Below are 57,671 nucleotides of genomic sequence, written 5' to 3' on the forward strand. Positions count from 1 at the left end.
GGAACGAGTGGCGGTTCAGGGCCGGAATGGCTCGGGCAAGACCACCTTGTTGCAGGTGATTTCCGGCAAGCTTGCTCCGTGGGCCGGCAGTGTTAGATTGGGGGTGCCATTTGCCATGCTGGATCAGCAGGTGAGTCTGTTGATTCCCCAGCTTTCCATTCGGGATAACTACCGGAAGCTGAACCCTGACAGCGATGAAAATGCGTGCCGGTCCTCCCTGGCGAGATTCCGTTTCCGGGCAGACGCCGCCTTACAGACCGTCGCCACCTTGAGCGGCGGGCAGTTGTTAAGGGCTGGGCTGGCCTGTGTCCTCGGCGGCACTCATCCGCCTCCTTTGTTGATCCTCGATGAGGGACAAATGACGACGTTACCGCCTTCCGGCATGCCCTCGTGGAGTTCGACAAGGACGCTCAAGGGCAGGACATCCCAAAGGAATTGCAGCTCGGGGCAATCATCCACTCTGGTCTTCCAATCACCGCCATCCTCGACAGCGGAAACAAGAGCGTTCACGCCTGGGTGCGCGTGGATGCTGCCAACCTTGAGGAATACAATGCGAGAGTGGACGCAGTATATGGGCTCTTCGACTCTGCCGCGTTGGAACCTTCCAACCGCAACCCGTTGCGGCTCTCGCGGTGCCCGGAGGGGCGGCGCACCGAGAAAGGTGAAGTGAGGGAGCAACGATTGCTCGCCTTGAACCCGGGAGCGAAGAGTTGGGCGGACTTCGAGCGAGTTCGCAATACGGCAAACCTTGGGGAGCCTATCAGGCTGGACTACCTGCTAGACTACAACACCAAGGAAGATCCAAACAACATGATTGGCAACCGCTGGCTTTGCCTCGGTAGCTCCCTCGTGATTGTCTCTCATCCGACTCAACGGCGTTTGGATGGCTCCCGCCCCAAAGTTGGAGGCTCTTGGCCTGGAAGATGAGTTTCAGGAGGGCGGCGGGAGCCGATGTCGCTCCTCGTTGCCAGAGCCGGATTGGTGCAAGGTGGCGGAACAACTCTGGCAGGAGCATGCTTGCTTGAAGCACTCCATGGACCAAGAACGCGAGCGGCAGAAGTTGGAACGCAACCCACACCGGGACGCGCTGGAAGACTTCCGGCGCGCGTGCTGACCCTCTTCCGGGCGATCCTCCGCGAGCTTACCCCGAAACGCTGGCGGACCAGGGAGGTGGAGGCGTGACTCTGCCGCTCTTCCTTTTCTGTGATGTGTCGCGGTATCGGTCCGCCCTTGAGCTGGCCCAAGCGGCAGCGATGGAGCACGAAGAGGCTATGCTTGCGGTATGCGCGAGCGTGTCCGTCGAATGCATTCAATTGGAAACGCCCGGCGACTGGAAGCCGCGCAATCGCTGCCGTGGGTCGGACGCAACACCGTTGTGATTGGATTGTTGGCGGCAATCATGGCCGGAGAGTGGCCACCCGCCGAAGTTGACACCGCCGCAAAGGCGGACTCCGCCGGAAGCGAGTGGACACAGTAGGCTAAGCGGCTAGGGAAACATGATCTCACCCGGCGGAGTCTCTCATATTGTGGCCCCGCTCCCCGCGTTTCGGTATCAAGACGATGTAAATCGCCCCTTTAACGTCAGCAACTCACTGATTCACTTCAACAGGCGTGATCACCGTTCGCTTTCCGTCTTTGAGGTACTTGTCAAACAGCGTGTTGGTCTGCGTCGGGTTGTATTCAGCCAGCTTTGTCCGTTTCAAGTGATCACCTTCAATAACATAAGCGTGCATGATCGCGACCGGCTCTCCTGCACGCGGATTCTTGATCTGCTCAAATACTATAGCCTTTGCACTCCCAACTTCTGACACGTTACCCACAAAGACGGCCCCCAGATCAATACTCAGGAGAACGCCAGAGGATATTTGATCGCCCTCATGGACTTCGTCACACTTGATGAAGCCAGCAGGTGTTGCTATGTAAATGAGCCAATCGGCAGGCTCGTTGGTGGCTGAAGCTTTGTCGTAACTGGCTTTGTCAGTGACGAACACTTCGTTTAGGCCATCCCCGTTAATGTCGGCTTCCCATTTCACAAGCGCTGCTGAGGGACTGAGGGATGAAAAGATCTGTCTATAATTGGAGAGGGGATTCGACACTTGTGCGCAAGCAGTCGCTTGCACTGCAAGACTAAACAGGATCAAAAATATTCTCATGGCTATTCGATGTGTTGATTAATATGTTGGCAATAGTCGTTCACGTTTTCGTGGAACTGCCAAAATCTCGTGGTCTGCCCACCTTGCACTCTTGCTTCAGGAGTCCATGGTGTTCTACGATTGCTGCCGTTGACAATTCGGCTCGGCAGGCCAGCGGTGCCATTATAGTAGGTGGCGGTTATGGCCTCAAGCCCGGACAACCTACCTTTTGCAGGCAGTGGGCCATTTTGGTTGTATGTGTTCGTGAGACCGTTCTCAAGTCTTTGTGCGGCAGGAAGTTTTCCTTGTAGTTCTCCAATGGCTCGATTGCAGTTTTCCTGCCAGTTCCAAATCTCATTCCGGTCTATAAAGCCCTCGCTTGTCTGATTGCCGTCGGGTGTCTTTGGTCCAAGCGTCACCTGGAAAATGCCATAGCCGCCCGGCCCATTTTGATTGTAGCCTGTAGCGCGGTTGTACCCTCGATCCAGATTGTACAACGGCCAAGATTTGGCCCATGCTGCCCATCCCATGTCACCAGCGTTGTCGCCAATGCGCCCCCCTATGCCTTGGTAATCTGTATAAAAGTGATTGTAGAAGCGACCTCGGACTCTCCCAAAAGTCTCATGCTTTGCGATAGCATAAGCGTACCAAAACGTAGCACCTGCTTTCCAATCAATGTACTGCCGGGCTTTTGATTCCTCAGGATTTTTGCCCCCTATCCGAAACCGGAATACTTCCTTGGGGGGGTGGGCTGGGTCACTTGAGAAAATCGCGTAAACCTTTGCGATCCCTCCGAAAAACCCATTCTCATCGAGCTGGCGCTCCCAGTCGGACGACTCCCAAACTTTCCACACCTCGTTTGCGGGGCGCGGAGCAAGCATGCCGTCCGCCCCCGCCTCAAGTTCAGGAAGGCGGACCTTGTCTTCCGGTCGTGAAAAATCTTGGACGTAGGAGGCGCGATAGCCGTTTCCTCTTTTGTATTCGATCTCGATCTTCCAGCTTACTTCCAATGACGTCGGAGCCTGCGGAATGCTGATCTCAATGCGGGGCATTTCCGGCCTGTCGCCGAAGCCATCGTGCGGTTTGATTAATGCAATGGTCGAATCTGGAATCTGCTTCTGAAGATTTGCAGTGGTCCACGAATCTTCATCTAGCGGGAGCGAGGTCAGTGTCCGATCGCCATCCCTGACTTCAATCGGCATCAGATCTTCCGACACCGAATTGCCGTTGGCCGTGGTGTCCGCTTTGAGACCAATAGTCCCATTGTTTTGCTCTCCTCCGGCCCCCGAGGTGGAGTAGTTCGGGGCAATGGTGAGTGTCTGCGCCGCCGCCTTCTGCACTTCACCGTTCTCTCTGGTCACTTTCAGAAACGCCATCGTCACCGGTGAGAGACGCTCCGCCCTGGGCTTGTTGGGCCGCCACTTCAGGCGCACCTCCATGGCTCCGCCAGACCAGTTCAGGGCACTGTCCATCTGATATGAGGTTTCCCAAGTGGCTCCATTGGAGTACGCACCGGCAGGTGGTGATCCGCCTCCGCTGCCTTGTGAGATACTGCTGAAGCTTGAGTTCACCGACAGCAGACCGTAAGCAGAATACCAGCCGTTCTCCACATTGGCAAGGTCACCCAGTGTCGCCTGGGTGGCCTCCAGACTTTCATAGACGGGCGTTTCCCGGAAGTCGCTGTAAGAGGCGCTGCCTTGCTTCAGCGGCGTCACATACTCCGTCCAGCCTGAATAGGGTTGCCAGGAGCCCATATAGGAAGGTTCGTCGAAGGGGGAGTAGTACATCCAGTAGGTGTGCTCGATCTGGCCTCCGGCGTCTTGATAGTACGCATTGATGGAGCGGGCCTGAACCTCCACGTAGCCAGCGGGGTCAAGCAATTCGGGTTTGCTTTCTGGATCTTTGGCATCGGTGTTGGAGTTTTTCTCCTCATCGTCATACGATCCATCCCCGTCAGTATCCTGGTTGAAAGGGTCTGTTCCTTCTTGCACTTCGTCCCAGTTTGACAGACCATCCCCGTCACTGTCCAACGGTGTAGTTCCTCCGGGGTTCTCAACGTGCTTGAGCTTGAAGAAGCTCCGTTCTGATGTGTTGGCAAAACCCCAGGTGATTACGCTGTCGTTGCCATGCTCCTCAACAGGAAAGTAGTTCCACGTTCGGAGGTCTTCAGACTGTAGGATGTAGTAGGAACGGCCTGCCGCGCCCCACCATGACAGTGTATAGGTGCCCGATTCTGGATCTCGATCAAGCTTAAGCCCGGAATTGAGATCGTCAGCGGTCTGGGAAAGGGCCGCAAACGCACCCAGGAAGATCCAGACGGCAAACAAGCAAAAACGTTTCATTGTTCTGTGCCCCCAGTCTGGTGGCGGCTGCTCTTGATGGGCCAGATTTGAATAACCGTATCCTTCGGCGCTGGGGGATGATCCTTCAGCCATTGTTCACGGGCTGCTTGCTCTGTCTCCCTTTGTTGGCGCGCCTGTTGAAGGGCCAGTTTGTTCGTGTCGTAGTAGGCCAACAAGTCTTCGAGGCCCTGGCAATCGGCGTCTAGGTGAGCAGGAGAGGGCGCGGGTCCGCTGAGTTGATAGCTGGTGTATCCGGCGGGAAATGTGTCCAATGCTGGCAACTGGACTAGCTCGCTTGGCGAGGCTCCCGAGGATAAAGCCTCAGCGTTTTGGATCGTGAGTTCTTCCGAGGTGCTCTTACCGAGGCCAAAGAGAATGGAGTAGGCGGCATCAGTGGTCTCGAAGACGCCAACTCCAGCAAGATCCGCCATGTCGGCATTCACTTGCGCTCTGTATTTGCGTCCCTCTACGATCCAATCCAGAACACTTATTGTGCCGTCATAGACGGTGACGGAAAAGACTAGAAGATGGTGGGACTTTTCGGGACCGGGGGGCTCGGGTGGACTTGGAGCCGCAACCGCTGGTTCTGCCTGTTGCGTGGTTGGTAATAATGGCGGGGCGATCCGTTGTAGAGTCACTTTCCGTCCCTCTTCGAAGTAGGTGATTTGCTGGAGCACCTGCCGGGGAGTTGGCTCAACAGTCGATTGGTCTTGGGCGAGAACGAAGGTGTTGAGCATTAACAGAATGCTGGCGACAGTTTGAAACGACAACCTCCTTGATTTCATCTGGTTTTTCCGTGCGGTATATAAGGAAAGCTTTCATGGCAAGTCCGTCCTTGCATTCCATGCCAAAACATCGTGAGCGCAAGCATACGCTCGATTGTTTCCCGGTAAGCTGGGAATCCTCCAGACGAATCAATTGCGGGCCGGGCTGGCCTGTGTCCTCGGCGGCACTCATCCGCCTCCTTTGTTGATCCTCGATGAGCCGACCAACTCCTTGGACATTGAGTCCATTGAGACGGTGGAGGCCGGGCTCCGCGGGTATGATGGGGCTCTGCTCGTGGTCAGTCATGATGAGGTGTTTCTTCAAGAAGTTGGCATCCATCGGCGGATCTCTCTGCCCATGTCGTGACGGCGCCTTGACGCAGGAACGAGACGGTTGGAATCAGATGCGCTGGCTGGTTGTGAAGTCTGCCAGCCACTTCATATCGGAGTCGATAGATGCGACATCGCCCCTGACGCGGAAGCCCACCCAAGGCTCAGTGCCAGCCGATGCGAGATACAGTGTTCGCTCGAACTCCCGGCTCCATCCCCAAACACGCGGCGAATGAGGCTAGCCTTTGGCGGAATCGTGTTGCAGCAACGCGTGGACGGCCGGTGTCCACGGGCCGACGGGGCGTCGGATTCGGCTGCCGAATCGCGTCACGGTGGAGACGCTGCCGGACGCGGACTCTCCCTCCTTCAGATCGCGTCCGGTGTTTGACATCCCTGCGTTTTCCTATGCCTCGATCGCCTTCTTCACCACTTGCATGGTGGCGGCCTGGCGTTCGTGGACGAAGTCCATGGCCTTCTTCACCTTGGCCTGGGCGGCGGGATAGTCGCTGTTGATGGCCAGGAGGGTGTCAACGGTTTTGCCTGCGGGCGTGGAGTCGAACTCCAGAAGCCATTCGGAGAGACCGATGTCCTTGAACATCCAGCACTTGGGACTGTGGAACTCTGAGTACGTGTGGATGATCGGCGTGCCGTTGGCCAGCGCGATGATGGGTGAGTGCGGCTCGTGACACACGACCGTGTGAGCCCGGGCAAAGACGGAGGCTGCTTCATCGGCGTTCCAGAAGGTGTCCAGATTCACTACGTTCTTCTGAATGTCCGCTGGCAACAGGTCATAGATGAGGCGCTTGTTGTGCACCATTTCCTTCTTCACCTCGGGCGAAATCAACACCTTGTACCCCGTGCGTTGGACCCACAGCGTCACGAGTTCGCGGTAAACACCGGCGCGCCGTTCGTCGTCGGCCACTTGTTCCGGAGTGGGGTGCAGGGGATTCAGCGGCGGATTGTGCACGCCAGGGTGCTTGGCGGTGTGGGTGCGCAGTTGCAGGGTGATGAACTTGCGGTGTTCCAGGCCGGCTTGTTTCATGAACGCCAGCGCCTTTTCATCATCACGCACATCGATGCCGAAACAGCCGTCCGGGGCAAACTCGAGCACCGGCGTTTTGACCCCTGCGGTCTGCAGGATTTCCAGGGTCCTACCTTCGCGGCAATAGACAAAGGCGGCGTTGTTCAGCAGCTCGATCCGCTCAGCCGCCTTTTCGCCCTGCACGAAGTCGGGGAAGTATGATTGACCGTAGAGACCGTAGGGCTTTCCGATCTTCCGGCAGTAGCTCATGAACGACGTGTCCGTGCCCATGCCGGAGTTGTGGATGGCCACATCCGCACGCTTGAAGGCTTCCACGAGCGCCTCGCCCTTCTTGTCCTGCTTGGTCAGATTGCCCTGGAGGATCTCCACTTTGGGGAAGCGACGGCGAAGCATCGCTTCGACGCGATCATCCAGCTTGGAGGCCCACAGGATGACTTGCGCCTCGGGGAGATGTTGCTCAAGAATGCGCAGCGTGCCCGGGGTGTGGCCGATGTCGCCAATGTTCACCGTGTCCCACGCGGACTTCAGCAGGACGGTCTTGCCCTTGCCAGCATCCTGCCCAAAGGCGGGCAGGGAAGCGGCTCCCAGAGCCAGGCCGGCTTGGGAGAGGAAGGTGCGTCGGGACTGCGTGGGAACTGCTGGGGAGGACATGAAGAAAGGGGCGAAACAGAGGGAATGTAACGGCTTCACCCGCCCGGGCAAGGCTTCCATTTTTGGCGGCGATCCAAACCGAGCCGGAGGGCTCACATTTGACGGTTCTGATCCGTCCCCGCCCACCACCCTGAGAGGCGCTCCCCAGGGAATGGGGGAATGGCCAAGCCAGCGGACTCATAGTGAGAGGTGTCGTTGAAGAGCGTGAGCCGGGCGCGAACAGGACTCTTGAAATCCACAATGTTCAACGCAGCCGGGCTCTGGTCCAGATTGTCCCGGTAACGCCGTGGGTCGAAGCCAAGAAGGGAGCTGAGCAGCAGCCGGATGGTGGCCTTGTGGGAGACGATCGCGACATTCCCTGAGGGATGCGCATGCAGGATGTCCATGAGAGCTGGCAGGGATCGGGCCGTGACGGCCAGGCCGCTCTCCCCGCCAGGAGGAGCAAAGGTGAAGGGGTCCTCCTCCCACGCCGCCGCCTCTTCGGGGTACTTCGCCTCCACTTCAGGGCGGGTCATCTCCTCCCAGTGGCCGTGCGAGATTTCGCGCAGACCGTCCCGAGGCTGCACCTCCAGTCCATGGGGCTGGGCCAGGATGCGGGCGGTTTCCATCGTGCGGTCCAGCGGCGAGGCATAGACGGCGGTGAGGTTTTCGTTCGCCAGCCGGATGGAGAGCCGGCGGGCCTGCTCCCGCCCCTGGTCCGAGAGGGGGACATTGATGGAGCCGGCAAACCGGTCCTCGGCCGTGAGGATCGTGGCACCGTGGCGAATGAGAAAGATGCGGGTGTTCATGGAGAAAAAGGAGGAGGGGAGATGTCAGGCAGAAATCAGACCATTTCCACCCGGCTATTGTGCCCTTCCCAGTGGTTGGACGCCAGCCAGTAGAACGTGAACTCTGCTGCGCCGCCGACATGAAGGTCAGCGGTGGGAAGGTCCACATACCACAAGCCCAGGGCTTCGTTGCGTGTCGTTTCTGTCTCTTGAGTGGACTGCCAGCCGTCCAACGACCACACCACTCTGGCACCGGCATTGAGCACGATGCGAAGCGTCTTGCCGTCATGCATGTGCCGCAGCGGATGGCGGAAGCTCCAGATCTCATGCCTGCCGTGGGTGCGCCGGATGACGTAACGGTCTCGAACCGGAGGCAGCAGATCGAAACACACCCCGTCGTTGCGGCTGCGGACAAGGGAGACGTACTCGGCATGGGACCAGCACAATGGCATGGCCGCACCCGTGGGGCAGCCAGGGCGCAAGTGCTCACCCGACGGGGCGTCATCCCAGAGCTGTTCGCTGATCATGCCGCCATCATTGGCAAACTCTTCCATCGCCTTGATATAGGGCATGGGGTCACGTCCTGCTGCGAGTTCGTAGTGGCCGCGCTCACCGGTGAGGATGGGCCAGGAGCGGCCCACGCCGCCGCCGTCGAAAGGGCCGCCATCCGACTTCTGCCCGTAGCCATCGTGGTTGTACCGTCGCCAGCCGGGCCCCTGGGGCAGGTCGCGCTTGATGACGCGGTCGATGACTTCCAGTGACTCAAGAATGACCGGATCATCGGCGGGGCGAATGCCCAGCCGCACAAGGTGGAGGAAATCACCGCCCACCACGTTCCGGGCCGGGTGATAGCCGCCGCCATTGGCCACCAGCAGCACGAGCGAGTCAGGGTCAGGATGGGGATCAGGAGCCAACGGGTCCGCAGGCGTGATGCGGACATAGTGACGGGATCGCCCCGGCACCAGATCGCCCCGCGTGGTGACAGTCCACTCCTCCAGGTGGTCAGACAGCCAGTCGGCATAGGCGAGGATGAAGTCGGAGGTGTCGCCAAGGTCTCGTTCCTGGGCAAACTCGGCAGCGGCCACCAGCCCTGCGATCACTGTCGCCAGGGTGGAGGGCGAGTAGCCCGCATTCTCCTCCCAGCGTTCCTGCATGGTGACGGGACCATTCTGAATAAGATGACCGACGGCGTGGCGGATCATGTTCCACGGGTCGAACAGGCCCAGTCCGTTGCCTTTGTGCTTCAACCGCCAGGCCAGCAGGATGGGCGCGGCCACCTCATCCAACTGCATGCCTGGCCAGTAGGCGTTGCCGTTGATCCAGGAGTTCTGCGGGAAGCTGCCATCCCTGCCCTGGATGGTGCTCAGCCAGATCAGAGCCCGCAACGGCGTGCTGTGTTGCCCGGTGGCCAGCAGCGCGCTGGCGCTCTGCACGAGGTCACGCGTCCACACCAGGTGATAACCGCCGAGGTCGTCATCGCCTTTGGATTCGCCCCAAGGGATGCTCATGGAGGCCACCAGCGCCCCCTGGAAGATCTTGTCTTCATGAGAGAGCAGGATGCACCGGCTCAGGCGGTACATGCTGCCATGATCCGCCGTGTTGTGGCTGAAGTCGTACTTGGCATCGATCACCGCCCGCTGCCACTGCCGCACATAGCCTTCACGGTGGATCTCAAACGGGGTGGCCAGGGACTGCAGCAGCTTGGCCGCCGTGCTCTGGCAACTTCCTCCAACGCCGACCGCCACCGTGAATTTCCCATTTTCAGGAAGTCGGATTTCTCCCGTGAGCGCAATGTTGCCGTGCTCCGCCGCTCTGAACTGCCAGTCCATCTGGAGGTTTTCGGACAAGTCCTGCCAGCCATCGCTGGCTCCGGCAAATCCCACCGATCGCTTCGTGAAACCAGAGCTGCACCCGAGCAGCAGATGCGTGCCCGCCCGTTCCGCATGCAGCAGTTCCGCGCCACCCAGGTCACAACACCAGCCCGAGTTGCCCTCGCCACGACCGGCAATGTGTGGTGCCAGCAGCACGTAGAGACGCAGTTTCCCTTTCAGCGCTTCATCCTTCACCTCCAGCCGGACCTGCATGAGCAGCACGGAGCGATGTGGGTCGGTGAGGATCTGCTTCACCAGCCGGTAGCGGCCCTCCGGAGCCGTGTTGATGACCTGGTAGAACGGGCAGTCTTTCTCCGGGTAGCTGATCTCGTGACTCAGATCGCGCTTCTCTTCATGAAAAAACGTTTTCCCATCGGTGATGAGAAGCTGGCAGTCCCGCGTGTTCGGTTGGTCCACATGCGGGTAGTAGATCTCATTGATGATGCCGTGGCTCAGAGTGAACCACACCCGGCAGCTCGTGTGGTAAGAGGTGCCCAGGCCCTCCTTCGCGCTGGAGGTCCAGCGGGGTGGGATGCCCGGCGCACCAAAGGCAGTACTGGCTGTGCCGGCGTCTGGCTGAGAGGAGGGATGAGGATTCATGCGGCTGGCCGGGATACGTTTTTGGGCACGGAGCAGGAGGCATTCATTGAGACCTCATCACATCGTCGGTGCCGCCATTGGCGAAAAATAGCAGGGAAACGCATGGTTTATCCACGATCAATCTCGTGCATTTTCAGTTTGAGAGCCTTTGCTCCCTGCCGACTTTTAGCCCGATGGCCAGGAAACACTTCGGAGACAAGACATCAGAGAGGGGTGAGGCGTGCACCGTCAATGAGTTCGCTGAACCGGGAGGTCCTGACAGGTCCTGCCAAGAGAACATTGGACCTTTGATCGGGGAAATGGATGCGTTCTTGGCAATCCATCGTGGGCTGGAGGAAATGAACAGTGGCAAAACCATCTGCGCCTCCGTCGTCCAGCGAAGGTTGAGGAATCTGTAACCGGAGGAGAGCGGATTGCTCCCGGGAGGGGGGCACCGGAATGTTTTGAACAAGGTCGTGATCCCGCCGCGTTATCTTGATCCATCTCCGATTTCTTCATGCAAAACCAACGCATTCTTCCATTGGCTCTCGCCGCATGCCTCATCATAGTCTCCGCCGCATTCGTTCCGGCTCTAGCCCAAACCCCGGTCCCTGCCGGCGAACCGACCAACGCTGATGAGGCGACGGCCAAGAAGGCGGCCGAAGCCAGGGAGCTGAATGCGAAGTTCGCAGCGTGGAAGTCCAGCCTGCCGGAGAAGCAGCAGGCCTGGGAAACAGTGCTCGAAAACAATCTGGGCAACTTCTACCTGCCCCTCTACCAGAAGGACAAGATCAAGACTCCGCCCACCCCCACGGCCTGGGACTACCTGGAAGATGACGCCAAGCTCCCCCGCGTGCTGCTCATCGGCGACTCCGTGTCGCGTGGTTACACACTCGCCACCCGGGCGGCGCTCAAGGGCAAGGCCAATGTGCATCGGGCCCCTGAGAACTGCGGCCCCACCGCCAATGGTTTGAAGAAGCTCGACATCTGGCTGGGGGAGGGGAAGTGGGATGTCATCCATTTCAACTTCGGCATTCATGATCGCGCAACGCCCAACGAGGAATATCTGACCCGGTTGAAGCAGATTGTGGAGCGTCTCAAAAAGACGGGGGCCAAAGTGGTCTGGGCAACCACGACCCCCATCCCACCCGACACCAAGGACGGCCCCAAAGCCACGGAGTCCATCGATGAGAAGAACCGGATCGCCCTGGAGCTGATGAAGAGTGAGGGCGTCGCCATTGATGATCTCCACGCCTTCATCCTTCCCCAGCTTGGCACTGTGCAGAACCCCAAGGATGTGCACTTCACCGCGCAGGGCTACGAGCTGCTCGGAGGCCAGGTCGCAAAGTCAGTGCTTGGAGCGATCAACGCCAAGTGAGCTTGTTTTAGGTTATTTCAAACATACCATCTCATGAACATCAAGTTGTTGCCCCATCTGATACCTTCGGTGCTGTTGCTGGTTGGAGCCTCCACGCTCACTGCGGCCCCTGAGCTGACCTTAAACGACCCCAAACCCCAACGGTACGAGCTCACCGCACGGGCCAGCCAGATCGATCCCCGGGCCAAAGAGCACCCGGAACTGGAGTTCGTCTTCACCAAGAAGGACAAACCTACCGATACGGAACGGGCCATGGTGGATACCCGGGTGAAGCCCCAGGGCAAGCTGGTCATCTGGCTCATGGGATACAACGGTGGTCTGTTCGAGCGCATTTCCAGCTACGGGTTGCACGGCATCCAGGTGCACTATGCCAATGGCTGGTTTGGGAAATTCTCCAAACTCGCGCCGGCGGATGATGACAAGTACCTGGGCAAGATTCGCCTGGAAGCTGCCACGGGCGAAGACTTCAGCTCAGCGGTGGAAATCCCCAAACCCGACGGCATGATGGAGCGTTCCTACCAGTTCGTGAAGTGGCTCGCCAAGGAGAACCCGCAAGGCAAGTGGGAGACCTTCCTCACTGAGGACGGCAAAGGCCTGCGTTGGGACAAGGTGATCATCTCCGGTGCCTCCCACGGGGCGACCACCGCGGCCCGCTTTGCCAAACATCAGCGAGTGGACCGCGTGGTCATGTTCTGCGGTCCGCGCGACCAGCTCGAGACCTGGCAGGGACTTCCTTCCGCCACGCCGGAGAACCGCTATTTTGGCTTCAGCCATGTTCTCGACGGGGGCTGGACCGGGGATCACTACTGCCGCTCCTGGGAGATGATCGGCTTGCACCAGTTCGGGCCCATTGTGAATGTGGACCGGGTCAAGGCTCCCTATGGCAACACGCGCCGCCTGATCACCGATGCCGACGTGAAGAATGACGCCAACAAAGCCCACGGCAGCGTGACGCCGGGCGGCTCCGCGGTGAAGAACGCCGCAGGCGAATTCATCCACGAAGACGTCTGGCGCTATCTTTTCAACCAGCCGGTGGACGCCGTGGGGCAGCCCGTGCCGGCCGATGCAGATTGCGAGAAAGACCTGCGCGGCAAAGAGAAGAAGGCCAAGTAGCCCGGCCGTTGGGCGGACCGCTACTCCGGCTTCTGCCAGGGTACGGCCCCGCCCTTCTGAATGTGCCGCCGCAACGCACTCGAAAGCTCCCGCGTGATTTTGGGTGCCTTGCCCATGACATTGCGCTCCTCCTTGGGATCATCCTCCAGGTTGTAGAGTTCCAGTGGGGCAAAGGGCCCGTTTTGCATGAGCTTCCAGCCGTCCTTGATGATGGCCTCATAGCTTTTGCCGCCATATTCAGGACCGCCTTCACGGCGCACGAAATAGAGCTCGCGCCCCGCCGGCATGGTCTGCCCTTTCAACGCGGGAACCAAACTCACTGCATCGGTGTCTGGAGGTTGCGCAACACCTGCGAGTTCGAGGAAAGTCGCGGCACTGTCGAAGCCCAACCCTGCGTAGTCCTGGCGTGACCCTGCGGTGACATGCCCCGGCCAGCGCACGATGAAGGGCACTCGCAATCCGCCGTCGTAGTGGTCCTGCTTTCCTCCCCGCCACGGGAGATTGCTCTGGCCGTGGGGCAGGGAGCCCCCGTTGTCCGCGGTGAAGATCACGACGGTCTCCTTGGCGAGGCTCGTTTCATCCAGTGTCTTCAGCACCTGACCGATCCGGTCATCCAGATGCTCCACGAATGCCACGTTGGCGGCCCGCTTGGGTTCGAGATCCGGATGCCGCTGCTTCACCCGATCCAGCCATTCCTGCGGCGGCTCGATGGGGAAGTGCGGGGCATTGAAGGCAAGATAGAGGAAGAACGGTTTGTCCGCGTTCGATGCACGGGATTTGAGATAGTCGCTGGCCCATTGGCTGAAGAGGTCCGTGGCATGCCCCTCAGGCTGGATCACCTCCTGGTTGAGGCGCATGTAGTTGTTTCCATGACGCAGGTGGGTGGTGTAGCTGTCCATCATGTCTCCCAGAAAGCCATGGAAGAGATCAAATCCGCGCTCGTTCGGCCGGTTGGGGGATTCCAGACCCAGGTGCCATTTGCCAATTGCCGCCGTATGATAGCCTGCATCATGCAATCGGTTGGCAAGAGTCGGGAGATTGGGTTTCAGGTATCCCCACGAGTTCTCCGGTTGCGTACGGATCACCCCGGGCACCCCCGCCCGGTCGGGATAGAGTCCGGTCAGGATGGCGGCCCGGCTGGGGGAGCACACCGTGCAGTTCGCCCGCATGTTCGTGAAGAGCATGCCCTCCGTGGCGAGCCGGTCGATGTAGGGCGTCTGCACATCCTTGGCACCATAGGCCGAGACATCGCCATAGCCGTGGTCATCGGTGATGATGATGAGGAAGTTCGGACGGGTTTCAGATGCGGCACACAGGGCAGGAGTGAGAGCGGGAAGGATTGATAGAATGACGAGGAATAGGAGACCGTGGAAAGAGAGTCGGTGTGAGGAAGGCATGGGGCTTGTGGTGCGGAGAGTGAGAGCGCGGCGCGGGGCGAGTTTGCGGTGGAATTTCAACGCGAAAGGGTGAGGGCGCATTTCAGGAGAGATGGGGGAGTCTGGGGTCTATCCAGGACTGTGACACCCATAGTATCCCGATCCCCGAAGGGGATCTCTAGCACAGCCCAACGCCGACGAGCTTCAAGCGAAGTCGCCGTTGGGTGGTTTTGAGGAGAGATTTCAACCTTGAAAAGGTTGTCTAGATGCTTCACCCGTTTAGAGCTCGCATCGTCAGCACAAACCACTTCTCCACCTCAATGGCACAATGCCTCTCCGCCATTTATCTGCACTTGGTATTTTCCACCAAAGATCGTCGTCCGTTCCTCAAGGATGCAGGTGTTCGCCACGAAATGCACGCCGTTCTGGGAGGAATAGCCCAATCATTGGATTGTGTTCCATTGGAGGTGGGCGGTGTGGAAGATCATGTCCATCTTCTTGTGAGGCTGCCCAAAACAATGACTGTCGCAGATGCAATCAAAGAGCTGAAACGCAATTCGAATGTCTGGGTAAAGGAAAAGGTGCCTGTGCTGAAGGACTTTTCATGGCAGGGTGGTTATGCCGCCTTTTCAGTGAGTGTCTCCAACATTGAGGCGGTGCGGCACTACATTCAGAATCAGGAGGAGCATCACCAGAAGACCGATTTCAAGGATGAATTGCGCGCGTTGCTGAAGCGGCATGTTGTGGAGTGGGACGAGCGGTATGTCTGGGATTGATGGAAAAGGTGAGCGAGAACCATCAAGACAACCTTTTCAAGGTTGGAACGGCTCCGCCTGCTAACCCACCGTTTGCTCGCTTGAGGCTCGCCAACGGTGGGCTGTGCTAGAAATCCCCTTCGGGGATTGGCTGCAGGATGTCGGCGCTTTCTGGGCCGTGCCCAACGTTGACTCGCCTGAGGCTCGTCCAACGTTGGGCTGTGTTACGGATCCCTTCCAGGGATCAGATGCCGCCGAGAAGAATGCCTTCCCGCCTTACTCCACTTTCCCCGCCCCCTTCTTCCTCCCCGCCCCACGTTTGCCTTCCGCGTCATTCAACGGCCCGGACATCGGCGGGGTTTCGAAGAACTTCCCATCTTCCACCAATCTCGGATCGCCGGTGCGCTGCAACTCATCCAACAACCGCTTTTCCAATCCTGCCTTCACTTGGGCATAGGCCGGATCTTCGGCCACGTTCTTGGTCTGGTGGGGGTCCTTCTTCAGATCATACAACTCCACGCGTGGACGTTTGCCATACACCCACTCGAAGTGCGCCTTCCATTCGGGGCTGTTGCGCTGGCCTACGAGCCAGGCCTTGGTGGGGCCGGAGTCCTCATCGGGCAAGGTGGCCCGGGTTTCATCTCTTATTTCCTCGTACGTGGGCGGATCGCTGCTGTCGAGACGGTAGGGATCGCCCATGGGATAGCGGTCGGGCTTGAAGTTGATGATCAAGAGGTGATCTGCCGTGTGGATGGCCCGCTGGGGATAGGGCATGTAGTCAGCCCGGGCGTTCTCCACGTGGCGTTCCCGGCCGGTCACCACCCAGGTGCGGTTCTCATCCACCAGACCGGATTTGTCTGATTTCAGCACGGGCCAGAGGCTCCGGCCGGTCATCACCTCGGGCACAGCCACACCTCCTGCCTCCAGGAACGTGGGGGCGAGGTCAGGGAGGTTCACGAAGTCATCCACCACGCGACCTCCTTTCACACCGGGTCCGGCAATGGCCAGGCTCACGCCGGTGCCGAAGTCATAGAGGTTGCACTTGCCATGAGGAAAGCCGGGTGCGCCATGGTCACCGCTGATGACGATGAGGGTGTTCTCCAGTTCTCCGCGTTTCGTCAGATCTTCAATCAGCAGACCCAGCATGGTGTCCAGCGCCTGGATTTCGCCAAAGTAATCGGCGAGATCCTCGCGCACTTCCGGTACATCGGGCAGGAAGGGCGGCATCTTGCCCTCGAGGGTGTCGGGATCGATGTGCCAGAGCGCCTTGCCGCTGCCCTGCTTCCAGGAGCGGTGGACGTTGGTGGGTCCAAACCAGAAGCAGAACGGAGCATCGGCTTCACGGGCGGACAGGAAGTCGCGGAAGTTTCCTAAAACCTCGTGATACATCTCCTGCTTCGCGGCCTCGATATCCTTCCCCTGGGCCACCAGGGCAGACACGTTCTCAGAGAAGTTGTTGAACCTGCCGCCCGCCTTCTGGTAGGCGTACTTCTGCCCGCCGTACGGGGCATCTGCCGGAGTGCCCGGTCCCCAGACTTTGTAGGACTTGCCGATATGGTATCCGGCATCCTTCAGCAGCAGGGGGTAGGAAGGAATCTTCTCGTCCCACACCGCGCCGCGCAAGATCGATCCGCGACCGGTGCGCCAGAAGTACTGGCCGGAGAGCAGGGAGCTGCGGCAGGGAGTGCAGGAGGGCGCATTCACATGGGCATTGCGGAACAGCACCCCTTCGCGGGCAATGTGGTCGAAGTTAGGGGTGCGAACCACATCGTTGATTCCTCCCGGCCCGTTGATCTCGGAGTAGATGCTGGCGTAGCGTCCCCAGTCATCCGCAAAGACGAAGAGGATGTTGGGGCGCTTGGTCTCGGCCGCAGGCAGTGAAAGGGCGGTCAGACCGCCCCAGCAGGCGGCGACGAAGAGGAGAAAGAGTCGTTTCATGATGACGAAGGTGCTAAAACGGACTGGTCAGTCCAGTTGTGGAGTTCCAGGTATCACCCCTGTGCGATGCTGGCTCACAGCCTCCTGGATGCGGACGAGCACATCGGGATGCTCGGCTGCAAGCGAGCGTTTTTCACCTGCGTCCAGGCCCAGGTGGAACAACAGAGGCGGATCTTGAACTTCACGTTTGCCGGGACCATAGCCTGGCTGGGTGATAAAGTGGGCTTTCCACTCACCCAGACGGCAGGCATAGAGCTGGTCACCGCGGTAGTAGAAGAAGGGGCGTTCGGGCAGTGCTTTGCCCTCCAGCAGGAGGGGGCGGATGTCGGTGCCGTCGATCACCCGATCCTTGGGGACTTCAGCTCCTGCGAGGGCCACGGAGGTGACAAACAGATCCATGGAGTTGGCGGGTGTGCGGCTCACGCCTGGCTTGATGTGTCCCGGCCACCACGCGATGCCGGGGACGCGCATGCCGCCTTCCCAATGGCTGCCTTTTCCATCTTTGAGTGGTCCGGCACTGCCTCCTTGAGCGCCCATGATCAGCCAGGGGCCGTTGTCGCTGGTGAAGAATACCAGGGTATTCTCAGACAGTCCTTCCTTGCGCAATGTCTGAAGGACCTGTCCGACGCTCCAGTCCAGCTCCTCCACCGTGTCGCCATATATGCCGGCCCTGCTCCTGCCTTTGAAGTTCTCCGACGCAAACAGCGGCACGTGCGGGAAGCTGTGGGCCATGTAGAGGAAGAAGGGCTGGCTTTTCTTCTGCTGGATGAACTTTACGGCCTCCTCAGTGTAGTGCCCGGTGAGATGAACTTGGTCGGCGGGCTTTTCCACCACCTCGCCATTGCGCAGCAGGGGTACGTTCCAGCCATCGATTGGTGGGGTGGGGGATCCGGTGGACCCTTTGGGAAGGTCGGGGCGGGCATCCATGTCATTGGAGTACGGGAGACCAAAGCTCTGGTCGAACCCCTGATCCAGAGGGCGTGATCCCTCGTGAATGCCGAGGTGCCACTTGCCTACATGGGCGGTGGCGTAGCCACGGGCCTTCAGGGCTTCCGGTAGAGTGATCTCTCCCGCAGGCAGTCCGCCCGTGGAATTGGGAAACAACACCCGCCGTTTGCCGTACATGCCGCTGCGCACCGGGTAGCGGCCCGTGAGCAGGGCGGCCCGGCTGGGCGTGCAGACCTCCGAGGCAACGTAGAAGTCAGTGAAGCGCAGCCCCTCGGCCGCCATCTGGTCGAGGTGCGGGGTGGCGATGGTGGGTGAGCCATAGCAGCCCAGATCGCCATAGCCCAGATCATCGGCAAAGATGATCACGATGTTGGGCGGCCGGTCAGCAGCCTGCGAGCCCGGGCTGAGTGTGAGCCCCGCCGCAGCAGTGGCCAGGAGGAGGAATCGGGAGGTGACGGTCATTTGGCAGAGGAGACGGTTTTGGTTTTGGGCTTTGAGTTCGTCGTGGCGACCCATTTCATCAGCTCCTGGTGCAGGTCGCGGGTCTTTTCAGATTGCTGGGCGCTCAGATTGCGGTGTTCCCCGGGATCGGAGGAAAGGTCGTAGAGCTCATTTTGGCCGGTGGTGAAGTAGTGGATCAGTTTCCATGAACCCAGCCGAAGCGCGGCCGAGGGCTGGCTGCCGGAGCCATGCTCATGGGGGTAGTACCAGGCAAGGGGGCGCTCCTGGAGCGAGTCGTCTGTCCCGGTGCCAGCCAGGTTGGCGAGGGAGCGCCCATCGAGGTGCTGCTCTGGCAACTGGGGCAGCCCGCTCAACTCCAGCAGGGTGGGGTAGAGATCGGGCGTGTAGGCTGGGGTGCCGATCACGGTCCCGCCTTTCAGATGGCCCGGCCAGGAGATGTAGCACGGCGTACGGATGCCGCCTTCATAGTTCCAGCCCTTGCCGCAGCGCAACGGCAGGTTGCTGGTGGGGCCGGTGCGACCTTTGGCCAGCGTGCACAGTCCGCCATTGTCTGAAGTAAACACCACGATGGTCTTCTCCCGGAGCTTCTGCTCTTCCAGGGCCTTGAGCACACGGCCGATGTTGGTATCCAGATTCTCCAGCAGAGCGGCGTAGGCAGGGTCATCCTGGCGGGGGCGGGACTGGGCTCCAAATGGAGCCTCCACTGGAGGAGCGGGGGCGTCGCCATACATCGCCTTGGCCTTGGCCTGGTATTTTGCCACCAGTTCCTGGGGTGGCTGGATGGGGGTGTGTACGGCGTAGTGGGAGAAGCAAAGGAAGAAGGGCTTGGTGGTGTCCCGTTGTTTCAAGAACTCCAGCGACTTTCCCGTCAGGGCATCCGTCAGGTAGTCTCCCTCGGTGCCTGGCTCCAGATCGGGCACGTCCCAGAGCGTGTCTTTGCCATCCTTCTTGCGGTAGGGGTAGTAGTAGCTCGCAGGCTGGCCACCCCGATTGACCGCGGCGGTCCATTGAAAGCCGTGTTGAGCGGGCTGGTCTGCATCGGCCTCACCCAGGTGCCACTTCCCCACGTAGCCCGTCTGATAACCCTGCGCGGCAAAGGCCTCGCCAATCGTGGTTTCAGCGGTGGGAAGGGCCACGCCGGACTTGGGCTTGATGTAGTCGGTGATGCCCACGCGTTGGGGCACCTTGCCGGTCATGAGTGCGGCCCGGGTGGGGGAGCAGACGGGATGAGCGGAGTAAAAGCTGCTGAAGCGGACCCCTGATGCCGCGAGAGCATCGATCGCCGGGGTTTCATAGAATTTGGATCCTTCCACGCCCAGGTCCTGGCTTCCCAAGTCATCCACGAGAAAGAGCAGAACGTTGGGGCGCTCCGGGGTGGCGGCAGCGGCTGCGCTGGCAGCCAGAAGGATCGCGGCGAGGGTCAGGGGAATTCGGTTCATCCTTGTGAATGACTGATTGATGGAAAGGTGGGCGTGGAATTATCGCGAACGCTCCAACAGACGGCGTTGGATGCGGTCCGCAGGCTCCTTAAGAGTCAGTCCTCGCACAACTGCCTGGGCCTCCTCCAGCGGGACATGGCCGGCGTCGGTCATGAAATCCAACGCATTCAGTGCGGCCAGTATTTCATACGGACCCCCGCTGGCGATGACCTCCTTCAATGCGGCCAGACCTTCGCGTTCGCCATGCAGCCAGCCCAGAGCCTCCGCTGCCACCACGCGGACGTCTGCCCAGTCATCCGACTTCGCCAGTCCCAGCAGTTTGTCTTTGGCGGGAGCGGAGTTCTCTTTGAGAACGAGGCATCCGGTCGCTGCCCAGTAGCGGATGACGGGGTTGGGATCCTCCAGAGCCTTGATCAGGATCAGAAGGCCGTCTGCTTTCCCTGAACAGGCTTGATCGGCCACATCAATGATGCGCTCCAGCGGATAGTTGCTGCTTTGAGCATAGTCGTACAGTGTCTTGTCTCCCGCCAGCCGTGTGTACATGCCTTCCGGGATGAACCCGGTGTCCCGAGTCTGGAGCAGTTTCTGACGCAAAAGCTTCGCCATCTCCTGCAGCCGTGCGGCCTGCTCTGGCGCTGCGGCCAGATTTTTGATGTTGTACGGGTCCCCGCTGGCATCATAGAGCTCTTCACCGGACTTGGGCTGCCAATACGCCGACTGCGCGGGATTGCACCGCCCTGCCTGATATTCCGCGAACCAGGAGCGCATGCTGGGCTGCACTTCAAATGGGTAGCTGTAGGGCTGGCCCCATGGACGATGAGGGCTGTAGTTCCGGATGTAGAGATGGCTTCCCGTGCGGATGGCGCGGGCGGTGTCATACCGCTCATCCATGCGGCCCCGGAAGAGGAAGACATCATTTCGTGGTGGTATTTTGTTGTTGCCCAGAAAGGCGCGACCTTCGTAGTTGGCGGGCTGGGCGATGCCACACAAGCTGAAGACAGTGGCGGGGAAGTCGGCGAAACACACCAGTTGCTCCACCCAGCTCCCGGGCGCATCCGGACGCCATGAGGCCCACTTTTCCGGGATGCGGATGATCAGAGGCACTCGGGTGCCAGCGTCATGCAGATGTCGCTTGCCTCCCGGCAGCGCGCCACCGTGATCGCCGTAGTAGAAGACGATCGTGTCATTCGCCAGACCCTCTTTCTCAAGCTCCTTGAGCACCTCGCCCACCTGGCTGTCCATCAGGGTGATCTGGTCGTAGTAGTTGGCCCAGTCCTTCCGGATTTGCGGCGTGTCAGGATGATAGGGCGGCAGCACGATCTTTTCCGGCGGGACGCGGAAGGTATCCTTGCCCTTCTTGGGGGCCACCTGGCTTTCATGGCTGGACGTGAAGTTGAAGACGGCAAAAAACGGCTGCCCCGCAGCGCGGTGGCGATAGTGCGCCTTCTTGCTGCTTTCGCTCCAGACGTTGTTTCCTGTGCCCGCCACATTGTAGTCGGTCTTCACGTTGTTGGTGCAGTAGTACCCGGCGGCACGCAGCACCTCGGGGTAGAGCTTGAATCCGGCCGGGATGGCCACGCCACTGCGGTGGTTCTGCACGCCCAGGCTGGAGGCGCACATGCCGGTGATCAGGGTGCTGCGCGCGGCCGAGCAAACGGGAGCGTTGGCATAGGCGTTGCGGTATCGAACCCCTTCCGCGGCCAGCTTGTCCAGATTTGGCGTCAGAGCCAGGGCATCTCCGTAGCAGCCCAGATAGGGGCTGTTGTCCTCACTGGTCACCCAGAGGATGTTGGGGCGGTCTGGCGCAGCCCTTAGTGGGCTTAAGCAAGACGCAAAGATCAGTGGCAGCAGGGTGGCAAGGAGAAAACGGTACATGGCGATCAAAAGGGGCATGGAGAAGATGGTGACTCAGCGAGCGCAGCGCAGAGGAGGCTCATTCACCATTGGACTTGGTGCCAGGTACTACACGTATGGGAGGCAGCTCCTGGAGTTGGGCCATCAGCCTGGAGACGATCTCCGGCTGTTCTCCAGCGAGGTTGCGCGTCTCATCCGGATCCGTCTGGTAATCGAAGAGCTCCACGGCTTCAGGCTGATTCTTCGTACCCGGGCGTGAGCTGATGCGCCAGCGATCATCCCGGAGTGACCGCCAACCCTGCGTCCACCACGAGCGGGCGGGCTTGCTGGTAGGAGCGGAGGGCGAATCCATCTGGGGGCGAAGACTCCTTCCATCGAGTTCCTTTGGTGCAGGCAATCCGCAGAGATCCGTCAGCGTGGGGAACAGATCAACGGTTTCCACCACCGCTCTGCTCGTCACTCCCGGGGCGTTCATCTTCGGGTGACGGATCATCAGAGGGCTGACGAGGGCCTTTTCAAACAGGCAGTGTTTGCCCCAGATGTTGTGTTCTCCGAGCAGAAAGCCGTGATCACTCCAGATCACGACGATGGTGTTGTCATCCAGGTGCAGTTTTTCCAGGGTGGTCAGCACCCGGCCGACCTGGGCATCCACATAGCTGACACAGGCGGCATATGCCCGCCGCACCTCTGCCGCCACTTCAGGGAGCAGGTCCGTGTCGTCTCCGGCGAGCCTCGCGTAGTTTCCGTGAAGCTCTCCGCTCTTGTGCCAGGTGGAGGGCCAGCCAGGTTTCGCGGCTGCCGCCTCGACCGGGGCTGGGAAGGGTGATATTCCTTGAAGATCGAAGTAGGACTTGGGGCAGGCAAAGGGCAGGTGGGGTTTGAAGAAGCCCACGGCGAGAAACCAGGGGCTTTGAGACGTGCTAAGCCCTGCCAGCATGCGCTCCGCCTCATCGGCCACGAAGGCATCGGGATAAGAATGGTCCGGGCCGTCAAAGGACTCCAACGGCAGCGTCACCCCTGGCACCCTGGGTTTGCCGTTGGCCGTGCCGTGCATAAGATGCTGCGGGGCTCCCCAGGGCGTCTCGGGAATCCAGCACCTGTCCCATGAACCCGGCAGCTCCTCGGGACCCTCTGCCCACAACCTGCCGGTGCGACCGCCGGGGTGGTGCGTGATTTTGCCCATCGCGTAGGTCTTGTAGCCGTGGCGCTGGAACCATGCCGGCAGATTGGCGTCCCCCCATTGGCCCTGGGTGCTGGCGATGGCACCATTGCCCAGTTGCGCGGCAGTTTGCGGATAGCGCCCCCTCAACAGCGCGCAACGCGATGCCCCGCATGTGGGCACCTGCACGTAGTGGTGGCTGAAGGTCCGTGCCGTCCGGGCAAAGGCATCCATCCTGGGCGTCCGGGCGCGCTCGTTTCCCAAAACTCCCAAATCATTGCGCAGATCATCAATGGCGATGAAGAGCACATTGGGGGCCGCGGGCGCCCCGCTACACGTGGCAGTGAAGCCGCAGAGCAGGGCGATGAAGTGGAGGGGAAAACGGAAGCGTGTAGCCATGGCAGTACAGGGAAGCCCCGTAAACGACCTGCCCAGCACCAGAATTACGTCAATCTGGAGCCATTTCGGGCGATGCGCCTTCTCTTGCGTTCCTCCCGGGCATCAGCCATCACTTGAAGTCCTGCATAGGTGGGCTGCATCCCATTGCCGCCACTTTGGCCGTGATGGCCTGACGTTGTGCAATGCTGGCTTTTTTGGACTGATGGTGTATTGGCCCGGTCAATAGGGCCATTGATTTTATCAAGTCGCGGGCTCTGCCGCCTCTCTCCAGAGTGGCCGCCATGCAAACGCTGTACCGGACTCCCCACCTCACGGCTGACCGCTCCGACCGGGACCGCGGTTCTCGCATGACCCTCCGGCCCGCCACTCCAGCGGATCGGGAACGCGTCTCCGCCATCCGGCATGAGGTGTATGCCCAGGAGATCGGGCAGCATCCGGCAAATCCAACCGGCAAGCTCACGGACCGCCTGGATGCCACCAATCACTACCTCGTGCTGGAGATGGATGGTGGCCTGGCCGGGTTCATCAGCATCACCCCGCCCCAGAGCCCTTCCTACTCTATCGACAAGTATTTCAGCCGTGAGGAACTGCCAATTCAGGTTCACGCGACCCTCTACGAAGTGCGCCTGCTCACGGTGCTCAAGGCCAGTCGGGGGTCAGAGATCGCAGCCTTGCTCATGTACGGGGCGCTGCGATGGGTGGAGTCGCGGGGCGGCACCCACATCATGGCCATCGGCCGGGAGGAGGTGCTCTCCATCTACCTGAAGGCGGGGCTTCGCGACTGCGGAGCCAGTGTGCAATCCGGGGCCGTGACGTATCGCCTGCTGCATGCTCCCGTGGAGGCCCTCCACCGCGAGACGGACCGCATGACCGGTTTGCTGGATCGCCTGGAGCGGCATGTGAACTGGCAGCTCGGGATCGCTTTCCGCAAGCCCGCGGCCTGTTTTCACGGGGGCGCGTTTTTTGACCGGATCGGTCCGCGCTTCGACCGCCTGGATTCTGCCCAGGGGATCATCAATGCAGATGTGCTGGATGCCTGGTATGCTCCCGCGCCCGCGGTTCAGGAAACTCTGGAGCGGCACCTGCCCTGGTTGCTGCGCACCTCCCCACCCACTGACTGTGGCGGTCTGCTGGAGGTCATTGCCACCGCGCGTGGGGTGAGGCCCGCGCAGCTCCTGCCCGGGGCTGGCTCCTCCGATCTCATCTTCCGTGCCTTCTCCCGCTGGCTCACGCCTGCCTCCCGCGTGTTGCTGTTGGACCCCTCCTATGGAGAGTATGCTCACGTGCTGGAAAAGGTCATTCGCTGCCAGGTGGACCGCCTCACTCTGAAGCGTGAGGACCGCTACGAGGTGCCGCTGGAGACCCTGAAGGCTGCCTTGGGCCGCGGGTATGATCTCGTGGTGCTGGTCAATCCCAACAGCCCCACGGGCAGGCACATCACCCGGCAGAACCTGCTTCAAACTCTGGCTGCCGCCCCGGCTTCGACCCGGGTCTGGATCGATGAAACGTACGTGGACTTTGTGGAGCCGGCCCAGTCTCTGGAGACCGCTGCGGCCCAGAGCGAGAATTTGATCGTGTGCAAGTCCATGTCCAAGGTCTATGCCCTGAGCGGGGCCAGGGTGGCATATCTTTGCGCCGCTGCTCATCAGCTTGAGGAGTTGCGCGCCTGGACGCCGCCGTGGGTGGTGAGCCTGCCCTCTCAGGTCGCAGCGGTCAAAGCCCTCCAGAGCCCCGCTTACTACACCGCCCGCTGGGCGGAGACCCGGGAGCTGAGGGAGAATCTGGCGGCCGCCCTGCGCTACCGCGGCTTCCACGTGGTCCCCGGTTCCGCCAACTATCTGCTTACCCATCTCCCGGTCGAAGGTCCCTCCGCCGCAGAGGTGGTCCAGGCCTGCCGTGGCTTTGGCCTCTATCTGCGCGATGCCGCCGGCATGGGCAGCCAGTTGGGCACCCATGCCCTCCGCTTCGCGGTCAAAGATGCCGCGACGAACCGGCGGATGCTGAGCATCCTGGATGTTTGCCTGGACTAGGCACTCCTGCTCCGGCAGACTTGCCACTCGGGCGTGACCACTAGAGCGGAAGGGGCATCACCTGTTCCTTGCCAAGTCGCCGCCGCTCATCAAGTTGTCCCATGAGCTATCAGATCCCTGTCAGCGACTACGAGGAAACTTCGGGCATCGTCTTCTTTGCCCGCATGGTGGACAAGATCCGCCTGCATGCCGCAGGCAAGCTCGCCCCGGACTATCTGCGCGGGTTCATGGATCAGACCTGCCTCGATGCCCGCTTTTGTCGCTTCTGGGAGGTGGACTATGATCAACTGGTGGTTCGTACCCTGGAGGGCGGCACCAATGAGGAATTGCTCGCCTGGTGTTTTCGTGATCGCAAGTTCCCCAACGATGAGCAGATCCTGGTGTGGAATTCCTTCCTGATCAAACGTGGCTGGCGTGACAGCGGCTCACCGGGGATCATCGAGGCCAAGGCTGCCAACGGCTGGCAGGACCGCAACGACATTCAGACCTATGTGGACCTGCATGACATGGATGAAGGCCGCCAGCCTCGGTTCTCGTCTTAGCCGTTCAGTGTCGGTATTGTGGGGGTGGGGTGGCACTGTTCTTTCTTCACGAAGCAGGCCCCGTCCCTGCCTTCCATGAAAGTTCTCTCCGTCAACCGGTCCCTGGTCCGCCTCGTTGAGGTCAACGGCAAAGAAGTTCCCACTGGCATCTACAAGGAGCCGGTGCCTGCCCCCGTCATGGTGTATCCGCTGGGATTGGAAGAGGATGGGCAGGCCGATCTGAAGGTGCACGGCGGTCCCTATCAGGCCGTCTATGCGTATCCTGCAGAGCACTATGCCCACTGGCGGCAGGAGTTGAACCGTGACCATCTGGAACCAGGCACCTTTGGTGAGAATCTCACCGTGAGCGGCTTGCTGGAAACGGAGGTGTGCATTGGCGACGTCCACCGGATCGGCGGTTCTGTCTTGCAAGTCACCTGCGAGCGCATCCCCTGCTTCAAGCTGGGGCATAAACTGAACCGCCCTGATATCTTGAAGCCGTTTCTCCAGAGCGGTCGCAGCGGATTCTACTATCGCGTTGTGGAGGGCGGGATGGTGGCGGCGGGTGACCCGGTCGAGGTCCTGGCGCGGGATCCGGAGGGGGTCACGGTCCGCGCTTTGCTGGGCATGCACCGGTTGCACGAAGGCACTCCTGCAGACTTGCGCCGGGCACTGAAGATCGAGGCCCTCTCGCCCCTGGTGCGGAGCGAGTTCGAGGAAAGGCTGGCAAAAAACTGACCCGGTGCGGCGGTGGGCGGCTTAGTCGTTGGGCAGTTCTATGTTCGCCCTCAGGCCGCCACCGGGGCGGTTGGCCAGGGTGATGTCTCCACCGTGGCTGCGGATGATGGTGCGGGCAATGGACAGACCCAGGCCGACGCCGCCAGTACCGCGATTGCGTGAACTCTCCAGGCGCACGAAGGGGTTGAACACCCGCTCGCTGTCCTCCTCGGAAATGCCGGTGCCGTCATCGTCCACGGTGATGAGAGCCCGTTGTCCCCGAACTTCCAGGGCCACGCGAGCGCGGTGGCCGTAGCGCACGGAGTTTTCCACGACGTTGCGCACCGCCCGCCGCATGGCATCGGGCCGGCAGCGCCAGGGCGTCCGGTTGCCGGGGGCGAAGGTCACGTCCCAGCCCAGCCCGGCCAGATCATCGCAGAGGCTCTCCAGCAGGGCATTCAGGTCCACCGTTCGGGTCGGCTCTGTCGCCGCCTCCTCCCGGGCGAAGGCCAGGGTGGACTCTGCGATGGCTTTCATCTCATCGAGCGTGGCGATGATCTTCTCCCGGGTGTCAGCCTCCGAGATGAACTCTGCCCGCAGGCGCATGGAGGTGATGGGGGTGCGCAGATCGTGGCTCATGGCGGCCACCATCTGGGTTCGATCCTGCACAAAACGGCGCAGGCGCTCCTGCATCCGGTTGAAGGCCGCGGTGGTGTGGCGGATGTCGTCAGCGCCTTCTTCCGGCAGCGGGGCCATCTCTTCCCCCCGGCCGACTTTTTCGGCGGCTTCCGCGAGCCGCTCCAGGGGGCGGCCCACCCGGCGGACCAGCATGACGGCGCCCAGCGTGAGAAGCACGGCCGAGATGCCCATGGAGAGATGGTAGTACCAGGGAGGGCCGGTGGAGGCGGGCTTGGCATACACCCCTTGCAGCCACAGATTCGGCCCCACTGGCATTTGAAGTCCGAATCCGTTCCAGTCTTCCAGGTGCATCAGCCTCGCGCTCGCCGTCTCAGGCCGTTCATTGGGGTGTTGTTTGTCCCATTTCGCGTCCGCCTGCGGGGGGAGGTCCGCTGCCGCCGGTGGGCGGGGGGGCTCCAGCATCTTGTTGCGGCCTTCGTTCTGCCACGCTATCGGATCCTCAATGGACGCGGTGGTGAACCAAAACCGCACCACCGGGGTGTTGGCTGCGCCAAGGATCTCGGAGTGCAGCTCAGGACCCACGGTGTTCACCAGGCGCACCACCGAGGCCGTGCGCGCCAGGAACTCCTCCCGCCGCACCTCTCGCAGGGATCGCATCTGCTCTGCGCGGAAGATGAAATAAAACAAGACTTGGGAGATCCCCAGTGCCAGGAGCATCACCATGATCCACTGGCCAATGAGACGCCGCGTCCAGAAGGCCTTCACTCCACCACCGCCTTCCCCGTGAAGCAATAACCATCCCCCCAGTGGGTCTTGATGAGGGTGGGGTTCTTGGAGTCAGGCTCGATCTTCCGGCGCAGCCGGCTCACCTGGTTGTCGATGCTGCGGTCCCACACATCCGCCTCTCGTCCGCTGGTCAGGTCCAGCAGCGCATCGCGATTCAGCACCTTGCCCGGATGATCCAGAAAAACGCAGAGCAGCCGGAACTCCGCAGTGCTCAGGGGGATGGCCACTCCATCTGGCCCGGTCACCTCATGCCGGCGCACATCCAGGGTCTTGTCTCCAAATTTCACCTGCACGGCCTGATGCGTGCTGCGGATCTCTGGCAGGGTGCCTACGCGACGCAGCACGGCGCGGATGCGCGCCAGTAGTTCACGGGGGTTGAACGGCTTCACCAGGTAGTCATCTGCTCCCAGCTCCAGCCCCACAATCCGGTCTGCATCCTCCGCCATAGCGGTGAGAAAGATGATGGGGATCTGCGTCTCCGCCCGGAGGTGGCGGCACAGGGCCAGCCCATCCTCACCGGGCATCATGATGTCCAGTACCACCAAGTCTGGTTTCTCTCTTTCCAATTGCTGGCGGAAATCTGTGGCATCCTGGGCGGCCGTGACACGGAACCCATGCTGGCTGAGATAGCGCACGACCAGTTCGCGGATCTCCCCGTGGTCATCCACGACAGAGATGAGAGGAGCAGGGTCCGGAGGGTTCATTGTTACCACAGAATGATACTTGCGTGGCACGCTGCCAGTGCTGGCGAAATTGTATCAAAGTGTGTCAGGCCCGCTTCATCCGCGACAATTCGCGACAATAAAGGCGGCCGGATGGCAAGCTTCGTCCGGTTCTGTATGTTATCCTCTATGGGTTGCATCGTCTGGGTGGGGGCCACTCCCTGGCACCTTCCAGACGGGTGCTGACGCTTCTTCGCATGAAAAAGACACGCTGGTTTTTGTTTCTGTTGGTCCTGGTGGCAGCCGGGGCTGCTGTGTTCTGGCGGGCGCGGGCTTCTGGTTCCGGTGCGGGTGCTGGGCAAGCCGGTGCAAAACCTGCTGGGCCCCAGGCGGTGGCCGTACTGGTGGCGCAGGCTGAGTCCCGTGATGTACCTGTCTGGCTGACTGGGATTGGCTCGGTTCAAGCATTTAACACCGTCACCGTCCGTCCGCGCGTGGGGGGCTCGCTGGACCAGGTAAACTTCACAGAGGGCGCGACCGTGAGGCAGGGCGAAGTGCTGGCGCAGATCGACCCGCGCCCCTATCGCTCCGTGCTTGCCCAGGCCCAGGCCAAGAAGGCGCAGGATGAGGCGCAGCTCACGAATGCCAGGCTGGAGCTCACCCGCGTGCAGTCCCTGGTGAAGAACAACGCCGTCAGCCAGCAGGTGCTGGACCAGTCCCTGGCCTCCGTGGCCCAGCTCACGGCCATGGTGCAGGCAGACCAGGCCGCAGTGGAGTCGGCGCAGCTGGATCTGGACTTCACCACGGTGCGTGCGCCCATCGCCGGGCGCACCGGGGTCCGCCTCGTGGATGCCGGCAACGTTGTCACCGCGAACCAAGGGGCCGGCATTGTGGTCGTGACCCAGCTCAAGCCCATCTCGCTCGTGTTCACCCTGCCTCAGCAGAACCTGCCCTTCCTCCGCCGTCACATGCAGCCTGGGGCCGCTCCGCTCGTGGCCCAGGCGCTGGATGATGAGGGTGCGGTGCTGGACGAGGGCCGCCTGGAACTCATCGACAACCAGATCGACAGCAACACGGGCACGCTCAAGCTGAAAGCCACCTTTGCCAATGAGAAGCTGGCCCTCTGGCCCGGCCAGTTCGTCTCCGCCCGAGTGCTGGTGGAGACTCACAAGAACGCCATCGTGGTGCCTGCCGAGTCCATCCAGCCCGGTCTCGACGGCCCTTTCACCTATGTGGTGAAGGCGGACTCCACGGTGGAGGCGCGAACCTTGAAGACTGGTCTGACGTTTGAGGGAGCGACCCTGGTGGAGGATGGCCTTTCCGCAGGGGAGAAAGTGGTGCGCGAGGGCCAGAGCAAGCTCAAGCCGGGGGCCCAGGTCACCCCGCAGCGGGAAAAAATGCAGAGCGAGCCCGCTCCTGCGGGGAACCGTGGTGCCTCGGAGATCCGCACTGCCAAAGCCGACCCTGTGTCATGAGCATGTCCACCCCCTTCATCCGGCGGCCCGTGGCCACGGCACTGCTGACCATCGGGATCTTCCTGGTGGGTCTGGTGGCGTTCCCGCTTCTGCCCGTGGCACCGCTGCCCCAGGTGGAGTTCCCCACCATCCAGGTGTCGGCACGTCTGCCGGGTGCCAGCCCGGAGACCATGGCCTCCTCCGTCGCCACACCGCTGGAGAACCAGCTGGCGCTCATTCCGGGCATCACGCAGATGAGTTCCGCGAGTGGTTTGGGCAGCGTGTCGATCACCATACAGTTCGACCTGAATGTTAATATTGATTCCGCCGCCCAGGAGGTGCAGTCCGCCATCAGCGCCGCCGCCGGGCAGTTGCCCACCAACCTGCCCAGTCCGCCCAGTTATCGCAAGGTGAACCCGGCCGATGCGCCCATTCTGGTGCTGAGCCTCACCTCTAAAGTACTGCCTCTGGAAGAGGTGAGTGACTATGGCTCAAACGTCATCGCCCAGCAGATCTCCCAGCTGGAAGGGGTGGCCCAGGTGGACATCATGGGCGAGCGCAAGCCGGCCGTGCGGGTGCAGGTGGATCCCGTCAAGCTCGCCTCCCTGGGCCTCAGCCTTGAGGATGTGCGCGGCGTCATCGCCGCAGCCACGGTGAACTCGCCCAAGGGCAGCTTCGACGGCCCCAAGCAGAGCATGGCCATCTACGCCAATGACCAGATCTTGAAGGCAGAGCCTTACAACGATCTCATCCTTGCCTACCGCAACGGAGCTCCCATCCGGGTGCGTGACGTGGGCCGTGCGATTGATGGGCCGGAGCAGATGCGCTCTGCGGCCCTCATCAACAACGAGAGGGGTGTGGGCATCATGATCCGCAAGCAGGCGGACGCCAACGTCATCGATACCATTGCCCGTGTCCGGGAACTGCTGCCCCAGCTTCAGGCGGCCATTCCGCCTGCGATGCAGGTGGACGTGCTGAGTGACCGCAGCCGGACCATTCGCGCCTCGGTGGAGGAGGTGGAGCTGCACCTCGTGCTCACCGTGGCGCTGGTGACCATGGTGGTGTTCGCCTTCCTGCGCAACGGCCGCGCCACGCTCATCTCCAGTGCGGTGGTGCCCATCTCCATCGTCGCCACCTTTGCCGTGATGCATGTCATCGGTTTCAGCCTCAACAACCTCTCGCTCATGGCGCTCACCATCTCGGTGGGTTTCGTGATTGATGACGCCATCGTGATGCTGGAGAACATCTACCGGTACATTGAAGAGGGGATGAAACCCATGGACGCCGCACTGAAGGGCGCGGCGGAGATCGGTTTTACCATTCTCTCCATCACCTTTTCCCTCATTGCCGTGTTCATTCCCGTGCTGCTCATGGGCGGCATCGTCGGTCGTTTGTTCCGTGAGTTTGCCGTCACCGTGTCCGTGGCCGTGCTGGTGTCAGGCTTTGTGTCACTCACGTTCATTCCCATGATGTGCTCGCTCTTTCTCCGTCCGCACCATCTGCCCAAGAAAGGCACGCTGAGGGGATGGCTGGATGGCATTCTGGAAAAACTCTTTCGCGGTATGGAGAGCATCTATGAATCCATGTTGAAGGTGGTGCTGCGTCATCAGCGGCTCACGTTGCTGTCGCTCGTCGCCACCATTGGCCTCACAGGTTATGTCTTCGTCAAGATGCCCAAAGGCTTCTTCCCTCTGCAGGATACGGGCATGCTCAATGTGACGGCAGAAGGTGCCCCTGACGTGTCTTTCACCTCCATGTATGAAAAGGCGGATCAGGTGGGCAGGATCTTGATGGAGGACCCGGCCATCCTGGGCATGCAGAACCGGATCGGCTCCGGCGGGCGTAGCAGCGCCGGCGGCAACAGCAGCCGCTACTGGATCACGCTCAAGGACCGGCATGAGCGTGACCCCATGGATGTGGTGGTGGCACGCTTGAGGAAGAAGACGGCCTCCATCCCCGGAGTGAGCATGTACTTCCAGCCGCAGCAGGATCTCAATGTGGGCGGCCTGACTTCGAAGACCCAGTTTCAGTACACCCTGCGGGATGCCGATGTGGACGAGCTCAACACCTGGGCTCCCCGCGTAGTGGAGAAGCTCAAAGCCCTGCCAGAGCTGCGAGATGTCACCTCTGACCAGGAGTCCACCTCCCCAGCCCTGAACCTGGAGATTGACCGCCAGGCTGCGTCGCGCTTCGGCATCCAGACCCAGGCGATCAACGCCGCGCTGTACAATGCCTTTGGCGAGCGCCAGGTGACGCAGTTCTACACCCAGCTCAGCCAGTACAAGGTGATCATCGAGGTGTCGCCCGAACTGCAGCAGGACTCCTCCACCCTGGACAAGTTGTTTCTCAAATCCCCCCTCACTGGCGGGCAGGTGCCCCTGTCCTCGCTGGTGAAGCTCAACGCGAGCAGCACGAAGCCACTCTCCGTCAACCACCTGGGCCAGTACCCGGCGGTGACCATCTCGTTCAACCTTGCACCCAACATCGCTCTGGGCCAGGCAGTGGAGGCTGTGGAACGTGCTCGTGACGCCATGGGGACCCCGTCGTCCCTCACCGGCAGCTTCCAGGGCACGGCCCAGGCCTTCCAGTCGTCGCTGAAGTCACAGCCCTATCTCATCGCGGCGGCCATCATCGCCATCTACATCATTCTGGGCATGTTGTATGAGAGCTTCATCCACCCGCTCACCATCTTGTCCACGCTTCCATCTGCGGGTCTGGGTGCGCTCCTCACCTTGTGGGCCTTCGGGCACGATGTGGGCGTGATCGCCATCATTGGCATTCTGCTCCTCATCGGCATTGTGAAGAAGAACGCCATCATGATGATTGACTTCGCCATCGAGGCGGAGCGGGACCGTGGCAAGTCACCATTCGATGCCATCTATGAGGCCTCGATCAAGCGCTTCCGCCCCATCATGATGACCACCCTGGCCGCCATGATCGGGGGCATCCCGCTCGCCTTCGGGCATGGGGACGGGTCAGAACTGCGCCAGCCGTTAGGGTATGCCATCGTCGGTGGCCTGGTCTTGAGCCAGGCCCTCACGCTCTTCACCACCCCGGTGGTGTACCTGTTCTTCGACCGCCTTGTGCAGCCCCACAAAAAGCCCGCAGAGGCCGGCGAGGCCGGGGTCGGGAAATCCACCCCGCTGGAACCCGCCATCTAGTGGGTGATGTAACAGGGTGGAGGGCGGCTTCCACCCACGTGTTCGAACTCGTTTCTCACAAATCCCGTGCGAACCTGCACGGTCTCTCTATTCTTCTCTCATGCCTCACGTTCCCGGTCTCCGCAGCCCCTACGATAAAGTGGGGGGCATTGTTTATTTCGGTCGCATGCTCGACAAAATCCGTCTCAACGCCCTGGGGGAGCTTCCTGCGGACTACGCCAGTTTTGTGGGGGAAAAGCCGGGTGTGTTTGACCGTCGCTGCCTCCATTTCCTTGGCGTCCGGTATGACGACCTCGTGAAGCGCACGCTGGAAGGCGGCACGGACGAGGAAATTCTGGACTGGGTATTCGACCATGGTGGCCAGCCTGACGATGAGGAGATCGAGGTGTGGAACGGCTTCATGGCCAAGCGCGGCTGGCGTGATGAGAGCCATGACCGTCTGGTCTTCCGCCTCAACGAGGCCGGCCTCAGTCCAGATGGCAACATCGCCACCATGTTCGACTTCATCGACGCCGACGAGGGCCGTCCGGTTCGCAAGGGGTGATGAGGTGTCGTGGTGTAAGTTCATGAACCATGGAGCTTCGCCACAATGATGGTGGGCCGTGGTGACGCAAAAGGCGTCACCACCCCTGGGTGCATTGCGCAGGTCAACCAGAACTCCGAAGTGAGTCCCCGCCGGCCTGCGTGGCATCCCCTCCCTTCGCCCGTCGCTTGCTCGTCAGTGTGATCAGCACCACCGCCGCCAGGATCAGCCCGCCGGCCGTCGCCATGGCATGGGGCACGGGCTCCTTCAGCACCAGCGAGCCCAGGGCCACTGCCACCAGTGGATTCACATACGCATACGTCGAGACCAGCGCAGGACTGCAGGTGCGCATGAGCCACACGTAGGCAGTGAAACCCACGAGGGAGCCGATTAAGGTCAGGTAAACAAAAGCCCAGGCAGAGGTCGCACTGATCAGGTCAAAACGCAGCCGGGGCAGCTCACCCAGGAGCGTCCCCACCAGCAGTTGCAGGCCCCCGCCCGCCATCATCTGCATGGAGATCCCCATCAGAGCGGATCCCGGCAGCTTGGCATGGCGGGAGTAGATGGAGCCGAGCGCCCAGGTGATAGTGGAGAGCACCAGCACGGCCGCGCCCAGGGGAATGACCACGGGATGGCCTTTGGAGTCTTTGCCCAAGACCATGAGCACCACGCCGAAGAATCCCAGGGCCAGGCCGATCATGACCGTCGCCCGGGGGCGGGTCCCGCCAGGTCGCAACCAGTCGGTGACCACGATCCAGAGGGGCACGGAAGCGACGATCAACGCCGAGACTCCGGTGGGAACGTATTGCTGGGCCCAGCTGACCCCGCCGTTCCCACCCAGCAGCAGGAGGCCGCCGATGATGGCCGCATCCTTCCAGGCCACAGTCGGAGGCTTGGCCTCACCCCGCCAACGGAGCACCCCATAGAGGAATGCACCTGCGAGGACGAATCGACTCCCAGCCATGAGAAACGGCGGCATGGTGTCGGTCGCCAGCCGTATTCCCAGGTAGGTGGAGCCCCAGATCAGGTACACTGCGGCAAAGGCCAGCAGGATGAGCAGGAGCGGTGGCCTGGCTGCAGCCTCGGTCAGGGAGGGGGACGCCGAAAGGGTGGGGGAGGACGCGGTGCCTGCTGACGAGGATGAGGGAGCCACTGTCCCCTTGCATACGAATGGCGCGGACGTTTGTCTGCCGTGACTTCGCGGCCGGAGCTCCGGGTGGGAGGGAGGCCTACTTCGGCCACGCCTGCATGGCCAGATCTCCCACTCGGGCAAGCTCTTCTCCCGTAGCCCCGCTGGCCGCCAGCACGGCCATGCCTTGCGTCACAGCCTGGACGAACCGCGCCAGATCAGCGGGATTGGCGGTGGCAGGAAGGTCGCCCTCTGCTTGAGCCCGGGCAAAACGCTCGCGCAGCTGCGTTTCCGCTGAGCTGCGCATGGTGGACATGTCCTGCTGCACCTCCGCAGAGTCCTCGCTACAGGCCAGCGCGCCATGCACCATCAGACACCCACGCGGATGACTCTTGTCCCCCAGCAGATTCACCGAGCCTCGAATCATCGCCTCCGCCACCTGCCGGGCCGTGGGTTCCGCCAGCGAGGTGGTCGCATGCCTTCCCGGACCGGAACCGTAGCGCTCCACCACTTTGCGAAAGAGCTCCTCCTTGTTCCCAAAGGCGGCGTACAGGCTGGGCCGGTTGATCCCCATGGCCCCGGTCAAGTCCGTCAGGGATGTGCCCTCATAGCCCTGTTTCCAGAACAGGTTCATCGCCGTCTCCAACGCCTGATCGACATCAAAAGCGCGGGGCCGACCTGGCGCGGCGGGAGTTTTCTTTGGTTTCATACCTTTTGGTAAATTAATCATTGACGCCCAATTGTCCATCGCTGATATGTGTACCAGTCAGTAAATAATACGAACGAACATGAAAACGGAAACGCCTGCTCCCCGACTCGCCAACAAAGTGGCCCTTGTAACCGGAGGATCTCGCGGCATTGGCGAGGCGATCGCCATCCGCCTTGCGGCTGAAGGTGCCTCCGTGGCCATCACCTACACCAGTGCCAAGGAGAAGGCGGAAGCGGTGGTCAAATCCATTGAGGCTGCTGGTGGCAGGGCCCTCGCCATCAAGGCAGACAGCGGGGATGCCGCAGAGGTGAAGAATGCCGTCGATGAAACGGTCCGAGCTCTGGGAGCGCTCGACATTTTGGTGAACAATGCCGGCGTGGCCATCATGGCCCCGCTGGAAGAGTTCAAACTTGAGGACTTCGACCGCACCTTCGCGGTGAACGTGCGCGGTGTGTTTGTCGCCTCCCAGGAAGCTTCCCGTCACATGAAAGAGGGCGGCCGCATCATCATCATCGGCAGCACCAATGCCGACCGCATGCCCTTCGCCGGGGGCAGCGTGTATGCGATGAGCAAAGCGGCTGTCGCTGGCCTGACCAAAGGGCTGGCTCGCGATCTCGGACCTCGTGGCATCACCGTGACCAATGTCCAGCCGGGCCCTGTGAACACAGACATGAATCCCGAAACGGGCCCCTTCGCAGAAAGCCTGAAGAAGCTCATGGCGATCGATCGCTACGGCAAAGGTGAAGAAATCGCTGCCTTCGTCGCCTTCCTCGCCAGTGCCGAGGCGGCTTACATCACCGGCTCCAGCTTGACGATTGATGGTGGCTTTGGTGCTTGATAAGCAGGGCGGTAGTGTCGGTTAAACCACAGAGGCACAGAGAACACAGAGGAATGCATTTTTAGACAGAATTAACGGAATTAACAAAATTGAGATTCGAGCTGCGGATTGTCGCGCGCATAGATCGGCATCCAGAAGTTGAACTCTATTTCCGTAAATTCTGTTAATTCTGTCTAGACCTCAGTTTCGGCCTCTGGGTCTCTGTGGTTTAACCTCAGTTTTAGTCTCCCTCCAAGGTCGTCAGGCGTAATCACACATCTCCCATGTCCGATTCCCCTTCGCCACGGCCTTCCTGGTTCCCGATTTATCTGCTCTCCGCCGCTGGCTTCACCATCCTCACCACGGAGTTCGTCATTGTGGGGTTGCTCCCGCCCATGGCGCGGGATTTGAAGGTCACCGTCTCCCAGGCCGGGCTGTTGGTCACCTTGTTCGCCTTCACGGTAGCGATTGTGGGGCCGCCGCTCACGGCGTGGGTTTCACGGTTTGATCGCAAGCGGCTCTTTGTGGCGACCCTGCTCTTGTTTGCGGTGTCGAACCTTATCGCAGCGCTCGCGCCCAACATCGGCATCATGGCGTTCGCCCGGTTCATTCCCGCCGTCATGCTGCCGGTGTTCTGGTCACTGGCCAGTGAGACAGCGGTGAACATCACCGGACCGGCGAAGTCGGGGAAGGCCATCTTCATGGTCTCGTTTGGCATTGTGGTGGCCACCATCTTTGGGATTCCCATTGGCACCTTGATTTCCGATGCCTTTGGCTGGCGGCTTGCTTTTGGGGCGCTGGCGGGCCTTGCCCTGCTCAAAGCCGTGCTGCTACAGATCTTCATGCCGGCGGTGCGCCCTCATGAGGAACCCGTTTCCGTGAACCGCCAGCTGGCAGTACTGAAAGATCCTCTGATTGTCGGGCACGTAGTCCTGTCTATGCTCGTTTTCGCCGGGATGTTCACCGCCTACACGTACTTGGCAGACATCCTGGAGAAGCTGGCCAGGTTCGATGGTTCAACGGTGGGCTGGTGCCTCATGGGCTTCGGCGCGGTGGGCCTCCTCGGGAACTGGCTTTCCAGCCGCATCGTGGACAAGCGACCGCTCGGGGTGACCCTCCTCTTCGGCAGTCCCATGGTCGTCGCCATGGCCGTGCTCGTGCCGGTGATCCATCAGCACGTCCTGCTGGGCATTGTGCTGGTTGTGTGGGGGATTTGCCAGGCCGCGCTCTTTACGGGATCCCATGTGAGGGTGATGAAGGCCGTCACCCAGGCCCCGGCCCTGGGGGCTTCATTGAACATCTCCGGTGCCAATATTGGCATCGGCCTTGGAGCCATCGTCGGTGGGCGGGTGCTGGACTCCTTTGGCCTTGCAAACGTCGGCCTCGCCGCAGCCATCGTGGTGGTGCTGGCATTGACCACGACTTTGGTGCTCATCAACGTGACGCGATCCAAGGCAAAAGCTTCGGCGGCTACGGTGCCGGGAGGGTGTGTGGATTGTTCCTGATTTTCGTTAGCCGGGCACTGTTCGTAGTACAAACTTTAGTTTGCTCAGTCGATCTTCCGTAACGCGTCCTGAGCAAACTAAAGTTTGTACTACGAACAGCTTCCAATCTCCTCAATACCCGCCCTCACCTCAACGCCACAAACGTTCCCTCGAACTCCACACAGACGCGGTCTCCTTCCTCCACCACGACCTTCAGCGTGATGCGGGCCTTGTCGGATTTCGCGAAGAGCTTCTTGAACTTCGTCACGGCTTTGGCATCCGGCCGCTTGCAGGCAGCATGCAGTTCACCCCTGACGGGTGCCAGGTAGCGGATCTTGCTGTCCTTGATCACGATGTGGGCTTCCCGGTCCTCCAGCAGGAGCCAGAGCATGCTGTAGCCTGCCAGCGTGGCCAAGGTAGCCAGGCTGCCACCAAAGGCAGTCCCCAAGTGATTGTGGTTCGCCTGCAAGGGGGCGGTCAGGACGAGCCGGGCTTCGTCGAAGGATGCCACGTGCACCTGCATGTCCTTGGTCAACGGGATCTGCGCATGCAGAAAGCGTTCGGTTTCTTTGAGAAGCTCGTCGGCAGGCATGGCAAACAGGGAGATGTCGGGTACGGTGAATCCAGACCGAAGTCGAGAATTTTCGAATTTCGACTTGTATTTGACTATCTAGTCAACTATCATCAGTCAGCCATGGGCCGTACCAGTGACGCAAAAGAACGCCTCCTTGAGGCTGCGCTCGACCTGATTTGGGAGCGCAGTTACGGGGTGGTGACGATTGACGCCATCTGCGAAAAGGCCGGGGTGAAAAAGGGGAGTTTCTATTACTTCTTCGACTCCAAGTCCACCCTCGCGGTGGCCGCGCTCAATGAGAACTGGATCCAGGACGGCAAGGCCAAGTGGGATGCCCTTTTCTCTGCTTCCCTGCCGCCGCTGGAGCGCATTCGCGGGTTCATGCAGTCGGTTTACGATGGGCAGGTGAAGGTGCAAAAGGAGCACGGCAAAGTGCTCGGTTGCCCCTGCTTTTCCATTGGTTCTGAGACTAGTACGCAGGATGAAGTCATCCGGTCCAAGGCGCAGGAGATCCTGCAGAGCCAGATCCGCTACTTTGAATCGGCCATTCGCGACGCCCAAGCGGAGGGTTCCGTCCCTCCCGGAGATGCGGCGGCCAAGGCCAAATGCCTCTTTGCGTTGTTCGAGGGCAGCCTCGCTCAAGCGCGTATCCAGAACGATCTTGATTTCTTGCGCACTCTTCCCGACGCGTCCCTGGACATCCTGGGCACCCGTTCCCTGAAGGTCGCGGCCTAGCCCTGGTGCCTTTTTTTCGCAAGAAATTGTTTACTATATAGTCAACTACAAGCCTCTATTCCATGAACTCGACTGACCTTGGACCTATTGCCAACCCTGCCTCCCTTGCACCTCGGAAGTCCCGCGTGCGTGCCTTTGCCTGGCTCTCCCTCGTTACGCTCCTCGGCGTGGGCGGGGCCGCCTATTTTGGTGCGCATACGGCCTCCGCTGGCGAACACGCTGCCGCTCCCGCCGCTACGGCACCCCCACCGCCCAAGGTGACCGTCGCCCCGGTGGAAGAGCGTACCATCACGGATCATCGGGAACTCCTCGGTCGGGTGGAACCGATCGAGAGTGTGGAGATTCGCCCCCGCGTGTCGGGACACATTGAAAACGTGCGCCTTCAGGCGGGCCAGTCCGTGAAGAAAGGGGATGTGCTCTTTACCATCGACCCCCGCTGGCATCAGGCCCAGTTCGATCTGGCGAAGGCCGGTGTGGAAAAGGCCCGCGTGAGAGTCCGCATCACCGAGCGTGATGCCAAACGCGCTACGGAATTGCTCGCGAGCCGTGCCATCTCCGTGGAGGAGGCGGACACCCGTTCCTCCACCCTGGAGGAAGCCAAAGCAGAGCTGCTGGCTGCTCAGGCCTCGCTGGATACTGCCAAGCTGGATCTCGACTACACCCAGGTGCGGGCGCCGATCAGCGGTCGCGTGAGTCGTGCCTATGTTACCGCGGGCAACCTCGTGTCCGGTGCTCCCGGTGGTGCCACGCTGCTGACCACCATCGTTTCCGAAGGCGAAGTGTATGTGTATGCGGACGTGGACGAAGCCTCCTACCTGGTGATCAACCAGCTCTGCAGGGAGAACCGGCTGGCTTCGGAAAACGGGCGCGTGCCGGTGGACATGCAGCTTACCGGTGAGACGGGTTATCCCAATCGCGGCGTGATTGAGTCCGCCGACAACCGCCTGGATCCCGGCACCGGCAGCCTGGTGTTGCGCATGGTCTTCGCCAACCCGGATGGCAAGCTGGTGCCCGGCCTCTCCGCCCGGGTGCGGGTGCCCGTGAGCGCCCCGTCGTCAGCCCTGGTGATCAGCGAGCGCGCCATTGGCACCAACCAGAGCCAGAAGTTCGTGCTTACCGTGAACCCCGAGAACGTGGTCGCGCTCAAGTCCGTGAAGCTGGGTTCCCTGGTGGAAGGCAAGCGCGTGGTCCGCGAAGGTCTCCAGCCTGGTGACCGCGTGATTGTGAACGGCACCCAGCGCGTCGCTGCCGGCATGATCGTGAGCCCCGAATCCGCCGCTGTGGCGATGAAATAACGCTTCAGTCCGGGCCCCCCGTCTCCCCCTCGGGGCGGCCTTTCTCTCCCCGCTTCCATCACCTCCTTTGATTGAGATCCGGCTTCTGATGCCGGGATCAGCCGCCGCTTTGCCTCCGTCCTGAACTGCCAACCCGTCCTGTCATGAACTTCTCAGACTTCTTTATCAAGCGCCCCATCTTTGCGGGTGTCTTGTCCATCATCACCCTGCTGGTGGGCGCCATTGCTCTCTGGCTGCTGCCGGTGAGCGAGTACCCGGAAGTGGTGCCGCCCACGGTGGTGGTGACCGCCCGCTATCCCGGTGCCAACCCCAAGACCATCGCCGAGACGGTCTCCACCCCGCTGGAGCAGTCCATCAACGGCGTAGAGAACTCCATCTACATGTTCTCCCAGGCGACCACCGACGGTGTGATGACGCTGACGGTGACCTTCAAGCTGGGCACGGACCCGGACAAGGCGCAGGTGATGGTGCAGAATCGCGTGGACCAGGCAGAGCCCAAGCTGCCGGAGGAGGTGCGCCGTATCGGCGTGACCACGGTGAAGAGCTCGCCAGACATGACTCTGCTGGTGCACCTCTTCTCCCCCGACAACCGGTATGACGAGGTCTTCGTGCGCAACTACGCCACGCTCCAGGTGCGTGATGTGCTGGCCCGTCTGCCCGGGGTGGGGCAGGTGCAGCTCTTCGGTTCAGGAGACTATGCCATGCGCGTGTGGCTGGACCCCAACAAGGTGGCGGCCCGCGGCATGACCGCGAGTGATGTGGTGGCGGCGATCCGGGAACAGAACGTGCAGGTGGCCGCCGGTTCTGTGGGCCAGCAGCCCAACCCGCATGCGGGTGACAATGAGCTGCTCATCAACACCAAGGGACGTCTTGTGACGGAGGAGGAATTCGGCGACATCGTGGTAAAGATTGGAGCGCGCGGCGAACGCGTGCTGCTCAAGGACATCGCCCGCATGGAGCTCGGTGCCTCCGAGTACGCGCTGCGTTCTCTGCTCAACAACAAAGCGGCCGTGGCCATCCCGGTCTTCCAGCTTCCCGGAGCCAACTCCATCGCCGTGTCCAATGCCGTGCGGGAAAAGATGGCAGAGCTGAAAAAGACCTTCCCCGACGGTCTGGAGTACGCCTTTGCCTATGACCCCACAGTGTTCGTGCGGCACTCCATTGAGGCCGTGGTACACACGCTGGTGGAGGCCGTCATCCTGGTGGTGCTGGTGGTCATTCTTTTCCTTCAGACCTGGCGTGCCTCCATCATCCCGCTGGCTGCGGTGCCCGTCTCCCTGGTGGGCACCTTTGCCATCATGAGTGCGCTCGGGTTCTCCATCAATGCGCTCTCTCTCTTCGGCCTTGTGCTGGCCATCGGGATTGTGGTGGATGACGCCATCGTGGTGGTGGAGAACGTGGAGCGAAACATCGCCCTGGGTTTCACACCTGTGGAGGCGACCAAGCGGGCCATGAGTGAGGTGACGGGGCCCATTGTGGCCACCGCCCTGGTGCTCTCCGCGGTGTTCATTCCCACGGCCTTCATCACCGGGTTGAGCGGGCAGTTCTACAAGCAGTTTGCCATCACCATCGCCATCTCCACGGTGATCTCTGCGTTCAATTCCCTGACGCTTTCCCCTGCGTTGAGCGCTCTTCTTCTGAAGGACCACCATGCGCCCAAGGACAAGCTGTCCAAGGCGATGGACTGGGCCTTCGGCTGGTTCTTCCGCCCCTTCAACCGCTTCTTTGACTGGGCCTCCCAGAAATACTCCAACGGCGTGGCCCGCATCATCCGCGTGAGTGCCATCGCGATCATTGTGTATGGCGGCCTGCTGGTGCTTACCGCGAACCTTTTCCAGAAGGTGCCTGCGGGGTTTGTGCCAGCCCAGGACAAGCAGTACCTCATCGCCTTTGCCCAGCTTCCCGAAGGCGCTTCGATCGAGCGCACGGACAAGATCATTCGTCGCATGACGGAGATCGCCATGAAGCACGAGGGCGTATCCGACTCCGTGGCCTTTCCCGGCCTGTCGATCAATGGCTTTACCAACAGCCCCAACTCTGGCATTGCCTTCACCACGCTCAAGTCGTTTGAAGAGCGCAAAGGCCCTGGCATGTCCGGTGCCGAGATCGCTGCCCAGCTCAACAAGGAGTTTGGCGAGATCCAGGAAGCTTTCATTGCCATCTTCACTCCGCCTCCCGTGAACGGTCTCGGCACCACGGGCGGGTTCAAGTTCTACGTCGAAGACCGCGCTGGTCTGGGCTATGACGAGCTGTACAATGCCACGCAGGCCCTGATCGCCAAAGCGAATCAGACGCCAGGCCTCGCGGGGCTCTTCACCAGCTTCACGATCAACAACCCCCAGTTGCAGGCCGATGTGGATCGCGCCAAGGCCAAGCAGCAGGGCGTGCCGCTGGCCAACATCTTCGAGACCATGCAGATCAACCTGGGCTCGCTGTATGTGAATGACTTCAACCGGTTCGGCCGCACCTATCAGGTGGTGGCCCAGGCGGATGCGGAGTTCCGCACCAATGCCGATGACATCCTGCGGCTCAAGACCCGCAATGCCAAAGGCGAGATGGTGCCCCTCGGTTCTCTGGTGACCGTGACCGAAACCTATGGTCCGGATCGGGCCATGCGCTACAACGGCTACCCCGCTGCGGAGATCAGCGGCATGCCCGGCCCTGGTTTCAGCTCGGGTCAGGCCGAGGCCATCATGGAGAAGCTGGCCGCAGAGACGCTGCCCAAAGGTCTGGCCCTGGACTGGACGGAACTCACCTATCAGAAGATCCTGGCGGGTAATACGGGCATGCTGGTCTTCCCCATCAGTATCGTCCTCGTGTTCCTCGTGCTGGCCGCCCAGTATGAGAGCTTCAGGTTGCCCTTTGCCGTGCTGCTCATTGTTCCCATGGCGTTGCTCTCGGCCATGGCCGGGGTGTGGTTCACGAAGGGGGACAACAACATCTTCACGCAGATCGGCCTCATCGTGCTGATCGGTCTCGCCGCGAAGAACGCCATTCTCATTGTGGAGTTCGCCGTGAAACTTCGCGAGGAAGGCAAGGGCATCGTCGAAGCTGCGCTGGAAGCCTCCCGCCTGCGCCTGCGCCCCATCTTGATGACCTCCATCGCCTTCATCGCCGGGGTGTTCCCCCTGGTGGTGGCCACAGGGGCCGGTGCGGAGATGCGCCACGCCATGGGCGTGGCCGTGTTTGCCGGGATGATTGGCGTGACCGTTTTTGGTCTCTTCCTCACCCCGATCTTCTATGTGGTGCTGGAGAAGCTCGGCGTGAAGAAGCCGGCGGTCGCCCCTGTGGTGACGCCGTCCCATGGCGGCCCTGATTCGGCGACTGCCCACGCCTAATGGAGTGGGTGAACCTCCTGGAGACGCAAGGAGAACCGCCCGGCCGCCTGATCTTCATGGATCGTCCGGCTCCGACTCCGCCGACTTCTGCCTGGAGCCGATGGCTGCCCTGGCGTCGCGGCGGGAACGGTGCTGCGGGTGGCGACGAGTGGGGGCCCCGTGAGGGAACGCTGCCGGATCGTGTGGAGCACTACCATCAGCTTTTGGATTCCTGGACGCCGCGCCCGGTCGCCAGTGAGATCCATCTGGTGCTGTCCACCGGCTTCAAGGACCCGGAGGCTGTGGCGTCAGGGTGGAAGTGGCTCGCCCTGGGCGGGCTTCATCTGCATGCGGTTTCTGGAAATCACCACACCTACATTCGCGATGAGAGTGCCCCCACGGTGAAGGTCTTGAACCAGCTCATCTGACGGGCGCTACCACCAGGCGGTGGCCACATGGTGGGGATCGGCAATGGCCCGCCAGAAGACGGTTCGCCCGTAGTTCGTCAGGGCGGTCTGCTGGCAGAAGTCGATCTCCACCTCCGTGAATTCCAGGAAGACCCTGGCCGTGGGATAGACTGCCTTGAAGACCGCCTCTTTGATGCAGAACAAGAGCTTGCCCGTGCTCTGTCCAGCTTGGATCGCCGCTTGTTCCCGCTGGCTGGCGATCATGGGGAGCAGTCCGTCATCCAGGGGTATGGCGGGTTCGATGTCCACCCCCAAGCCCGAGCAGGTGCCATTCGTGGCGGCGGTCACTGCCACGGCCAGGCTGTCATCGTGTGCCATGGAACCCAACACTCCAGGTGGCCAGAGGGGCATGCCTTTGGGGCCGCGAGGGATCTCCGCCGTGGGGAATCCCATTTGAGCGCAGAGTGCCTTGGCAAGACGTCGGGCCGCCCCGCTGGCCCGTTTGACTGCGGGCACGGCACGCTCCCGGCCGACGAGTTCCAGCGCCGTCAGACTGGCACCATCCGCGTCTCGGATGCGATCGATCCGGCCTGCCGCGCCGGGGGGCAGCAGGGCGGCGAGTTGCAGGTTCAATCGCAAAAGCAAGGCGTCGTCCATGACTTCTGAGGGAGTTACTTAGCGGCTTTCCGGTTTCGTTGCCAGTGTGAACAATTTGGTTGCACCTGCAGGGCGGCGACCGAATGCTGAATGGCTGCTTGACCCATGCGACTGCTCCCGCCGGTATCTTTCTCTCGCGCCGCTTTGCTTGGCCTTGTCTGTGCCGGGCTGGCCGCCTGCACGACTGGACCTGAACTGGCCAGCCTCACGCGGGCGGTGCGGCCACTGCAAGTCACGACTGTGGCTGAGGGCCCGGTGACCCCGCTGCCGTTGCCTCCAGAGACGCTTACGGCGTACCACAAGGCAGTGCGGGAGATGGTGGTGTGGTATGACGCACTGCCTCCAGAGCGCAAAGTGGCCGAGTGTGAGAGGCTTGGCATCCAGGTGGTGATCGATCCCTGCGCGGAAAAGGGGGTGCACCGGTTCACGCCTTCCGATGAGTTTCGCACGGGGCTCTTGGACCAGTATCACACCCGGCCCGGGGTAGGGGTGCCGGTGGTGGCCTGGCGGCCAAACGACGGCACGGGCCGGTTGGACAATCACCGTCCTCCAGAGGGGCTCTCTGCGCCCTATACGGCGGTGGTGTTGCCAGCAGGGGAGGGGAGGTGGACGCTGCGTTTCGTGAATCCGGTTGAGCACTCGACGTTGGAGATCGGGGGCAAGGCCGTGACCGTGGCGGCTAACTACTCAGCCCCCATTGCGCAGCTGGTGGAGAAAGCGAAGCCCCTCGCCCGCAGCGGCTTCGGTGGCATGTTGTCCCCCACCAAAAGCAAGCGGCGGGAAAAGCTCTACCTCATGGAGCCCTATGATCCGAAGAAAATCCCGCTTCTCATGGTGCACGGGTTGCAATCCACCCCGGTCGCCTTCATCAACCTGACGAATGACCTTCAGTCCGATCCCATGGTGCGGCGGCGCTACCAGATCTGGCACTATCACTACCCCACCGGGACCCCGGTGCTGCTCAATGCCGCCAACTTTCGCCAAGTGCTTTCCTCGACCCTGAAGGAGATTGACCCGCAGGGTGACGACTTCGCCACGAACCATCTTGTCGTCATCGGCCACAGCATGGGGGGCATCCTGACCCACACGCTGGTCTCCGAGCCCGGCTACAAGCTCTGGGATGCAGTCATCAACGTCCGCCCCGACAAGGTCAAGATGCCGCCTGAATCGCTGGCCCAGCTCAAGGGCGTGTTTCTCTTTCACCGCGATCCCCGGGTGAAGCGGGTGGTGTTCATCTCCGTGCCGCACCGGGGCAGCACGTGGGCGGACAACTTTGTGGGTGATCTGGGGCAGACGCTGTTCCGCCCGGATCGCAAGGTCACGGATGTGTTCGGGCATCTGGTCGAGGTCCAGCGGGAGGTTGTGCATCCCTTCGTGGTGGGGCTCTATGACGAGGGCAAGTTCAGCTCCATCCGCACCCTCTCGGCCAGCAGTCCCTCCCTGCAGATGCTGGCCACCCTTCCTCCAGAGGTGCCGTTCCACAGCATCATCGGCCAGAAGGGGGCCGGTCCGCTGGATCTGGGTAGTGACGGCATTGTCACCTACAAGAGCAGCCACCTGGACGGAGCCGAGTCTGAACTGGTCGTACGCTCCGGCCACAATTCCTTCCGCAAACAGGAGGCTGTGGCGGAGATCAAACGCATCCTGTATGAACACTTGAGAAAATCGGGTTCTTGAGGGCATCCTGGCGCGGCATCAGCTTCGATACGTCATTCCGGAACATGAAAGCCACGCGCATCTACACCGGCACCGATGGTCTTACCCACTTTGACGAGGTGGAGGTCCCGCTGACCGATGGGGGGCCCATCGGTCGGCTTTCGGAAGTCCTCCCCGCCTCTGGCATCATCTTTCGCGAGACGGACGGCACGTATGACTACGACTGGCACCCAGCGCCCCGGAAACAATGGCTCGTGATGTTGGATGGTCGTATCTCGCTTGAGACCGGCGATGGAGAGACGCGGGAGTTCGCGGGCGGCAGCATCCTGTTGCTGGAAGACGTCACGGGTCGCGGTCATCGCACACGACAGCTGAGCCCCGGCGTCCGGCGCTCCCTTTTCATCCCCATCTCCTAAACTCCCCGCAGAACGCACCCATGAGCCATCCCGTCACCGGCATCCACCATGTCACGGCCATTGCCAGTGATCCCCAGCGCAACATCGACTTCTATGCCGGCTTGCTGGGACTTCGGCTGGTGAAGCGGACGGTGAACTTCGACGATCCCTCTGCTTATCATTTGTACTACGGGGATGCATCCGGCTCACCGGGCAGCATTGTCACCTTCTTCTACTGGCCGGGCATGGGATCTCAGGGGCAGGTCGGTGCCGGGCAGATGACGGCCATCACCTTTTCCGCGGCACCCGCTGCTCTCGACTACTGGGCAGACCGGCTTTCGCGAAATGGGGTGAGCGTAGAACGCAGGACCCGGTTTGAGGAAGAAACACTCGCGTTCAGCGATCCCGACGGCATCCCGCTGGAGATCGTGGCGGTGGCAGAGGACACCCGGCCGGGGTGGGCGGGGGCGGGCGTTCCTGTGGAGCAGGCCCTGCGTGGGCTGCACAGCACCCAGTTGACGGTGCGCAGCGGCATTGCCACGGAGAAGCTGATGATGGATGACATGGGCTGTCGTTGTGTCCAACGGGCGGGGAACCGCTCGCGCTATGAATTCGGCGCCGGTGGCTCCGGCCGCTTTGCGGATATCGTGGTGGATGCGACAGGCCCCTTTGGCATGGGCGGGGTGGGCACCATCCACCACATCGCATGGAGGGTGGCCACCGATGAGGAGGAACTCGTCATGAAGGACCGGTTGCATCGCAGCGGCTTCGCAGTCTCACCTGTGATGGATCGCGACTACTTCCACTCCATCTACTACCGTGAGCGCGGCGGTATCCTCTTCGAGATCGCTACTGAGTCGCCTGGCTTTGCGGTCGATGAGCCCGCTGAATCCCTCGGCACGGAGTTGAGGCTGCCCAAGCAGTATGCCCCGTTGCGGGAGAAAATTGAGATTGCGCTTCCTCCTTTGGAGCCGCCCCGGCAATATGCTTGAGGGCGTTAGACTTTTTTGTCAGGATCTCCCGCAATTTCCCATTGGACTATAGGAACCTTCACCCTTCAATCATCCCCTCATGAGCACTCGCATCAAAGTCATCTTCTACAGCCTGTACGGACACATCTATCACATGGCAGAGGCGGTGGCTGCGGGTGCCCGGGAGGTGCCTGGCACGGAGGTCGAGCTGCTTCAGGTGGCCGAGACCCTGTCCGAAGAGATCATTGCCAAAATGGGGGCCACGGAGGCGAAGAAGGCTTTCGCCCACATCCCTATTGCCGATCCCAAGACGCTGAACGAAGCGGATGGCATCCTTTTCGGCACCGGCACCCGCTTTGGCAGTGCCACCGCCCAGATGCAGGCTTTCTTTGATGCCACTGGCTCCCATTGGATGTCCGGTGCTCTTGTAGGCAAAGCTGGCGGGGTCTTCACCTCCACCGCCAGCCAGCATGGCGGCCAGGAAACCACGCTCATCAGCATGCAGACCTTCCTCTTCCACCAGGGCATGGTGGTGGTGGGCGTGCCCTATGCCGCCCAGGAGCTGCTCAACATGAAGGAAATAACCGGCGGTTCCCCCTATGGTGCCTCCACCATCACGGACGCCCAGGGGCAGCGCCTTCCCAGTGAGAACGAACTGGCCATCGCCCGCTATCAGGGCAAACACCTCGCGCAGGTGGCGGCCAAGCTGGCGGCGAAGTAAAGGCTCGACTTCCCCAGGGCCAGGGATGTAGTTTCCCGCACCATGTCCATTCACCAGATTTCGAACACCCTGCGGTTTGGCGCCCCGCTCAAGGAGGCGCGTGGCGCGGTGATTTTGGTGCATGGGCGCGGAGCCTCTGCGGAAGACATCGCCGGACTGGCGGATGTGCTGCCGCAGGAAGGGGTTGCCTTCTTCGCGCCCGATGCCACCCAGGGCGCCTGGTATCCCCAGCGGTTTTTCATGCCCCTGGCCATGAACGAACCCTGGCTCTCCAGCGGTCTCACGCTGCTGCATGAGTTGGTACAGGAAATTACAGCGTCCGGAGTGCCTCTGGAGCGGATCGGGCTGGCGGGCTTCTCCCAGGGCGGCTGCCTGGCCCTGGAGTATCTTGTGCGCCAGCCGGCCAGGCTGGGTTTTGTTGCCGGCATGAGCAGTGCGCTCATTGGTCCGGAAGGAACCGGGCGGCCCGTGGTGGATCTGGCTTCGGTGCCGGTGCTCGTGGCTTGCTCGGAGAGAGATCCTCATATCCCCCTGGAGTTTGTGAAATCCAGCGTGCAGACTCTCAAGGGGCTGGGTGCCAGTGTCACGTCCCACATTTTCCCCGGCGGTGATCACACCGTGTTTCAGGAGGAAGTGGATTGGGTGTCTGGCCGCATGACGGCGTGGGTTTAGTCAGTGCGTCAGTGCGTCAGTGCGTCAGTGCGTCAGTGCGTCAGTGCGTCAGTGCGTCAGTGCGTCAGTGCGTCAGTGCGTCAGTGCGTCAGTTGATTGCGCGTTGGCTCATGAACCGGTCGAGGCTCTTACTCGAGGAGGATGTGGCTGCAAGCCCTACGTTGGGAGGGGGAACATGGGTCTGCGGAGATGCTGGGCGGGAGAGAGGTGGCAGACGCTTCAGCTAGTGCCTCCTCACGTCGTCAACTACATTGGTGCTGGGCAGTTGATCTTCAATGACCAGTGGGGGGCATTCAGGGCGTCAGCCGTCAGCCCGGCTACGCATGCATTGGCTCCTTTAACTTTCCCTCTGCCCTTGAGCAAACAACGCCGCCCTGTAGTTGTCGGCGTGAGGAGAATGGACCAACCGCGTGCGTTTGGGTGGAAGCCAAGGAACCGCCTTGAGGTGCCCGCCCCAGATCGAAGCTGATCCCCAGCGGGGATCTCTAACACAGCCCAGTGGTTGGACGAGCCTCAAGCGAGTCAACCCTGGGTACCTCCGCGGACGATGTTCAGGTGGGAAGGCCGACCGCATTTGCTTTCTCCCACCGCCATCAACACCCCCACGTCAGTTGGACCTGATGTCATGCGCTGACTGACGTTCGCGGCAAGATGCCGCAAACAGCACGCAGGATGCGTGCGCTCCCCGAGCTTCCCAGGCAGGCACTAGCTGAAGCGTCTATAGCGCAAATCCCGCATGTAACCTCCCTTTACCCAGCGTCCGTCGCTGCTTGCTGTGTTGGGGCGAGGCCTTCCTCTGGCCACCTCCTGCGGTTGTGCACACAAACCGCCGCTCCTTGGGGGCGCATCGGCATGTGGGATGTCACAAAAGAAGGCGGCCTCGCGACCGCCCCCTTTGAAGTTTGAACTTTGGATTTTTGAGTTTTTTCCTCTTCCCCTTATCAAATTCCGTATCCATCCCGGTACACCTTGTGGATGAACGCATCCGCATCCGGCGCGTTCGTGGCCTTCAGGTTGGCCCCATCCCATTCAATCCTCTTGCCAAACCGGACGGGCAGCAGACCGACCAGCAGCGCTTCCGTAAACGGAGCGGAGTAGTGGAAGCCTGAATGCGCGTCCTCGGGTTTGCCGGCCTTGCAGGCTTCGATCCACTCGCGGCGGTGACCGACCGTGCAGCGTGGGATGGACTTGGCCGGTATCACGAACTCCTTCATCCTGGCCTCGGGCACCAGACGCGGGGTGCCTGCCCAGCCGCCGGCCAGGATGACGCCCTTGTCGCCCACGAAGTAGATGCCGTTGTCGCCGAGGCTGCGTTCGGCCTCCATGCCCGGAGGCTTGGGGGGCAGCTTGCCACCGTCGTACCACACCATCTTTACCGCTGGCATCGTGCCACGGGCAGGGAAGTGGTAGGTGATGATGTTCCACTCGGGGAAGGACTGGTTGTTGTTGGGGGCGCTCTCTGCGTCCACCCAGTCCGGGGAGCCGAGATCCAGTGCGTAGAAAGCCGGGTCCGCATTGTGCACGGCCATGTCACCCAGAGCGCCGCAGCCGAAGTCCCACCAGCCTCGCCATTTGCGCGGGGCATACTCGGGGTGGTACTTCACCGGCTTGGCCACTGGTCCCAGCCAGAGATCCCAATCGAGCGTGTCCGGCACCACCGGGGCATCCGTGGGAGCGGGTTTGCCCTGGCTGTCCCAGAACTTGCCCGGGCGATCGGACCACACGTGAACTTCGGTCACGTTGCCGATGACCCCGGCTTGAATCCACTCGCGAGTTAGGCGGAGGCCTTCGCTGGCGTGCCCTTGGTTGCCCATCTGGGTCACCAGCTTGCTTTCCTTGGCCACCTTCGCCATCTGCCTTGCCTCGCCAATGGAGTGGGCCAGCGGCTTTTCCACATACACATGCTTGCCGGCGCGCAGGGCCAGGATGCTGGCTGGCGCATGCACATGATCTGGGGTCGCGATGACCACGGCATCAATGTCCTTCTGCTGATCGATCAGGCGGCGGTAGTCGCGGTGCAGCTTGGCGTTGGGATGCTTGCTGATGGTGCCCGCGCCTTGTTTCAGATCCACATCACAGAGGGCGACGATGTTGACCAAGCCTGAATTGACCATGTCGGCGATGTCGCCTGCCCCCTGACCGCCCACTCCGATGCAACCGAGATTGAGCTTCTCGCTGGGCGGCGTGAATCCTGGGCCGCCGATGACGTGCCGGGGCACGACTTGAAAGCCAAAGGCTGCGGCAGCCGTGGTGGTGACAAATCGACGTCGGCTGAGAGCACCGGGGGAGGGCGTGGTGGGTTGTGGAGCAGGGGAGGGAGCGTTGTCTGACATGGTCAGACCCTTACGTCCCGACACCGCCAGCTCTTGCTCCACGCACTGGTGTTCGCGTGGCACCCTATTTTCCGGTGCTCAGCGGCGGCCAGGTCTTCGCATCCAGATACAGCTTGGGCAGGGCATCCAGTTTCACCTCGGCATTTTCCTGTAGCAGATCCAGCATGACCGGGTCGGTGGCAAAGGTGGCGGCGGTGCCTTTGGGATGATTCACCCGAATGATGGCCCCGCGGAAGCTGGCTTGCGAGCCCGCCCGTTCGGGCTTGCTCAGCTTTTCGAAGTCATCGGCCCGCCCCTTGTAGGCCCCCTCGTTCATGGGTGTCTCGAACACGAGTTTCTCTGCCTGACCCGCCCGCATCTGGAGCTTCTGTTTGGGTTGCCCCATCACATAGTTCTGGCGGTACTTGTCCGTCGTTCCCAGGATGATGCACTCCACCTCCACCTCCGTGGGGAACATGGACATGTTCGTCACCTCCGCCTGCACCACCCATTTGTAGTCGTTTCGTTTGCTGGGCGTGGAGGCCAGGCGGCTCTGGATCAGGATGCTGGGCTTCTGCTGGGCCTTGTCGCCTGCCAGCTTCTGCTGCTCCTTCCAGAGCTGTTCAGCTTCGGCCTTGGTCTGTCCCAGCCCATTCATCTTGGGGCCGTTCTCGATCGATGCCAGGCTCTTCAAGCCGCTCATCTCGCGCTCGATGACCTTTAACGTGTTGGCATAGGCCAGTTCACGGTCTGTAGGTTTGGACCCCTCCGCCCGCTTTCTGCTAGGGGCGACGAGCCTCACATTGGCCACATCACGTGAGAACTTGGGGGCCAGATTCATGGGCACGATGTACTCAAATACCACCGCCTGCCCGGTATCCGCCCCCTTGGTGATCTTGCCCGTGAACCGATTCTGCTCGTCGAAGGCCCCCAGGGCACGGGCTTCGATCCACATACTCGTCAGGGTTCCCACGGCAGCATTGCGGTGGGCGGGCCCCACCTGGGGGACGAACATCTTGTACGCCGTCTCCAGCAGATCAGTGGCTCCTGGCCCTCCTGCCACTTGGGACTGCTCCATGCCAGTGAGGACCTTCTGGATCTGGTCCCGGGCTTTGCCCAGTCCACCCGGATCCGCACTGGGGGTCAGGCCCTGGGGAGAGAGCTGTCCGGCCAAGCTTCGGGCGGCAGGGTAGTTTTTCGCCTCCACGATTCCCACCAAGGCCAGACCAGCCACCAGGGGAAACGCGATTTGTTTAAGAGAGCGGAACGTGCGCATAGAGGGACGAAGCGAAATGAAAAAAATCTCAACGGACCAGAAAGGCGGAACACTTCGTGCATCCGCCCTTGCCGTGAAATGGTTTAGAGCCCTCTGTTGTTAGGAGAAAATGCATGTTTGACCAGACGCCGGCAGCAGCCTCCACCCGTATCAAGATTGGATAAAAGACTTGCGCGTTGAGCGCGCTGTATGCGACAGTTCAACCAGTTAGACCGTTCCATTCTTCAACTTTTTCCCCAGGCATGGCCCGAGCCTCAAACCTCACTATCTGCTCCTTCTGCGGCAAGAGCCACGCAGAAGTGAAGAAGCTTATTGCCGGCCCCGGGGTGTACATTTGTGACAACTGCATTCACGTCTGCAAGACCATTCTGGACAAGGAGACGACGAATGACCTGGATGCGCAGCCGCCCTTGGTGGTGCCGCGCCCGGCCGACATCATGGCCGCGCTGGATCACCATGTGATCGGCCAAGCCCATGCCAAGAAGGTGTTGAGTGTGGCGGTTCACAACCACTATAAGCGCATCCTCAGTGCCCAAGCCAGTGCTGACCGCAAGACGGCGGCCATCGGCGAGTACAACGATGTCGAGATCGAGAAGAGCAACGTGCTGCTCGTGGGGCCTACGGGCTGCGGCAAGACGCTTCTCGCAAAGACGCTAGCCCGCATTCTCAATGTGCCCTTCAGCATCGCCGATGCCACGACGCTGACCGAGGCCGGTTACGTGGGTGAGGACGTGGAAAACATCATTCTCCGCCTCCTCCAGGCCGCTGACTACGATGTGGCTCGAGCTGAGATGGGCATCATCTACGTCGATGAGATCGACAAGATAGGGCGCAAGACAGAGAACGTCAGCATTACCCGGGATGTCAGTGGGGAAGGGGTGCAGCAGGCTCTATTGAAAATTCTGGAAGGCACCGTGTGCAACGTGCCGCCGCAGGGCGGGCGCAAGCACCCGCAGCAGGAGTACATCCAGGTGAATACCGAGAACATCCTCTTCATCTGCGGGGGCGCTTTCGTGGGATTGGACCAGTTCATGGCCAAGCGCCGTGGCCGTAAGGTCATGGGCTTCGGCAACGAGATGCTCAATCGTGAACAGCAGGACGCCGACCTGACGAAGGATGTCCAGCCTGAAGACCTGCTTGGCTTTGGCCTCATCCCGGAATTCATCGGCCGTCTGCCTGTGGTGGTGGCCATGCAGCAGCTCACGGAGGAAGAACTCGTCCGCGTGCTCACTGAGCCCAAGAACGCCCTCATCAAGCAGTACTCCAAGCTGCTGGGGATGGACGGCGTGGACCTCCAGGTGAACCGCGATGCTTTGATCGCCATGGCCCGGGAAGCGCTGAAGCGTGGCACCGGTGCCCGCGGTCTGCGCAGCATCCTGGAGCGCATCATGCTGGATGTCATGTACGACATTCCCAGCCGTCGCGATGTGCGCGCCGTCACGCTCACCGAAGCGGTGGTCAAAGGCGACCGCCCGCCGTTGGTTCGCAAGCGTGTGGACAAGAATGCGGCCTAGGTGGGCCGCTTGGTCTCAGCTGTGGGTTTTTCAGTGCGGTCCATGAACTCCGCCCAGAGGGCGTCGAGGTTCTTGCCCGTTTTCTCCTCAAAGAGGTTGTCTTTGTAGGTGGCACGGCGCAGCGCGAGATTCGTGTCGCGCACGATAGGGGTCTTGTACTGCTTTTCGATCCAGGCCAGGAAGGCTCCGGTCGTGCGGTAGCCATTGCGGTAGTTGTCCTTGGCCCGGTTGAACTGCTTGGGCTGACCTTCCGGTTCTGCCATCCAGAAGCGGATGTAGTCGGCAATCCCCTCTATGAGCCAGACAGATTGAGTGGGCGGATAGTCCTGGACCACGTGCACGAGCTCATGCAACACCATGCCCAGATCATTCGGGTGGGATTTCACCCAGCCCGAAGCGATGGTGATGACGTTCTTCGAGGTGGCGGCCACACCCTTCATCTCTTTGAACACCAGATGGATCTCCTTCTCACTTGGATCCAGGGGGGCATCCAGATAGGCTGACACGATGGGATGCCAGAGTTCCACCATCTCCTTCGCCCGTTCCGCCCAGTCGGCACATTCCGGCGCACCAGAGGTGTCCACCGTCACCTTCAGCCCCCGGCTCACCAGAGGTTGAATCAGCTCGGGCACTCTGGGGCCATTGGTTGTTTGAGCATTGAGCGGGGGCACCCATGCAAACACGGCGATTGCGAGGGCAACCGCCGTGTTGGCAGAACGGAACATGTGGATGGCTGAAACGCGCATGGGGCCGTTCGACAACCTCGCGCGGCAAAAAGCTCATTCCACAGGCAGGAATTTCACGCACACCGGTGACCCCACTTCAAGGGTCTGGCCCGTGGGGGTGAGCTTGCCCGTGCCTGCGTTGATCGCGAAGACCGCCAGGTTGCTGGAACTCTGACCGGCCGCGATCAGCCACTTGCCGGAGGGATCAATGCCGAAGTTGCGCGGCGTCTCCACCACGGTGGGCGCGCTCTGCACGAGCTTCAGCTTGCCGCTGGCCTGGTCCACGGCATACACCGCGATGGTGTTGTGGCCACGGTTGGACACATAGGCAAACTTGCCGCTGGGATGCACCTGGGTCTCAGCAGTGGAGAACTTCGGGTCAACGGCGACGCCTTCGGGCAGGGTGGAGACGGTGTCCTTCTCAGTCAGCGCGCCGCGGGCGGCATCGTACTCAAAGGCGGTGACGGTGCAGGTCATCTCATTGCAGACATACGCGTACTTGCCGTTGGGGTGGAAGGCAAAGTGGCGCGGCCCCCCGCCAGCGGGGACGGTGCCGAATGCGGGTGTGTTGGGGGTGATCTTGCCTTGGGCGGCATCCAGTTTGTAGATGAAGACGCGGTCGCAGCCCAGATCGGCGGCAAAGGCAAATTGGTTCCCAGCATCCACGTTGATGGAGTGGGCGTGGGGCCCTTCCTGACGCTTCGGGTTCGCCTTGGAGGCGGGCTCATGCTGGTACACCGTGGCCGCGGTGGCCAGGGAGCCATCATCCTTCACCGGGAGAGAGGCGACATGGCCACTGCCATAGTTGGCCACCAGCAGGGTCTTGCCGGTGTGGTCCACACTCACATGACAAGGGCCGCTGCCCCCACTGGACTCCTGATTCAGCAGGGTGAGCTTGCCCGTTTTCTGATCGATCGAGAAACTGCTCACTCCGCCGGTCGCGGGTTTGCCCGGGCTTGCAGCACCCATCGGTGCCTCAGATACGCTGTAGAGATATTTCCGGGATGGAGAGATGGCCAGGAAGCTCGGGCTCTTGACTTCGCCCGCCAGGCCCATGGGCTCCAGCCTGCCGGACTCGGAGTCGAACCCAAATACATAGATGCCCTTGCTTTCCACCTTGGCATTCTTCGCCCCGGTGTAGGTGCCAATGTAAACCAACTGGTCGTGGGCGGCGCTCAGGCCGCCAAGAGGGAGCAGTGCGGCCAGGGCCGTGAGTCGGAGGGTGCGAGGCAGTTTCATGGATGTCTAGAACGACACGGAATGCGGAGATTTACCAGCCCAAATGAATCTCACCAGAAATGGAGAAACTCCAGTTGACCAGCCACCGCGTGTCGGAGGATATATGATGCCATGCTCCCCAAGCTTCGCCGAGTGTTGATTGGGCTGGCCCTTTGTCTGGCTGGCATAACGTCCCCTGCCATTGCGCAGGAGGTCCTCAAGTTCCAGGTTGCCGGACAGAATCCAGGCGGGGAGAGTGGCTACTCAGGCACGGTGGAGCTCACCAAAGCGGGCACGTCCTCAGGAACAATCCGCTGGGTGACGGGCACCAACAAGGAAGTTACCGATGGTATCGTCATTCGTACCGACAAGGCCATCGGTGCCGCCTATGGCGGAGAGGCCCTCTACGCGATGGCTGTGTATGAGCTTAAAGGAAAGAGCATCCATGCCACGTGGATCACCTCGGCCAAGCCCGGCGAAGCTGGGAACTACACGCTGACTGGCAGCGACTTCAAAGGCACGTGCAACTTCACCGATGGCACGGCGGGCAATGTGACTTTCACCCAAGGCAAAGGAGGCTTGTACAAGGTGGTGTGGGACCTCCAGGCGGGGCGTTATGAGGGCATCGGCGTCCGGCATGGGGACGTGCTCGTGGCTGCCTCGGGGGACGTGAAGAAGTATTTCGGCGTGGCAGCCTATGCTCCCAAAGGGGACGACATCGCTGGCGTATGGGGGACCACCCAGATGACCTCGCCCGGCAAGGAGACTTGGAGCCTGCCGGGGGATGGGGCCGAACCGATGGCAAAGGCACCCGCCTCGGATGGGCGTTCTGTCGTGTTCGGAGGTCAGACCTATCAGCTCATGGAAAACAAGAGCGCGCCCGGTCAGGCCACCAGTGAATTGCGTGAGTACCTACAGCCAGGTGAAGACTGGGCCAGCTATCGCAAATTGGTGGGGCTGCGCATGCAGAATGTGAAAGGCGCAGATGCCACCACCCTGGCGCGCGCCACGCTGGAACAGGTGCAGAAGCAGCACCCCAGCAGCTTCGTGAACGAGATCGAGATGGAGCCGGACACGGCCACCATTCTCTTCATCCTCGTGACCGACGGAGATGTGGAGTTCAACCTCTGGAACTACCGCAAGACCTCCGCGGGTGTGGCCAGTGCGCAGTTTGTGCTGCGTAACAAGCCTCCGTTTGACACCCAGAAGAAGTTCAAGGCGGAGCAGGACAAGAACTACGACTCATGGATCGCAGAGATCAAAAAGCTCGGCGGGGAAGCCGAAGCGCTGCTGGC

General features: G+C 61.1%; 45 protein-coding genes and 2 pseudogenes (2 of these 47 only partly in view). 24 read left to right on the forward strand and 23 right to left on the reverse strand.

The features are described from left to right. Positions 1-352: pseudogene (locus tag VSP_RS43790) on the forward strand (ABC-F family ATP-binding cassette domain-containing protein) (its annotated part extends 1,087 nt beyond the left edge of the window); the annotation flags it as partial. Positions 353-1,589: 1,237 nt separating this feature from the next. On the opposite strand, the gene VSP_RS03040 reads toward VSP_RS43790, so the two are convergent. From VSP_RS03040 to VSP_RS03050, 3 genes are read right to left on the reverse strand one after another with little or no spacing between them, the layout of a single operon-like run. After that, entirely contained in the window at positions 1,590-2,153 is a 564-nt protein-coding gene (locus VSP_RS03040) for a hypothetical protein (protein ID WP_009958653.1), read from the reverse strand. Positions 2,154-2,155: 2 nt separating this feature from the next. Next, positions 2,156-4,474 (reverse strand): thrombospondin type 3 repeat-containing protein, encoded by a 2,319-nt coding sequence (locus VSP_RS03045; protein WP_029190137.1) that lies wholly within the window; start codon positions 4,472-4,474, stop codon positions 2,156-2,158. After that, positions 4,471-5,211 carry a hypothetical protein gene (locus tag VSP_RS03050; protein WP_009958656.1) on the reverse strand — a complete coding sequence of 247 codons (741 nt, stop codon included), beginning with the start codon at positions 5,209-5,211 and terminating at the stop codon, positions 4,471-4,473. Before VSP_RS03050 ends, VSP_RS03045 begins: the two co-directional genes overlap by 4 nt. Positions 5,212-5,392: 181 nt before the next feature. Here VSP_RS03050 and VSP_RS03055 point away from each other — a divergent pair. Beyond that, positions 5,393-5,605: pseudogene (locus VSP_RS03055) on the forward strand (P-loop NTPase family protein); the annotation flags it as partial. A gap of 201 nt (positions 5,606-5,806) precedes the next feature. Here the strand turns inward: VSP_RS03055 and VSP_RS41865 are convergent. From VSP_RS41865 to VSP_RS03070, 4 genes are all read right to left on the reverse strand, one after another. Then, positions 5,807-5,959 carry a hypothetical protein gene (locus VSP_RS41865; protein ID WP_198141303.1) on the reverse strand — a complete coding sequence of 51 codons (153 nt, stop codon included), beginning with the start codon at positions 5,957-5,959 and terminating at the stop codon, positions 5,807-5,809. Between the two features lie 12 nt (positions 5,960-5,971). Further along, positions 5,972-7,261: a polysaccharide pyruvyl transferase family protein gene (locus VSP_RS03060; protein ID WP_009958663.1), complete on the reverse strand. Its 1,290-nt coding sequence runs from the start codon at positions 7,259-7,261 to the stop codon at positions 5,972-5,974. 92 nt (positions 7,262-7,353) lie between these two features. After that, complete coding sequence (locus VSP_RS03065) at positions 7,354-8,049, reverse strand: histidine phosphatase family protein (RefSeq protein ID WP_009958664.1); 696 nt, start codon at positions 8,047-8,049, stop codon at positions 7,354-7,356. Between the two features lie 35 nt (positions 8,050-8,084). Then, the gene (locus VSP_RS03070) at positions 8,085-10,499 is read right to left on the reverse strand and encodes a glycoside hydrolase family 15 protein (RefSeq protein ID WP_009958665.1); all 2,415 of its coding nucleotides are present in this window, start codon (positions 10,497-10,499) and stop codon (positions 8,085-8,087) included. Positions 10,500-10,995: 496 nt separating this feature from the next. Here VSP_RS03070 and VSP_RS03080 point away from each other — a divergent pair, with 496 nt between their 5' ends. Beyond that, positions 10,996-11,856: an SGNH/GDSL hydrolase family protein gene (locus tag VSP_RS03080; RefSeq protein ID WP_009958667.1), complete on the forward strand. Its 861-nt coding sequence runs from the start codon at positions 10,996-10,998 to the stop codon at positions 11,854-11,856. 33 nt (positions 11,857-11,889) lie between these two features. Then, positions 11,890-12,969 (forward strand): BPSS1187 family protein, encoded by a 1,080-nt coding sequence (locus tag VSP_RS33625; RefSeq protein WP_009958669.1) that lies wholly within the window; start codon positions 11,890-11,892, stop codon positions 12,967-12,969. Between the two features lie 20 nt (positions 12,970-12,989). Here the strand turns inward: VSP_RS33625 and VSP_RS03090 are convergent, their stop codons facing one another. After that, on the reverse strand, positions 12,990-14,366 hold the full coding sequence (locus tag VSP_RS03090; RefSeq protein ID WP_157210707.1) for a sulfatase family protein: 1,377 nt from the start codon (positions 14,364-14,366) through the stop codon (positions 12,990-12,992). A 299-nt stretch (positions 14,367-14,665) separates the two neighbouring features. On the opposite strand from VSP_RS03090, the gene tnpA reads away from it, so the two are divergent. Then, entirely contained in the window at positions 14,666-15,121 is a 456-nt protein-coding gene (gene tnpA, locus VSP_RS03095; protein WP_009958672.1) for an IS200/IS605 family transposase, read from the forward strand. 255 nt (positions 15,122-15,376) lie between these two features. Here the strand turns inward: tnpA and VSP_RS03100 are convergent, their stop codons facing one another. From VSP_RS03100 to VSP_RS33635, 5 genes are read right to left on the reverse strand one after another with little or no spacing between them, the layout of a single operon-like run. After that, positions 15,377-17,038 (reverse strand): sulfatase family protein, encoded by a 1,662-nt coding sequence (locus tag VSP_RS03100; RefSeq protein WP_009958674.1) that lies wholly within the window; start codon positions 17,036-17,038, stop codon positions 15,377-15,379. Positions 17,039-17,065: 27 nt separating this feature from the next. Next, positions 17,066-18,448: a sulfatase family protein gene (locus VSP_RS03105; RefSeq protein WP_009958675.1), complete on the reverse strand. Its 1,383-nt coding sequence runs from the start codon at positions 18,446-18,448 to the stop codon at positions 17,066-17,068. Then, on the reverse strand, positions 18,445-19,887 hold the full coding sequence (locus tag VSP_RS03110) for a sulfatase (RefSeq protein WP_009958677.1): 1,443 nt from the start codon (positions 19,885-19,887) through the stop codon (positions 18,445-18,447). Before VSP_RS03110 ends, VSP_RS03105 begins: the two co-directional genes overlap by 4 nt. A gap of 39 nt (positions 19,888-19,926) precedes the next feature. Then, complete coding sequence (locus VSP_RS33630; protein WP_009958678.1) at positions 19,927-21,780, reverse strand: sulfatase-like hydrolase/transferase; 1,854 nt, start codon at positions 21,778-21,780, stop codon at positions 19,927-19,929. A 40-nt stretch (positions 21,781-21,820) separates the two neighbouring features. Further along, positions 21,821-23,299 (reverse strand): sulfatase, encoded by a 1,479-nt coding sequence (locus VSP_RS33635; protein WP_009958680.1) that lies wholly within the window; start codon positions 23,297-23,299, stop codon positions 21,821-21,823. Positions 23,300-23,580: 281 nt separating this feature from the next. Between VSP_RS33635 and VSP_RS33640 the strand changes: the two genes are divergently transcribed. The 3 genes from VSP_RS33640 (at position 23,581) to VSP_RS03140 (ending at position 26,588) form a co-directional block, all read left to right on the forward strand. Continuing rightward, on the forward strand, positions 23,581-25,329 hold the full coding sequence (locus tag VSP_RS33640; protein ID WP_009958681.1) for a histidinol-phosphate aminotransferase family protein: 1,749 nt from the start codon (positions 23,581-23,583) through the stop codon (positions 25,327-25,329). A 101-nt stretch (positions 25,330-25,430) separates the two neighbouring features. Further along, a complete protein-coding gene (locus VSP_RS03135) occupies positions 25,431-25,871 on the forward strand; it encodes a DUF5069 domain-containing protein (protein WP_009958683.1) in 441 nt (146 codons plus the stop codon). 75 nt (positions 25,872-25,946) lie between these two features. Continuing rightward, complete coding sequence (locus VSP_RS03140) at positions 25,947-26,588, forward strand: MOSC domain-containing protein (RefSeq protein ID WP_029190140.1); 642 nt, start codon at positions 25,947-25,949, stop codon at positions 26,586-26,588. A gap of 21 nt (positions 26,589-26,609) precedes the next feature. Here the strand turns inward: VSP_RS03140 and VSP_RS03145 are convergent, their stop codons facing one another. Together VSP_RS03145 and VSP_RS03150 are read right to left on the reverse strand one after the other, a co-directional pair. Further along, positions 26,610-27,971, reverse strand: a complete 1,362-nt coding sequence (locus VSP_RS03145; protein WP_009958686.1) for an ATP-binding protein — start codon at positions 27,969-27,971, stop codon at positions 26,610-26,612. After that, positions 27,968-28,696 carry a response regulator gene (locus VSP_RS03150; protein WP_009958688.1) on the reverse strand — a complete coding sequence of 243 codons (729 nt, stop codon included), beginning with the start codon at positions 28,694-28,696 and terminating at the stop codon, positions 27,968-27,970. Before VSP_RS03150 ends, VSP_RS03145 begins: the two co-directional genes overlap by 4 nt. A gap of 215 nt (positions 28,697-28,911) precedes the next feature. Between VSP_RS03150 and VSP_RS33645 the strand changes: the two genes are divergently transcribed. The 3 genes from VSP_RS33645 (at position 28,912) to VSP_RS03165 (ending at position 33,813) form a co-directional block, all read left to right on the forward strand. Beyond that, a complete protein-coding gene (locus VSP_RS33645) occupies positions 28,912-30,129 on the forward strand; it encodes an efflux RND transporter periplasmic adaptor subunit (protein ID WP_009958689.1) in 1,218 nt (405 codons plus the stop codon). After that, positions 30,126-33,269, forward strand: a complete 3,144-nt coding sequence (locus VSP_RS03160; protein ID WP_009958690.1) for an efflux RND transporter permease subunit — start codon at positions 30,126-30,128, stop codon at positions 33,267-33,269. The genes VSP_RS33645 and VSP_RS03160 overlap by 4 nt, the downstream gene beginning before the upstream one ends. Positions 33,270-33,369: 100 nt before the next feature. Next, positions 33,370-33,813 (forward strand): DUF5069 domain-containing protein, encoded by a 444-nt coding sequence (locus VSP_RS03165; protein ID WP_009958692.1) that lies wholly within the window; start codon positions 33,370-33,372, stop codon positions 33,811-33,813. Between the two features lie 103 nt (positions 33,814-33,916). On the opposite strand, the gene VSP_RS03170 is transcribed toward VSP_RS03165, so the two are convergent. Further along, on the reverse strand, positions 33,917-34,945 hold the full coding sequence (locus tag VSP_RS03170; protein ID WP_009958693.1) for an EamA family transporter: 1,029 nt from the start codon (positions 34,943-34,945) through the stop codon (positions 33,917-33,919). A 76-nt stretch (positions 34,946-35,021) separates the two neighbouring features. After that, positions 35,022-35,630: a TetR/AcrR family transcriptional regulator gene (locus VSP_RS03175; protein ID WP_009958694.1), complete on the reverse strand. Its 609-nt coding sequence runs from the start codon at positions 35,628-35,630 to the stop codon at positions 35,022-35,024. 79 nt (positions 35,631-35,709) lie between these two features. On the opposite strand from VSP_RS03175, the gene VSP_RS03180 reads away from it, so the two are divergent. Together VSP_RS03180 and VSP_RS33650 are read left to right on the forward strand one after the other, a co-directional pair. After that, the gene (locus VSP_RS03180) at positions 35,710-36,468 is read left to right on the forward strand and encodes a 3-oxoacyl-ACP reductase family protein (protein WP_009958695.1); all 759 of its coding nucleotides are present in this window, start codon (positions 35,710-35,712) and stop codon (positions 36,466-36,468) included. A 263-nt stretch (positions 36,469-36,731) separates the two neighbouring features. Next, positions 36,732-37,952: an MFS transporter gene (locus tag VSP_RS33650; protein ID WP_009958697.1), complete on the forward strand. Its 1,221-nt coding sequence runs from the start codon at positions 36,732-36,734 to the stop codon at positions 37,950-37,952. Between the two features lie 124 nt (positions 37,953-38,076). Here VSP_RS33650 and VSP_RS03190 read toward each other — a convergent pair whose 3' ends face one another. Continuing rightward, positions 38,077-38,523 carry a thioesterase domain-containing protein gene (locus VSP_RS03190; protein WP_009958699.1) on the reverse strand — a complete coding sequence of 149 codons (447 nt, stop codon included), beginning with the start codon at positions 38,521-38,523 and terminating at the stop codon, positions 38,077-38,079. 102 nt (positions 38,524-38,625) lie between these two features. On the opposite strand from VSP_RS03190, the gene VSP_RS03195 reads away from it, so the two are divergent. The 4 genes from VSP_RS03195 to VSP_RS03210 all read left to right on the forward strand — a co-directional run bounded on the left by VSP_RS03195 (position 38,626) and on the right by VSP_RS03210 (position 44,280). Beyond that, the gene (locus VSP_RS03195; RefSeq protein ID WP_009958701.1) at positions 38,626-39,240 is read left to right on the forward strand and encodes a TetR/AcrR family transcriptional regulator; all 615 of its coding nucleotides are present in this window, start codon (positions 38,626-38,628) and stop codon (positions 39,238-39,240) included. Positions 39,241-39,302: 62 nt separating this feature from the next. Then, positions 39,303-40,535, forward strand: coding sequence for an efflux RND transporter periplasmic adaptor subunit (locus VSP_RS03200; protein WP_009958703.1), 1,233 nt, complete (start codon positions 39,303-39,305; stop codon positions 40,533-40,535). A gap of 143 nt (positions 40,536-40,678) precedes the next feature. Continuing rightward, positions 40,679-43,873 (forward strand): efflux RND transporter permease subunit, encoded by a 3,195-nt coding sequence (locus tag VSP_RS33655; protein WP_009958704.1) that lies wholly within the window; start codon positions 40,679-40,681, stop codon positions 43,871-43,873. A gap of 56 nt (positions 43,874-43,929) precedes the next feature. Continuing rightward, positions 43,930-44,280, forward strand: coding sequence for a hypothetical protein (locus VSP_RS03210; protein ID WP_198141305.1), 351 nt, complete (start codon positions 43,930-43,932; stop codon positions 44,278-44,280). A 6-nt stretch (positions 44,281-44,286) separates the two neighbouring features. Here the strand turns inward: VSP_RS03210 and VSP_RS33660 are convergent, their stop codons facing one another. Beyond that, on the reverse strand, positions 44,287-44,916 hold the full coding sequence (locus VSP_RS33660; protein WP_009958706.1) for a 4'-phosphopantetheinyl transferase family protein: 630 nt from the start codon (positions 44,914-44,916) through the stop codon (positions 44,287-44,289). A gap of 105 nt (positions 44,917-45,021) precedes the next feature. Between VSP_RS33660 and VSP_RS03220 the strand changes: the two genes are divergently transcribed. The 5 genes from VSP_RS03220 to VSP_RS03240 all read left to right on the forward strand — a co-directional run bounded on the left by VSP_RS03220 (position 45,022) and on the right by VSP_RS03240 (position 49,331). Further along, entirely contained in the window at positions 45,022-46,593 is a 1,572-nt protein-coding gene (locus VSP_RS03220) for an esterase/lipase family protein (protein WP_157210709.1), read from the forward strand. A 44-nt stretch (positions 46,594-46,637) separates the two neighbouring features. After that, entirely contained in the window at positions 46,638-46,988 is a 351-nt protein-coding gene (locus VSP_RS03225; RefSeq protein ID WP_009958708.1) for a cupin domain-containing protein, read from the forward strand. A gap of 20 nt (positions 46,989-47,008) precedes the next feature. Continuing rightward, positions 47,009-47,959 (forward strand): VOC family protein, encoded by a 951-nt coding sequence (locus VSP_RS03230; protein WP_009958709.1) that lies wholly within the window; start codon positions 47,009-47,011, stop codon positions 47,957-47,959. A 79-nt stretch (positions 47,960-48,038) separates the two neighbouring features. Continuing rightward, the gene (gene wrbA, locus VSP_RS03235; RefSeq protein ID WP_009958711.1) at positions 48,039-48,659 is read left to right on the forward strand and encodes an NAD(P)H:quinone oxidoreductase; all 621 of its coding nucleotides are present in this window, start codon (positions 48,039-48,041) and stop codon (positions 48,657-48,659) included. A 42-nt stretch (positions 48,660-48,701) separates the two neighbouring features. After that, positions 48,702-49,331, forward strand: a complete 630-nt coding sequence (locus VSP_RS03240; RefSeq protein WP_009958712.1) for an alpha/beta hydrolase — start codon at positions 48,702-48,704, stop codon at positions 49,329-49,331. Positions 49,332-50,272: 941 nt separating this feature from the next. On the opposite strand, the gene VSP_RS33665 is transcribed toward VSP_RS03240, so the two are convergent. Together VSP_RS33665 and VSP_RS03250 are read right to left on the reverse strand one after the other, a co-directional pair. Continuing rightward, positions 50,273-51,664 (reverse strand): Gfo/Idh/MocA family protein, encoded by a 1,392-nt coding sequence (locus VSP_RS33665; protein ID WP_009958713.1) that lies wholly within the window; start codon positions 51,662-51,664, stop codon positions 50,273-50,275. A 64-nt stretch (positions 51,665-51,728) separates the two neighbouring features. Continuing rightward, a complete protein-coding gene (locus VSP_RS03250; protein WP_009958714.1) occupies positions 51,729-52,919 on the reverse strand; it encodes a hypothetical protein in 1,191 nt (396 codons plus the stop codon). Positions 52,920-53,161: 242 nt separating this feature from the next. Here VSP_RS03250 and clpX point away from each other — a divergent pair, with 242 nt between their 5' ends. Then, a complete protein-coding gene (gene clpX, locus VSP_RS03255; protein WP_009958715.1) occupies positions 53,162-54,433 on the forward strand; it encodes an ATP-dependent Clp protease ATP-binding subunit ClpX in 1,272 nt (423 codons plus the stop codon). Here the strand turns inward: clpX and VSP_RS38860 are convergent. Together VSP_RS38860 and VSP_RS03265 are read right to left on the reverse strand one after the other, a co-directional pair. Next, on the reverse strand, positions 54,430-55,158 hold the full coding sequence (locus VSP_RS38860; RefSeq protein WP_009958716.1) for a putative secretory protein: 729 nt from the start codon (positions 55,156-55,158) through the stop codon (positions 54,430-54,432). The two genes, clpX and VSP_RS38860, sit on opposite strands and share 4 nt — an antisense overlap. A gap of 54 nt (positions 55,159-55,212) precedes the next feature. Next, positions 55,213-56,397 carry a lactonase family protein gene (locus VSP_RS03265; protein WP_009958717.1) on the reverse strand — a complete coding sequence of 395 codons (1,185 nt, stop codon included), beginning with the start codon at positions 56,395-56,397 and terminating at the stop codon, positions 55,213-55,215. A gap of 111 nt (positions 56,398-56,508) precedes the next feature. Here VSP_RS03265 and VSP_RS03270 point away from each other — a divergent pair, with 111 nt between their 5' ends. After that, positions 56,509-57,671, forward strand: the 5' portion of a protein-coding gene (locus VSP_RS03270) for a protein kinase (RefSeq protein ID WP_009958719.1). Its footprint extends 439 nt past the window's final position; 1,163 of the gene's 1,602 nt are visible here — the first part of the coding sequence; its start codon is at positions 56,509-56,511; its stop codon lies off the right edge, out of view.

The organism is Verrucomicrobium spinosum DSM 4136 = JCM 18804, assembly GCF_000172155.1.
Taxonomy (GTDB): domain Bacteria; phylum Verrucomicrobiota; class Verrucomicrobiia; order Verrucomicrobiales; family Verrucomicrobiaceae; genus Verrucomicrobium; species Verrucomicrobium spinosum.

Bases quoted from the DNA above. Each gene is read 5' to 3' on its own strand.
- VSP_RS03040 (WP_009958653.1), bottom strand. From the start codon at position 2,153: ATGAGAATATTTTTGATCCTGTTTAGTCTTGCAGTGCAAGCGACTGCT.
- VSP_RS03045 (WP_029190137.1), bottom strand. From the start codon at position 4,474: ATGAAACGTTTTTGCTTGTTTGCCGTCTGGATCTTCCTGGGTGCGTTT.
- VSP_RS03050 (WP_009958656.1), bottom strand. From the start codon at position 5,211: ATGCTCAACACCTTCGTTCTCGCCCAAGACCAATCGACTGTTGAGCCA.
- VSP_RS41865 (WP_198141303.1), bottom strand. From the start codon at position 5,959: ATGTCAAACACCGGACGCGATCTGAAGGAGGGAGAGTCCGCGTCCGGC.
- VSP_RS03060 (WP_009958663.1), bottom strand. From the start codon at position 7,261: ATGTCCTCCCCAGCAGTTCCCACGCAGTCCCGACGCACCTTCCTCTCC.
- VSP_RS03065 (WP_009958664.1), bottom strand. From the start codon at position 8,049: ATGAACACCCGCATCTTTCTCATTCGCCACGGTGCCACGATCCTCACG.
- VSP_RS03070 (WP_009958665.1), bottom strand. From the start codon at position 10,499: ATGAATCCTCATCCCTCCTCTCAGCCAGACGCCGGCACAGCCAGTACT.
- VSP_RS03080 (WP_009958667.1), top strand. From the start codon at position 10,996: ATGCAAAACCAACGCATTCTTCCATTGGCTCTCGCCGCATGCCTCATC.
- VSP_RS33625 (WP_009958669.1), top strand. From the start codon at position 11,890: ATGAACATCAAGTTGTTGCCCCATCTGATACCTTCGGTGCTGTTGCTG.
- VSP_RS03090 (WP_157210707.1), bottom strand. From the start codon at position 14,366: ATGCCTTCCTCACACCGACTCTCTTTCCACGGTCTCCTATTCCTCGTC.
- tnpA (WP_009958672.1), top strand. From the start codon at position 14,666: ATGGCACAATGCCTCTCCGCCATTTATCTGCACTTGGTATTTTCCACC.
- VSP_RS03100 (WP_009958674.1), bottom strand. From the start codon at position 17,038: ATGAAACGACTCTTTCTCCTCTTCGTCGCCGCCTGCTGGGGCGGTCTG.
- VSP_RS03105 (WP_009958675.1), bottom strand. From the start codon at position 18,448: ATGACCGTCACCTCCCGATTCCTCCTCCTGGCCACTGCTGCGGCGGGG.
- VSP_RS03110 (WP_009958677.1), bottom strand. From the start codon at position 19,887: ATGAACCGAATTCCCCTGACCCTCGCCGCGATCCTTCTGGCTGCCAGC.
- VSP_RS33630 (WP_009958678.1), bottom strand. From the start codon at position 21,780: ATGCCCCTTTTGATCGCCATGTACCGTTTTCTCCTTGCCACCCTGCTG.
- VSP_RS33635 (WP_009958680.1), bottom strand. From the start codon at position 23,299: ATGGCTACACGCTTCCGTTTTCCCCTCCACTTCATCGCCCTGCTCTGC.
- VSP_RS33640 (WP_009958681.1), top strand. From the start codon at position 23,581: ATGCAAACGCTGTACCGGACTCCCCACCTCACGGCTGACCGCTCCGAC.
- VSP_RS03135 (WP_009958683.1), top strand. From the start codon at position 25,431: ATGAGCTATCAGATCCCTGTCAGCGACTACGAGGAAACTTCGGGCATC.
- VSP_RS03140 (WP_029190140.1), top strand. From the start codon at position 25,947: ATGAAAGTTCTCTCCGTCAACCGGTCCCTGGTCCGCCTCGTTGAGGTC.
- VSP_RS03150 (WP_009958688.1), bottom strand. From the start codon at position 28,696: ATGAACCCTCCGGACCCTGCTCCTCTCATCTCTGTCGTGGATGACCAC.
- VSP_RS33645 (WP_009958689.1), top strand. From the start codon at position 28,912: ATGAAAAAGACACGCTGGTTTTTGTTTCTGTTGGTCCTGGTGGCAGCC.
- VSP_RS03160 (WP_009958690.1), top strand. From the start codon at position 30,126: ATGAGCATGTCCACCCCCTTCATCCGGCGGCCCGTGGCCACGGCACTG.
- VSP_RS03165 (WP_009958692.1), top strand. From the start codon at position 33,370: ATGCCTCACGTTCCCGGTCTCCGCAGCCCCTACGATAAAGTGGGGGGC.
- VSP_RS03175 (WP_009958694.1), bottom strand. From the start codon at position 35,630: ATGAAACCAAAGAAAACTCCCGCCGCGCCAGGTCGGCCCCGCGCTTTT.
- VSP_RS03180 (WP_009958695.1), top strand. From the start codon at position 35,710: ATGAAAACGGAAACGCCTGCTCCCCGACTCGCCAACAAAGTGGCCCTT.
- VSP_RS33650 (WP_009958697.1), top strand. From the start codon at position 36,732: ATGTCCGATTCCCCTTCGCCACGGCCTTCCTGGTTCCCGATTTATCTG.
- VSP_RS03190 (WP_009958699.1), bottom strand. From the start codon at position 38,523: ATGCCTGCCGACGAGCTTCTCAAAGAAACCGAACGCTTTCTGCATGCG.
- VSP_RS03195 (WP_009958701.1), top strand. From the start codon at position 38,626: ATGGGCCGTACCAGTGACGCAAAAGAACGCCTCCTTGAGGCTGCGCTC.
- VSP_RS03200 (WP_009958703.1), top strand. From the start codon at position 39,303: ATGAACTCGACTGACCTTGGACCTATTGCCAACCCTGCCTCCCTTGCA.
- VSP_RS33655 (WP_009958704.1), top strand. From the start codon at position 40,679: ATGAACTTCTCAGACTTCTTTATCAAGCGCCCCATCTTTGCGGGTGTC.
- VSP_RS03210 (WP_198141305.1), top strand. From the start codon at position 43,930: ATGGATCGTCCGGCTCCGACTCCGCCGACTTCTGCCTGGAGCCGATGG.
- VSP_RS33660 (WP_009958706.1), bottom strand. From the start codon at position 44,916: ATGGACGACGCCTTGCTTTTGCGATTGAACCTGCAACTCGCCGCCCTG.
- VSP_RS03220 (WP_157210709.1), top strand. From the start codon at position 45,022: ATGCGACTGCTCCCGCCGGTATCTTTCTCTCGCGCCGCTTTGCTTGGC.
- VSP_RS03225 (WP_009958708.1), top strand. From the start codon at position 46,638: ATGAAAGCCACGCGCATCTACACCGGCACCGATGGTCTTACCCACTTT.
- VSP_RS03230 (WP_009958709.1), top strand. From the start codon at position 47,009: ATGAGCCATCCCGTCACCGGCATCCACCATGTCACGGCCATTGCCAGT.
- wrbA (WP_009958711.1), top strand. From the start codon at position 48,039: ATGAGCACTCGCATCAAAGTCATCTTCTACAGCCTGTACGGACACATC.
- VSP_RS03240 (WP_009958712.1), top strand. From the start codon at position 48,702: ATGTCCATTCACCAGATTTCGAACACCCTGCGGTTTGGCGCCCCGCTC.
- VSP_RS33665 (WP_009958713.1), bottom strand. From the start codon at position 51,664: ATGTCAGACAACGCTCCCTCCCCTGCTCCACAACCCACCACGCCCTCC.
- VSP_RS03250 (WP_009958714.1), bottom strand. From the start codon at position 52,919: ATGCGCACGTTCCGCTCTCTTAAACAAATCGCGTTTCCCCTGGTGGCT.
- clpX (WP_009958715.1), top strand. From the start codon at position 53,162: ATGGCCCGAGCCTCAAACCTCACTATCTGCTCCTTCTGCGGCAAGAGC.
- VSP_RS38860 (WP_009958716.1), bottom strand. From the start codon at position 55,158: ATGTTCCGTTCTGCCAACACGGCGGTTGCCCTCGCAATCGCCGTGTTT.
- VSP_RS03265 (WP_009958717.1), bottom strand. From the start codon at position 56,397: ATGAAACTGCCTCGCACCCTCCGACTCACGGCCCTGGCCGCACTGCTC.